The following is a 55,689-nucleotide window of genomic DNA, read 5'->3' as shown; positions in this document are numbered from 1 at the left end:
CGCGCTGCGCGAGGCCGCCGAAGTCTATATCGCCGCCGAAAAGGTGATCGGCGTGTATGGCATGGGCCTGACGCAGCACGCGCACGGCGCGCTGAACATTGCGATGCTGGTCAATTTGCTGCTGCTGCGCGGCAATATCGGTCGCCCCGGCGCCGGCTGCTGCCCGGTGCGCGGACACAGCAATGTGCAGGGCCAGCGTACCGTCGGCATTGCCGAAAAGGCACATCTCGTCCCGCTCGACAAATTGAAGGAGCTGTTCGGCTTCGATCCGCCGACCGAGGACGGCATGAATATCGTCCACGCCGCCGAGGCGTTGTTCGAGGGCAAGGTGAAGGCGTTCATCTCGCTCGGCGGCAATCTGGTGCGCGCCGTGCCCGATCAGCACCGGATGGAGGCCGCCTGGGCGGCGCAAGACCTCAGCGTGATGGTTTCGACCAAGCTCAACCGCAGCCACCTGTTCCCCGCCAAACAGGCCTATATCCTGCCCTGTCTCGGCCGTTTCGAAACCGACGCGCAAGCGACCGGGCCGCAGACCATCACCAGCGAGGACAGCTTTTCGATGATCAGCGCCTCGATCGGCTATCGCCCGCCCGTGTCGGAGAGCGTGAAGAGCGAGTTGGCGATCGTCGCGGGTATCGCCAAGGCGACGCTACCGCCGCTGCCCGCGCTGCAATGGGACGCCTGGACCGGCGATTACGCGCTGGTACGCGATTTGATCGAGCGTACCTATCCCGACGATTTCCGCGATTATAACAAGCGCATGTATCAGGCCGGCGGCTTCTATCGCGGCAATGGCGCGCATGAGCGGGTGTGGAAGACGCCCGAGGGCAAAGCGGTGTTCACCACGCCCGGCGCGCTCAATTCGGTCGGCTTCCAGGATGCACCCGGCCGCTATCGCCTCATCACGATGCGCTCCAACGATCAGTTCAACACCACGATTTACGGCTATTCGGATCGGCTGCGCGGGCTCGAAGGCTCGCGCGATATCGTGCTGATGTGCCCGGAGGACATGGCCGAAGCCGGGCTCACCGATGGCCAGACGATTACGCTGGTGACCGACGTCGCCGACGGCCACGACCGCCGCCTGACCGGCCTTACACTGACCGCCTACCAGCTCCCGCGCGGCACGATCGCGGGTTATTACCCCGAGTGTAACGTGCTGGTGCCGATGCAGCACCATGACGAACTGTCGGGCACGCCCGCTTCGAAATCGGTGCCGGTGCGAGTGGAGGCGAGGTGATGGCCGCTTCGCGTTCGCTGGCCAAGCCGCGCTTTTGCGCATAGCAACAGACCGATGGTTTCCAGCAAAGATACTTCAAAAAGCGACGACGATCTCGGTGCGGCCGACGCGACCGACCTTCATCGCACGGTGCGCGAAGAGGGCGAGACGGCGGTCAACCGTCCGGCCGCCGCCTTGTTGTGGTCGGGCCTTGCAGCGGGCATCGCGATCAACGCTTCGCTGTTGTTCGAGGGTGCGCTGTACGCGCATTTGCCCGATGCGCCGTGGCGGCCGACGGTGGTGTCGCTCGGCTACCCGATCGGATTTTTGATCGTCGTGCTCGGACGGATGCAGTTGTTCACCGAAAGCACAATCACCGCAATGCTGCCGCTCGCGACCAAGCCGTCGCTCGCGGCACTGGGGCGGACGCTTCGGCTGTGGGCGCTAGTCATCCTCGCCAACCTTGCAGGCACCGCATTGGTCGCGTCGGCAATGGCGAGCGGGCTGATAGGGGACGATGCATTACGCGCCGCGATGATCGCGGTTTCGGCCAAGGTGATGACGCTTGGCGCGGGCGCGACCTTCCTCAACGCCATCCCGGCTGGCTTCTTCATCGCGATCCTCGCCTGGACCCTGCCCGGGGCCCGCGCCCAGTCCTTTCTGATCATCAGCGCGATCACCTATCTCGTCGCGCTCGCGGGATTCAGCCATTCGATCGTCGGCTCGTCCGAGGTGTTCCTGCTGATCTTCAGCGGCAAGGCATCGGCGCTCGCGCTGATCGCGGCGTCGTTGATCCCGGCCATCCTCGGCAATCTGCTCGGCGGAGCCGGCATCTTCGCCCTGCTTGCGCACGCGCAGGTGCGCAGCGATGCGGAGGCGAAATGAGGCTGCCATGCGTTTGCTAGGCGCGATCCTTGCCGGGGGGCGGTCACGCCGCTTCGGCACCGACAAAGCGGTGGCGCAGTGGAACGGCGCGCCGTTGCTCGCGCACTGCGTCGCCGCGCTGTCGCCACAGGTCGATCATGTGGTGCTGTGCGGACGGGAGTGGGAGGGCCTGGAGCGCGTGGCCGACCGGCCGGAACCCGGCCTCGGGCCATTAGGGGCGCTCAACGCTGCGCTGCATTATGGTGCCCGTCACGGATATGACGCGGTGCTGACCGTGCCCGTCGATGTCCATCCCTTGCCGACCACGCTACGGCGCTTGCTGGAGGGGGAGGACGCAGCCGTGCTGAACCGGCAGACGGCGATCGGCTGGTGGCCAACCGCGCTAGCCGCCCAGCTCGACGCGCACATCGCCGCAGGCGGGCGCTCGCTCGAATCCTGGATCGCACTTGCGGGAAGCCGCCGGGTGGATGATTCGAACCTGGATCTGGTCAATATCAACCGCCCCGACGATCTCAGCCAATTGACTATGGCGGTTCGCGATGTCCCGGTGCTGCGCGTCGCCTACGATGACACACCGGGTGACTGGATCGATCGCGCGGTCCCGGTCGAAGCGCCGATCGCGCTCGAATATAACGGGATCGGCTATGCCGTGATGATGGGCACGCCCACCGATCTGGCCGACTTTGTCGCGGGCTTCACGATCAGCGAAGGCCTGGCGACGCTCGACGAACTCACCGAACCAAGCATCGTTGCGGTCGATGGCGGCTGGATCGTGCGCGCCGAACTTCCGCAACGCTCCACCCCTCGCGTCGTCGCGCGGGCGCGCACCCGCGTGTCGGAAAGCGGCTGCGGCATTTGCGGTATCGACAGCATCGCCGCCGCGCTCGCCCCGCTTTCCCCCGTCACGGCCAGAATATCGCTGGAGCGTACAGCCATAGCGCGGGCGCTCGGCCAGTTGCGCCACCATCAACGGCTCGGCCGTGCGACCGGCGCGACTCATGCTGCGGCCTTTTGCAGCCCGCTCGGCGATATCGTGCTCGCGCGCGAAGACGTGGGCCGCCACAATGCGCTCGACAAATTGATCGGAGCGCTTGCGCGCCATGGCATTTCGAGCGCCACGGGCTTCGTGTTGCTATCGGCGCGGTGCAGCCAGGAGCTGGTGGAAAAGACGGTCCGCGCGGGTTTCCCGATGCTGATCACCATCAGCGCCCCCACCAGCCTTGCGATCGATCGCGCGCGCGAGGCAGGGCTGGCGCTCGCCGTCATCGCACGGGACGACACGATGTTGATCGCGCACGATCCGCACCGGTCGTTCGGTTAAACCGGGCACACAACCGATCTAAACGACCGGGTGGCGCGGGCCGCGACCGGGTGGCACAAGGATGGCCATGACCCGCCTACGCCTGCCCCTTTTGATGGTTCGCCCTATCGCCCTGGTCTCGCTCGCCGCGCTCGCCGGGTGCGGCCCGCGTGGTGACGACGGCCCGGTGACGGTCAGCGCTATCGGCAGCAATCCCGTACTGGCCGACCCGGCGCGCGGTGCGCTGGACACCCCTGCCAGGCTCCTGCTCGACGCGACCGCACAGGGCCTCGTCCGCTTCGACGCAAGCGGCCAGATCGAACCGGGTATTGCCGAGCGCTGGAGCGTGATCGACCAAGGCAGAAGCTACATCTTCCGCTTGCGCGACAGCGAGTGGAATGACGGGGAAAGGGTCACCGCTGCCGAAGTGGTGAAGGTGCTGCGCCGTCAGCTCGCGCCCGGGTCGCATAACGTTTTGCGCCCTTATCTGACCGCAATCGACGAAATCGTCGAGATGACGCCCGAGGTGATCGAGATCCGCCTGAAGCGGCCGCGTCCGGACCTTCTGAAACTGTTCGCACAGCCCGAACTTGCGATTTTTCGCATTCGGCCACCCGGCGGAAGTGGGCCGTTTCGGGCGACCGCGCAGCGCGGTCGCAGTGTCTTGCTGCGTCCCGCGTTCGACCCCGCGCGCAGCCCGGACGACGACGTGGTCGAACCCTCTGCCGCCGCCAGTATCCATTTGATTGGCGAACGCGCGGCACGCGCCATCGTTCGCTTCGAGCGGCGCGAGGCGCAACTTGTCACCGGCGGTACTTTCACCGATTGGCCGCTTGTCGAGCTTACCCAGATCGCGCCCATCAACCGACGGCTCGATCCATCGGCTGGCGTGTTCGGCCTGGCGATTGTCAGCCGGGAAGGCGTGCTCGCTGATCCCGCCAATCGCGCGGCCATCGCTCAGGCATTTGACCGCGCGGCCTTCGCCGCCGCCATTGCCCCCGATTGGGCACCGGTATCGCAATTGCTGCCCGAGCAACTCGATTCGGCGGCCCCCCCGGCAAGCCCCGCATGGGCGCAAGCCGAAAGCGGCCCGCCCCAAGAGGCCGTGACTCGCATCGCCCAATGGAAGGCCGCGCATCCGGGCGAAATCGCGCTGCGCGTCGCGCTCCCCGACGGCCCGGGCGCAACCTTGCTCTACGGCTATATCGGCGCGGCGTTGGTATCGCTGGGAATCGCGCCCGAGCGGGTTGCCGCCGATGCACCGGCCGACCTCCGCCTGATCGACGCGGTCGCGCCCTATGACAGCGCCCGCTGGTACGTGGCAACCGCGTGCCAATTGTGCAGCGAGGCGACCCAAACTGCGATCGACGCCGCCCGCGATGCGGATTCGCCGCGGATGCGCGCGCAGCAAATTGCCATTGCCGATGCAGCGCTCGCCAATGAGGTGGCCTTCATTCCGATCGCGCGTCCGCTTCGTTGGTCGCTGGTGAGTATCCGATTGAAAGCCTGGACCGGGAACTCCCGCGCGTGGCACCCGTTGAATCATCTCCGCAGCGACACCAATTGAGATGACATGGCCGACACCACAACTCGCATGAGCCCCCCGCCCCTCGGTGCGTTCGCTTTCAGCTATGCCGGGCGCGATCCGGCGGCGGTGCGCAAGCGGATCGAGGCGATGGAGCATTTGCTCGAAGGGCTGTTCACGGTGCCGTTGCTCAATCGCAAAATTGGCCTCGACGTGATCCTGGACCTGATCCCGATCGGTGGCGACGCGATCGGGGCAGCGATGGGCGCGTGGATGGTGTGGGAAGCGCGTAACCTCGGCATGTCGAAGCTCCAGATGGCGCGGATGTTCGGCAATGTCGGGATCGATTTTCTGCTGGGCATCATTCCGGTGGTGGGTGCCGTTCCCGATTTCCTGTTCCGCTCGAATACGCGCAACCTGAAGATCATCAAACGCCATCTCGACAAGCATCACCCATCGACCGCCACCATCGTCGGCTGACCGCGCGGTGGCGGGAAGGCGATCAGCGCTTCCCGCGCCAGACCTTCACCGTCGCGGTGTCGGCAACACCGCCCGAACCCGCCTCGCAGCGCGTATAGGCAAAGCGCTTGTCGAGGCACAGCCATAGCTCGTCGAGCCACCCGCGTTCGTTGACGGTGACACGCACGGCGTTGGCCGGTAGCCCCGGATTGGCCGCCGCGATCGCTTCCGCCAAGTGTCCGGCGTTCAGCGGCTTGCGCGACAGGGCGTCCATGTCGGGATAGTGGAGCTTGGCGTAAAGGTCGGTCGATTTGCTGAAATAGGCGTCAGCTGTGGTGCCCATGCACGTGCCGTGCTTGGCCCATTCGTGTTGGAGCAATTGTGGCGAGGGCGTCGAGCAGACGTGCTGCTTGATCAGCGCCGCGGGCAACAACGCCGTGGACGTGCAATATTGCGGCCACTCCTTCCCCACGCCGTCGGGCCACAAACCATGCAACGTGAAGCCGAACCGGTTGCCGCTCTGGCATTGGAATTTGGCAGAGGGATCGCGGAAATTGTTGTGGCAATATTCCGGTGCCCAGGTCAGCGCGAGCGTATAGCCGGTGATCGGGCGCAGTCGCTGCGGCTGGCTCGCCGAGGCGACGTCGGGGTGCGGGCGCGGCAGCGTGGTGGGGACAGTGCATTGATAGCTTTGCGCCTGCACTGCCACCGGCAGCATCGCCAGCACGCCACATCCGATCGCCAGAGAAATCCGCATCGTCCGCACCCTCATGCTGCCGTGAAATCGAGCCCGATATCAGCCGCCGGAGCCGACTGCGTCAAGCGCCCGACGCTGACATAGGTAACCCCGGTCGCGGCGATCGCGCCGATCGTATCGAGCCGCACCCCGCCCGACGCTTCGGTCGGCACGCGCCCGGCAACCTGCGCCACCGCCGTGCGCAGTGTGGCCACGTCCATATTATCGAGCAGCAGATGCGTTGCCCCCGCCGCAAGCGCCGGTTCGATCTGGTCCAGCGCATCCACCTCGACGATGATCCGCGCGATCCCTGCGGCCTTCGCCCGCGCAATCGCCGGACCTACGCCGCCTGCGACCGCGACATGATTGTCCTTGATCATAGCGGCGTCCCACAGGCCCATGCGGTGGTTGGTCGCCCCGCCCATCCGCGTCGCATATTTCTCCAGCGCGCGCAGGCCAGGTATGGTCTTGCGTGTATCGAGCAAAGTCGCGCCGGTGCCCGCAATCGCCTCGACATAGGTGCGTGTCATCGTCGCGATGCCCGACAGATGCTGCACCGTGTTGAGCGCCGAGCGCTCCGCCGTCAGCATCGCCCGCGCGCGTCCCTGGAGGCGCAACAGATCGGTGCCCGCCGCCACCGCTTGCCCGTCCTCGACCAGCCGCTCGATCTCCACATCCGGGTCCAACGCGCGGAAAAACGCCTCGGCGATCGGCAACCCCGCGACGACGATCGCATCGCGGCTGTCCATCACCCCGGTAAACCGCGCATCCGCCGGGATCACCGCAGCAGAGGTAATGTCCCCGCCCGGCCCCAAATCCTCGGCCAGCGTCGCCTGCACGAAGCTTGCGAGGTCGAAACGGTCGAGCTGAAAGGTCATGCCTTTACAGGACCCAGGTCGCCCTGCCCCACCGTGCCGCTGGCCATGGCGAGCATCGCGTCGAGGCTCTTCTTGGCTTGTAGCCGCAGCCCTTCCTCAATTTCCACGCGCGGGGTCAGGTCGCGCAGGGCGAGGTAGAGTTTCTCCAGCGTGTTCAGCGCCATGTACGGGCAGACATTGCAGTTGCAATTGCCGTCCGCGCCGGGCGCGCCAATGAAGTTCTTGAGCGGCGCGGCCTTTTCCATCTGGTGGATGATGTGCGGCTCGGTCGCGACGATCAGCGTGTCGCCCGCCATGGCATCGGCATAGGCCAAAATGCCGCTGGTCGAGCCGACATAATCGGCATGGTCGAGGATATAAGGCGGGCATTCGGGGTGCGCCGCGACCGGCGCGCCGGGGTGCTGCAATTGCAGCTTGAGCAATTCGGTTTCGCTGAACGCCTCGTGCACGATGCACACGCCCGGCCACAGCAGCATCTCGCGCCCGGTCTTGCGCGCCAGATAACCGCCCAGATTCTTGTCCGGCCCGAAGATGATTTTCTGGTCGAGCGGGATCTGGCTGAGGATCTTTTCCGCCGAAGACGATGTGACGATCACGTCGGAGAGCGCCTTCACCTCGGTCGAGCAGTTGATATAGGTCAGCGCGATATGATCCGGGTGCGCGGCGCGGAACGCGGCGAACTGGTCGGGCGGGCAACTGTCCTCCAGGCTGCACCCGGCATCCATGTCGGGCAGCACCACGATCTTGTCGGGGCTCAGGATCTTGGCGGTCTCGGCCATGAAGCGCACGCCGCAAAAGGCGATGACATCGGCATCGGTCGCCGCTGCCTTGCGCGACAGATCGAGGCTGTCGCCGACGAAATCGGCCAGATCCTGGATTTCGGGCTTCTGGTAATAATGCGCCAGGATCACGGCGTTGCGTTCCTTGCGCAGCCGGTCGATCTCAGCCCTCAAATCGAGCCCGGTCAGGCTTCCGCCGATACCACCACGTGCGTCCATCACCATGCTCCCGCGTTTGTGGGCTGCACATGGACGCGCGGGGCCGCGCGATCAAGAGAGTGGCGGGAATGGCGGATAGGCCAGCGGCGCAACCGATGCGCCCGGCGATCCTGCCGTCGCCGCGCGATAGAGCGCGGTTCCGAGCGGACTGTAGGTGATCGCTTCGGACAGCACGGTCGATCCGATGATCGCTGCAAGGCCCCACCACCAGGCCGGATGCACTTTACCGGTACGACGCAGATCGAACACCATGCCAACGATGGGGAGGATCAGGACTGCCAGAACATCAACCTCATAAGCGTAAGGGATCAGAAACGGCATCGGCAGCAATCGCCCGTATGCCGGGCCCAGCAGCAACGCCATTCCGGAAAAATGCAGCCGTCGATGCCATTCCGTCTGCCGCCGCCGCACGATCGCTGCGGTCGTCAACGCCGCGAACGTCAGGATCGTCACCGGATTCAGCACCAGAAACAAAGCAGGCGGGAAGAAGAAAGGCGCATGGCCGAGCCGTACGAGGCGCACCGTCACGATCGTGCCAAGCACAACCATCGCGACGATCCAGCCCGCCCCGATCCAGCCAAGCCGACGATGCAGCGCGATCGAGCCCCGCGCGACCAGCGCATTCTGCGTCACATACAACACCACCCAGCCCATGAAGACCACGGCATGGGCATGGACAATCGGCGGCGAGGCGAAGCTGGAGCGCCCCGTGACGATCATCAACGAGAAGCCCGCGACGACGATCGCCGCCATAATCAGCGAAGTGATGAAAAAGAAACGATCGTCTTTCGCGACCGCGGAATGTGGTTCTGCTAAAGATGCCATATTCGCCCCCCGACGAAACCGAATCGCTGGGGCTCTATACCATTGGATTGGCGCTGGAGGAACCGCGTCACGCCTTATTGGCGGTTTGCCAGAACTTCGGCGATCGACTTGGTCGTATCCCACACTTCGCTGCCGTCGCGCCCCTCATCCGCGAAGCGCACCTTGACGGTCGCGTCGAAACCGGCCGCTTTGAGTGGCAGCGCAAAGCTCCGCTCGACCGCACGGCGCGTGGCGTCGCGGGCGAGGCGAATGGGCACCGCTTCGTGCGCCTGGCGTACGAGTTCCTTTTGACCGGCAGCGCGGTTTGCCGCCTCGAGTTTCGCATCGGCGTCGGTAATTTTGGACAGGATTCCGCCTTCGCCATATTCACGGATCTGCGTCATGTCGATCTGCGGTGCCGATGCTTCGACCGGCGGCAGTACTACGCCGAGCGTGCGGGTCTTGGCGTCCCACGTTACGTCGCGCGCGTTCAGTTTCGCCATATCGACGTGATATTCCACGGTCCCCGGCATGATGAGCGTCTTCTTCGCCTGCAAGCCGAATTGCGTCTGTGTCGAGGTCGACACCGCGACGAACCGTGCCGCGAAGGCCGACAGGCGGTTCTGCTCGCGCAGTCCCTGCAGCGACCCACTGGCGATGGTCACAGGATCGGGCCCGGCGAGCTTGTGCTCGACCATCGCGCCGATGCCCCACACCAGCGCGAGGATGAACACGGTGATCAGGGCCAGCGCCGCCGCAAACTTTCCGACGAAAGTCATTCCTTTACGCTCCACACATCACCGTCTGCACAGACTTCGCCACGCTGCGCCAGATCGATCAAATGCGCCAAAACCGATCGCTCGGCCGCTGGAAACAAGCGCGGGTCGATGCCGACGTACATCCGCTCGACCATCACGGCGATGGTCGCCGACTGGGTGCGGAGCAGCCGCAGGATCTGCCCCTCGCGCTGCTTGCGATGGCCGAGCATCCCGCGCACCAGCCGCTGCGGATTGGTAACCGGATCGCCATGCGCGGGATAATAGATACGGTCGTCGCGCGGCAGCAGCTTTTCCAGGCTTGCCATATACGCCGCCATATCTCCGTCGGGCGGCGAGACGATGCTGGTCGACCAGCCCATTACATGATCGCCGGTGAACAACGCCCGGCTCTCGGGCAGCGAAAAGGCGAGATGGTTGGAGGTGTGGCCCGGCGTCGCGAGCGCGGTCAGTGTCCAGCCGTCGCCCGCAACCGAGTCGCCTTCCGTCAGAATCCGATCGGGCGCGTACTCCCGATCGAAAGATGCATCGCTCCGGACACGATCGTCATCGAGCGCGAGCGGCGCGCATCCAACGATCGGCGCGCCCGTTGCCGCCGCCAGCGGGCGCGAGCCCGGGCTGTGATCGCGGTGAGTGTGGGTGATCACGATCGCCCGGACCGGACGCCCGGCGATGGCGTGGACGATCGCCGCGATATGGTCTGGCGTGTCCGGGCCGGGATCGATCACCGCGAGGTCGCTGGTGCCGACCAAATGTACTTGCGTGCCTGTCGAGGTGAACGGCGACGGATTGGGGGCAAGCAATCGCACGACGAGGGGCTCGAGTTGCTCGGGCACACCGGGAAATTGCTCGCTCATATCGGCCGAGATGGCGGGTCGTGCGGGCAGACGCAAGCCCGTACGACCCTGCCCGGTCATTCCACCTTGGCAATGTCTGCCTGGATTTCGGCGATAGCGGTGTCGATCCCTGCCAAGGCCTGCGCGCGGGCCTCCGCCCCCATCTCGGGGGACCGCAACATTTTCTCGCGCGCCGCACGCAAGCCCGCCAAAGCACCGGCGTAAGCCTTGCGTTCGATATCCTTGCTGTTCGCGGCTATCGCAGCGCCCTCCGCCGCCACTTTTTCGATACGGTTCGAACAGATGACGATGAGCTTCTTGCCGTCCTTTTCACGATGAAGAACCATCTGGCGCGGGTCGCCCTCGGAGCTGCAGCGCGCCGACCTGACCTCGGGAATGGTCTCTATCCCCGACATATTCTCCATCCCGGAGAGATTTTCCAAGGTCACCTTGCCGTCCTTGTCGCGGCGGATGACGCGCACGACTTTGCGATGGTCTTTTCCATCCTCCGCGATGGTGGTGGTCGTGTCGGTAATGGTGGTGGTTGTCGTGGCGCGCGGCGGGGCCGGAGGCACGGGCGGCTCCGAAACATCAGCGGGTGCGGGTGCCGCCGCTTCAGCAACGGGCGGCGGCGGCACCGACGCTTGGTCGAGGCGCGCGATATCAACCCCGGTCGCCGTCTCCACCGACTTCCGCACTTTGGCGACGGCGGCCGTTCCCGAGGCGGTCAGGCCCAGCCCGGCGACGATGAGCAGCGACAGCGCCCCTGCCCCGGTTACCAGACGTACCGGCGATATCTTGGTGGTCGTCAGCATCCTCAATCTCCCTTTCAAGTCATTGATGGTGTGAAGGTGGCAGGTCGCCGACACCGCGCCGCCCAGGAAGGTCGGGTGCGCCGCCTTCAGGATCGCGCAGGCATAGGTGTGCCGTCGCATCGGGTTCATGCCCGCGAGCACACGCGCGTCGTTGGCGATTTCCTGGTCGGCCCGAAAGGCACGGAACGCACGCCAGGCAATCGGATTGAACCAGTGCAGGGCGAGCACGACCAGCGCGACCCAGTTCGCGATAAGGTCGCCGCGCGCATGATGACCAAGCTCGTGCGCCAGCGCGAGATCGCGCTCTTCGGGTTCGTAGCGCTCGGCGAAATCGCGCGGAAAGGCGACGTAACGCCGCAACACGCCAAAGGCGAGCGGGCCGGTGGCCGCGTCGGTTTCGATCACCTGAACACCGTCCAGATCGTCGGTAGCCGCCCCCTGGTCCAGCATGCGGCGACAAAACCGCACATGCCGTCGCCAATGCCACCCGAAAAACGCCACCGCCCCAGCGATCCACAATATCGCAAGTACCGGGGCAAGCATCGCCCCAAAGGGCTGCACCGCCGGACCGACGGACCCTTCGCCAATCGGATCGACGAAGAGAACGGTAACTTGTTGGCTCGCGCGCAAAACCGGGGCGACCGCCGCCGCGTGCCAAGCGCTCGGCAATGGCGGCAGCAGCAAGCGCAGCACCGGCAGCAGCCACAGGGCGTAAGCGATATCGGCCCCGAATGCCTTGCGCACCGGAGCACGCAGTGCCAGCACCGCCACCATCAGCACGGTCGACGCGATCAAACCCTCGATGAGCCAGCCGATCATGCCTTGAGCTCCTTCAGCAATGCCTCGATTTCGGCGATATCCTGTGCCGTCAGCGCATCCCGCTCGGCGAGGTGCGCGACCAGCGGGCTCAATTTGCCGCCGAACAGGCGATCCATCAGCTTGCGCGATTCGCCCGCAACGTAATCTTCCCGCTGCACCAATGGACGATAGCGATAGCGTCTGCCGTCCTCCTCATGGGCGATGATGTTCTTCGCGAGCAACCGCCCCAATAGCGTCTTGACGGTGTTGGAGGTCCATTCGCGCGTCGCCGGGATCCGTTCCGCCACGTCCTGTGCGGTCAGCGGGCTTTCATCCCACAGCACCTCCATCACCGCATGTTCGGCATCACTGATTCGCTCGGCCATTCGACTCGCCTCCGTACTGACTACGGATGTAATCATATTGTTTACATGCGTAGTCAAGAGGCCCCTTGCAGTCCCCCGACCCAGCGATAGAACAAAAAAAACAGGAGAGTTCGGGTGACCCTAGCCACGATCGCGGACGGCCTGCGTTTCCCGGAAGGCCCCGTCGCCCTTCCCGATGGCAGCGTCGTGCTGGTCGAGATTGCAGCGGGCAGGATCAGCCGCGTTCGCGCCGACGGAACGATTGAGACGGTGGCAGAGCCGGGCGGCGGCCCCAACGGCCTGGCGCTCGGTCCCGACGGGATGCTCTATTGCTGCAACAATGGAGGATTCGAATATTTTGAGCACCCCGCCGGGCTGCTGATCCCGCACGGGCAAGCGCACGATTATTCCGGCGGCCGCATCGAACGGATCGATCCCGCGACCGGGGCCGTCGAAATCCTATACCGCGACGGAGACTTTGGCTGCGTACTGCGCGGCCCGAACGACATCGTGTTCGATTCCCACGGCGGCTTCTGGTTTACCGACCACGGCAAGACCCGGCACCGGGAGCGTGACGTCACAGGCATCTTCTATGCGAAGGCAGATGGAACTCATCTCGAAGAGGTCATTTTCCCCAGCGAAAACCCCAACGGCATCGGCCTCTCCCCGGACGGCAGGCGGTTGTACGTCGCGGAAACCTACACATGTCGGCTGATGGCCTTCGATATCACCGCACCCGGCAAGGTGGACCCGACCGTCGGGATCGGCGGAGCCGGCATCCCGTTGTACCGCCCGGCTGGCTATACGTTCTTCGATTCGCTGGGGATCGAGGAATGCGGTAACATTTGTGTCGCGACGATCGGCGAAAGCGGCATTTCGGTGATTTCCCCGGCGGGGGCGCTGGTCGAATTCGTCCCGACTCCGGACCCTTTCACAACCAACATCTGCTGGGGTGGGGTCGATCGGCAGACCGCCTATATCACCCTGTCCGGTACGGGACGGCTGGTGCGCATGCCATGGCCGAGACCCGGCCTTGCGCTGGCGCATTGAGACCAACATGGCTAGGGCGGTAGCGTGATTCGGCACGGTGAAAGACATGTGGTCCAGCGTATCGGCTGGTTGCGGGCCGCCGTGCTCGGCGCAAATGACGGCTTGCTGTCGACAGCCAGTCTGATCGTGGGCGTGGCTGCCGCCGCGCAGAGCCAGAGCGCTATTCTTACGACCGGGATCGCCGGCCTGGTCGCCGGCGCGATGTCGATGGCGGCCGGGGAGTATGTTTCGGTCAGTTCACAAGCCGACACAGAAGGTGCGGAGCGCGCGCGCGAAGCAGCCGAACTCGCCGAAGACCCCATGGCCGAGGCCAAGGAACTTGCCGCGATCTATCGCCAACGTGGGCTCGACGCGGCGCTGGCTGCGCAAGTCGCCGACCAGTTGATGACGCATGACGCGCTGGGTGCCCACATGCGCGATGAGCTGGGCATCCACGAAGCGATGGAGGCAAAACCGGTGCAAGCCGCCATCGCATCGGCCGCCAGCTTTGCCGTTGGCGCGATCTTCCCGGTGCTGATGGCGTTTCTTTTCCGAGGCACCGCGCTGGTCGAAGCGGTCGCGGTGGCGACACTGGTGCTACTGGCCGTCTTGGGCGCAACGGGGGCCTATGTCGGCGGCGCGAACCTGTGGAAAGGGGCATTGCGCGTGCTGTTCTGGGGCGCGCTGGCAATGGCGGTGACGGCCGGGATCGGGCATGTGTTCGGCACCAGGGTTTAAGCTGTACCGCCCACCAGAATCAGCGGCTTGACCGTCTGCCCTTCCCCGCCGTACTCGACGCCCAAAATCGAAAGGCACCGCCGATGCGCAAGCTTTATCCCAATGCCGCCGCCGCTCTTGAAGGAGTGCTTCATGACGGCATGACGATTTGCGCGGGCGGCTTCGGTCTGTGCGGCATCCCCGAGCGGTTGATCGACGCGATCCGCGACGCGGGCACCAAGGATCTGACGATCGCCAGCAACAATGCCGGTATCGACGGTGAGGGCCTTGGAAAACTGCTGCGCACGCGCCAGGTCAAGAAGATGATCTCGTCCTATGTCGGCGAGAACAAGGAATTTGAGCGGCAGTATCTGTCGGGCGAGCTTGAGGTCGAATTTTGCCCGCAAGGCACGCTGGCCGAGCGCTGTCGTGCTGGCGGGGCCGGTATTCCGGGCTTCTACACCAAGACCGGCGTCGGAACGCTGGTCGCAGAAGGCAAGGAAGTGAAGACCTTCGACGGCGAGGAGTATATCCTCGAGCGCGGCATTCGCGCCGACCTTGCGATTATCAAGGGCTGGAAGGCGGATGAAAGCGGCAATTTGATCTTCCGCAAGACCGCGCGCAACTTCAACCAGCCGATGGCGACCGCGGGCAAGATCTGCGTGGCCGAGGTCGAGGAGATCGTTCCCGTCGGCGCGCTCGATCCCGACTGCATTCATTTGCCTGGCGTCTATGTCCAGCGGCTGATCGTCGGCGCGCCCTATGACAAGAAGATCGAATTCCGCACTGTTCGCGAGGCGGCGTGATGCGACCGTCGCAAGTTCGCTCTTCTGCTCCCCTCCCGCTTGCGGGAGGGGCTGGGGGAGGGCTTGAACCCCAGATCGCGCTCGACAGACACGCCCCTCCCCTAACCCCTCCCGCAAGCGGGAGGGGGATGGTGCTCGCGCTCGCTTTGATGGTGTCCGCGTGCACGACTGTACCGCAGGCGACAGTTGCACCAGCCCCCGTGGTGGCCCCCACTGTCACACCCGGCATGCAATTCCTCTACGGCTCAGGCGAAGCCGCCGCGCTCGATCATCAGGCGTATAACACGCTGGTCGATGCCGTGCGCCGCCGCCTGGCGAGCGAAAAGGCCGACCCCAAGGCGCTGAGCGACCGCACCTCGGCGGTGCTCACCCCCGATGCGACGCTCGACCAGCCGGCCACCTTGCCGTGCGGAGACCGCCCTCGCGCGGTCGTGTTCGACGTGGACGAAACGCTGCTGCTCAATCTCGGCTTCGAATATGACGATGCGACGCATCCGGGTGCGCCCTATGACGAGGCGCACTGGCTGCAATGGGAGCAGGCCGGGGTCGACCGGGTCGCAGCCGTGCCCGGCGCTGTCGCTGCGGTCAACGAACTGCGCAACATGGGCGTAACCGTGGTGTTCAACACCAACCGCAGTGCCGCCAACGCCGCCTTCACCGAGGCCGCCATCGCCCATGCCGGTCTGGGCTCTGCCAAACACGGCGAAACGCTGTGGCTGAAGGGCGACCTCGGCAGCGGCTCGGGCAAGGATTCGCGGCGTCGGGCGATTGCCGCGCGCTATTGCGTGGTGGCGATGGGCGGAGATCAACTCGGCGATTTCTCCGACCTGTTCACCGGCACCCCGCAACAGCGCCGAGCGGCGGTCTCCTCGCCCGCCATCCACGGCATGTGGGGCCGCTTCTGGTTTGTGCTCCCCAACCCGGTTTACGGGACCGCGCTCAAGGGCGGGCTCGACGATGTTTTTCCCGCCGACAAGCGCTGGTCGCCCCCCGCATCTGGAGAGAAGTAATGGCCTGGACTCGTGACGAAATGGCCGCGCGCGCCGCACGCGAGCTGCAGGACGGCTTCTACGTCAATCTCGGCATCGGCATCCCCACTCTGGTGGCCAACCATATTCCCGAAGGCGTCGAAGTGACGCTCCAGTCCGAAAACGGCATGCTCGGCATCGGCCCCTTCCCGCTCGCCGGCGAAGAAGATGCCGATCTGATCAATGCCGGCAAGCAGACGATCAGCGAACTGCCCCAATCGGCCTATTTCAGCTCGTCCGACAGTTTCGCGATGATCCGTGGCGGCCATATCGATTTGACCGTGCTCGGCGCGATGGAAGTCGCTGAAAATGGCGACATCGCCAACTGGATGATCCCGGGCAAGATGATCAAGGGCATGGGCGGGGCGATGGATCTCGTCGCGGGCGTCAAGAAGATCATCGTGGTGATGGAACATACGTCCAAGAACGGGGACCCGAAGTTCATTCCCGCCTGCACGCTGCCGTTAACCGGCAAGAACGTCGTCGACATGATCGTTACCGACCTGGCGGTGTTCCAGCGCCCCGATCATCAATCGCCGTTCAAACTGATCGAAACGGCTCCCGGAGTTACCCCCGAAGAGATCGCTGCCAAAACCACAGCCCATTATATCCGCTAGCGGTGTCGCGGAGGGACTGTCCGCGCACGCGCTGACGGTGACGTAACATTCTGTTACCTAATCCTTGAAACGGCGCATCTTTCGGTTAAAGACCTCCAATGGCTAGCCGTCCCCTCACATTGTACGAAAAGATCTGGGCCGATCACGTCGTGGAACGCCGCGACGATGGCACCTGCCTGATCTACATCGATCGTCACCTCGTCCATGAGGTTACCAGCCCGCAGGCCTTTTCGGGCCTTCGCGCCAACGGGCGCACGGTGCGACGCCCCGATCTGACGCTGGCGGTGCCCGATCACAATTTGCCCACGACGGCACGACGCGACGCGGCGGGTGCCCCGTTGCCGATCGCCGATCCGGAAAGTGCGGCGCAGCTTGACGCGCTCGAACGCAATACCCGCGATTTCGGCATCGATTATATCGATGCACTCGCCCCGGAACAGGGCATCGTCCACGTTGTCGGCCCCGAGCAGGGCTTCACGCTACCTGGAACGACCCTGGTCTGTGGCGATAGCCATACCTCGGCGCACGGCGCGCTCGGCGCGCTCGCTTTTGGCATTGGCACGAGCGAGGTCGAGCATGTGCTCGCCACACAGACCCTGCTGCTCGGCCAGTCGAAGACGATGGAAGTGCGCGTCGATGGCACGCTCGGCTTCGGAATCAGCCCCAAGGACGTAACGCTTGCCATCATCGGCAAGATCGGCGCGGCAGGCGGCACGGGCTATGTGCTCGAATATACCGGGTCGATCATTCGCGAGATGTCGATCGAGGGGCGACTGACCGTTTCGAACATGTCGATCGAGGGCGGTGCCCGATCGGGCTTGATCGCGCCCGACGCGACGACCTTTGCCTATCTCAAGGGCCGTCCGATGGCACCGCGCGGAGCCGCCTGGGATACGGCGGTCGCTTATTGGCAGACGCTGCCAAGTGACCCCGGTGCGATCTATGATCGCGTCGTGACGCTCGACGCGACCGACATCGCGCCCCAATTGACCTGGGGCACCTCGCCCGAGGACGTTATCGCCATTACCGGCACCGTGCCCGATCCGGAGAGCTTCGCCGATCCGGCCAAGCGCGATGCCGCGCGCAAGTCGCTTGCATATATGGGGCTCACCCCCGGCACCGCGATGCAGGATATCGGCGTCGACTATGTCTTCATCGGCAGTTGCACCAACAGCCGGATCGAGGATCTGCGGGCCGCCGCCGCGGTCGCCAACGGACGCCGCGTGTCCGATGGCGTGCACGCGCTGATCGTGCCGGGATCCGGCCTGGTCAAGCGCCAGGCCGAAGCCGAGGGGCTCGACCGCATTTTCCTCGCCGCCGGGTTCGAATGGCGCGAGCCGGGCTGTTCGATGTGTCTTGCCATGAACCCCGACAAAGTACCACCGGGGTTGCGCTGCGCTTCCACTTCGAACCGTAATTTCGTAGGACGGCAGGGCCCAGGCGCGCGGACGCATCTGGTGTCGCCGGCGATGGCCGCAGCCGCTGCGGTGACGGGTAAATTGTGTGACGTGCGAGATCTGGTAACACATCCCGCGGAAGGGGATCGAGTATGAAGCGTGTTCTGGTTGTGCTTATCATGGGCACCGTGTTGAGCGGTCTCGCCGCTTATGCCGCCACCGCCAAGACCAGCGCGATCGGCATTTCGACCGGCAAATAACCGGCTGCTGGTGCTGCAGACCCGCCCGTCGTGCCGGTCGGGTCGGAAACCTGAGGAAAATATTCCGTGATGAAGATATTTCGCATGGGCTCCGGCGGCTATCCGCCGGCGGGAGCGCGGTGATGCAGGCGGTAACGCGCGTTTCCGGTATTGCCTATCCGTGGGGGCAGAAGAACGTCGATACCGACGTCATCATCCCGGCGCATTGGCTGAAGACCGTTACGCGGGAGGGGCTTGGCAAGGGCGCGTTTGAAACCGTGCGCGCGCAACCGGGCAACGTCTTCGACGATCCCCGCTATGCCGGAGCCCAGATCCTGATCGCGGGCGACAATTTCGGCTGTGGCTCTAGCCGCGAACATGCCGCGTGGGCGCTTGCCGACATGGGCATCACCGCCGTGATCGCGCCCAGTTTCTCCGACATTTTTTCCGGAAACGCCTTCAAGAACGGGATCGTCGCGGTCGTGCTGCCACAAGATGCGATCGACCGGCTGCTCGCGGTCGCGCAGGACCAGCTAATTACCGTCGACCTCGAAACGATGACCGTCACCACTCCCTATCAGGACCGTTTTCCGTTCGAACTGGATGCCTTCCGCCGCCAATGCCTGATGGAGGGGCTGGACGAAGTCGGCCTCACGCTGGCAAGAGATACCCAGATTTCGAAATACGAAGCCGGGGTAGCTGAACACCGGCCGTGGATGAGCGGAGAACGGGCACATGCGGGCATTGTTGTCGAAGGCACCGGGCGGACCTGAAACACTAGTCATCGATACCTTGCCGGACCCGGTGGCGGGGCCCGGTCAAGTGGTGGTCGCGGTCAAGGCCTGCTCGATCAACTATCCCGACGTGCTGATCATCGAGGACAAATATCAGTTCAAGCCGCCCCGCCCGTTCGCGCCGGGGAGCGAAATTGCGGGTGTGATCGACAGCGTCGGCGCAGGCGTGACCGACTGGAAGCCCGGCGATCGCGTGATCGCAACAACGGGGTCGGGTGGGTTGGTCGAAAAGATCGCCCTGCCCGTCACCAGCCTGTATCGCTTGCCGGAAGGCCGCAGCTTCGCCGAAGGCGCGTCGCTGTTGCTGACCTATGGCACCACGATCCACGCCCTGCTCGACCGTGGCCATCTTGCCGAGGGGCAAACCCTGCTGGTCCTCGGTGCCGCAGGCGGAGTGGGCCTCGCCGCAGTGGAGCTTGGTAAAGCCTTCGGCGCGCGCGTCGTCGCGGCGGTTTCGTCCGAGGAAAAGGCCGAGGCCGCCCGCCAAGCCGGTGCGGACGACACGATTGTCTATGCCCGCGCGCCCTTCGACAAGGACCAGTCCAAGGCCCTGGCCGAACAGTTCAAGGGTGCTGGGGGTAAAAGCGGCTATGACGTGATCTACGATCCGGTCGGCGGTGACTATGCCGAGCCCGCGCTGCGCTCCATCGGCTGGGAAGGACGCTATCTCGTCGTCGGCTTCCCCGCCGGCATCCCGAAATTGCCGCTCAACCTCACCTTGCTCAAAAGCTGCGACGTGTGCGGCGTATTTTGGGGTGCGTTCGCGGCGCGCGACCCGGAGGCGAACCGCGCGCATATCGAACGGCTGTTCTTGCTGTGGAGAGACGGCCAGATCGCGCCACGCGTGACGGAGACCTTCGCGTTCGAAGATGGCGGCAAGGCCATCGCCAAGATGGCCGCGCGCGGAGCGATCGGCAAACTCGTGGTCACCGTCGCAGAATAGGCTAGGTTGCTCGCCTCACCCTTCCCTGGCCAGTGCCGGGGAGGGGCTGAGAAACCGCACATATCCTGTAAATCCGATAAATCCCGCCGCCATCGCACCGACCCACACCGGGCCGATCGTCTGCCAGAGCAGATAGACGTTCAGCACCGCAATCACCGTGCAGATCGCGTATCCCAGCACCTTCACCCAGCCAGGGTTGGCATATTCGCCCATCTGCTCGCGGCTGCTCGTCGCCAGCATCAGCGGAAAGATCGCGAAGGGCAGTTGCATCGACAGCACGACCTGGCTGACGACCAGCAATTCGACAGTATCTTTGCCCCCCGTCGCCGAAATCACGATCAGCGCCGGGATGATCGCGAGGGATCGCGTCACCAGACGTCGCAGCCACGGCGCGATGCGAATGCGCAGAAACCCTTCCATCACGATTTGCCCGGCAAGCGTCCCGGTGATGGTGCTCGATTGCCCCGAAGCGAGCAACGCCAGCGCAAATGCGGTCGCTGCCGCCCCGCCCAGCGCCGGACGCAGCAGCTGGTGCGCATCCTGCAACTCAGTGACCATCACGCCGCCGCGCCAGAACACTGCCGCCGCGAGCACCAGAATGGCGGCATTAACGAAGAACGCCGCACCGAGCGCCAGCACCGTATCGATTGTGTTGAACGCGAGCGCGGCCTTGATATCGCGTGCACCCCTGCCGAAGGCGCGCGTCTGCACGATTGCGGAATGCAGGTACAGGTTGTGCGGCATGACAGTGGCCCCCAGAATTCCCAGCGCAACGACCAATGCCGCTTCATTGGGAATCGATGGCGTAATCGCGCCAAGCGCAGCGGCAGCCCAATCGGGCTTCGCGAGATAGATCGTATAGGCGAAGCACAATGCGATCGTGGAAACGAGCACGATCACCACTGCCTCGATCTTGCGGAAACCCAAATTGATCAGCAGCAGCAGGAATAGGACGTCGAGCCCGGTTACCAGCACACCCCACACCAGCGGCAACCCAAGCAACAGGTTCAGCGCAACGGCCGACCCGATCACTTCGGCCAGATCGCACGCGATGATCGCGATTTCGCACAACAGCCACAGGCCGACGGCCACAGGACGGGGGTAATGGTCGCGACAGGTTTGGGCGAGGTCGCGCCCGGTGACGATGCCGAGCCGCGCGCACAAGACCTGCAGGAAGATCGCCATCAGATTGGAGGCCAGGATCACCCACAACAGCGCATAGCCAAACTGGCTGCCGCCGGCGAGATCGGTCCCCCAATTGCCAGGGTCCATATAGCCCACCGACACCATGAAGCCAGGACCGGCGAAACCAAGCCATTGCCGCCAGCGCGGCCGACGGACATCTCCCGTTTCCCATACCTTCAGCGTGCGATGCGCCTCGGGCAGCGACGGGAGGAAACCATGCGTGCCGGGCGGCCGAAGCGTGCCGTTCGAAGAAGGTCGGTCGGGAAGAGGCGGCATTGGCGGTTTGCGGTTCCCGATTGAACATAGGCGATCGGCTGCGCTTATACCGCCCTGCGGCAATTGGGCTACCGCCAACCGCTACAACTATACGCAAGGATACATTTGTACTGCTTTCACCACGGGCGTTGCGCACGCCCCCCGTCACGCTTATCTCCCTTGCGTTATTCGTCAGGCCCAAGGGACCATCCACATGACCACTTTCGACGATCGCGAGCGCGCCTTCGAGACCAAATATGCCCGCGATGAAGAAGTCGCCTTCCGCATCGTGGCGCGACGCAACCGTTTGCTCGGCCAATGGGCCGCTACACTGATGGGCCTGACGAAAGAGGAATCCGACGCTTACGCAACGGCCGTGGTCCAGGCCGATTTTGAAGAGGCCGGCGACGAAGACGTCATCCGCAAGCTCGTCAGCGATCTGACCGCGGCCAATGTCGCGATCGACGAAGCGGCGATCCGGCGCGCGATCGAGGAAAAGACGGTCGAAGCACGCCGTCAGTTGATGGGGTCCGAATAATGCCGATGGCGGCGGACGAAATCGAGGCGCTGATCGTCGCGGGCATCCCCGACGCGCGCGTCGAAATGACCGATCTCGCCGGTGATGGCGATCATTGGGCGGCGCGCGTCACCGCCGAGAGCTTTCGCGGGCTGCCGCGACTGAAACAACAACGCGCGGTCTATGCCGCGCTCGGCGACCGCATGGGCGGGGTGTTGCACGCCCTGCAACTCACCACCGCCGTGCCTGTACAGGAGTAAAACGATGAGCACCGACCCAGACCAGATCCGTATCGCCGAACTCGTCGGCAAAAGTGACGTCCTGCTGTTCATGAAGGGTAGTCCGCTGTTCCCACAGTGCGGTTTTTCCAGCCGCGCCGTCGCGATCCTCAACCACCTCGGTGCCGAATTCGACAGCGTCGACGTGCTGCAGGATCAAGGCGTGCGGCAGGGCATCAAGCAATTCTCGGATTGGCCGACGATTCCCCAGCTTTACGTGAAGGGCGAGTTCATTGGCGGGTCCGACATCATGATGGAAATGTATGAAAGCGGTGAGCTTGCGACGCTGCTTGAAGAGCAAGGTGTCGTGAAAGCGGGCTGATTGCCGGGTCGGGCGGGCCGCGCTGGTGCGCTGGCCCGCCCTGCTGAAGCGATTACCGCTCGGCATGTCCCAGGTATAGCACCCTACGTGCCAGATTTCGCAAAGCTCTGATTTTCTAAGGCTTTGGTGGTTAACGTAGGCGCTGCACCACGCGACACTGTCAAAATTCCCGACACTCGCGGCCACGCGCCTCTCGCGTGCTCGGCTCGAGAGCGCCCTACCCAAGCCGCAGCTTCGTCGCTAAAAACCGACGATGAACTTAGCCCCTCCCCCCCGCACTGGCGGCCGTATCCTGGTCGACCAACTCGTCGCGCAAGGCTGCGACCGCATTTTCACCGTCCCCGGCGAAAGCTTCCTCGCGGTGCTCGATGCGCTGCACGACACGCCCGAAATCGATCTGGTGGTGTGCCGACAGGAAGGTGGCGTCGCCTTCATGGCCTGTGCCGATGGCGCGCTCACCGGGCGGCCGGGCGTCGCCTTCGTCACGCGCGGCCCGGGTGCGACCAATGCCTCCATCGGGGTGCATGTCGCGATGCAGGACTCGCAGCCGATGGTGTTGTTTATCGGCGATGTCGATCGCGGAACCAAGGACCGCGAGGCGTTTCAGGAAATCGACTTTCCCGCGATGTTTGGCCCCATCGCCAAATGGGCCGCCAAGATCGACGACGCCCGCCGCATTCCCGAATATGTCGCGCGGGCCTGGAACGTCGCGATCTCGGGACGGCCCGGCCCGGTCGTGCTGGCGTTGCCCGAGGATATGCTGCTCGATCAGGTGGTGGCGGTGGATCGCCCGAGGGTGGAACGGGTGGATTCGATGCCCAATCCCGATCTGGTCGCGCGTGCGCTCGATGCTATCGGCCAGGCCAAGGCCCCGATGGCGATTGTCGGCGGTGCCGGTTGGGATTTGGCCACTGGTGCCGCGTTCAGCCACTTTGCCCAGCTATGGGGCATTCCCGTCGCCGCAGCTTTCCGGCGGCAGGATGCCATCCACAATACCCATAAGGTGTGGGCCGGCAACCTCGGTTATGGCCCGAACCCCAAACTGGTCGCGCGGATCAAGCAAGCCGACGTCCTTTTGGTGGTCGGTCCCCGCCTGGGAGAAGCGACTACCGACGGCTATACGCTCCTCACGCCCGATCATCCCAGCCAGACGCTCATTCACGTCCACCCCGATCCCAACGAATTGAACCGCACCTATCGCGCCGACATCGCGATCTGTGCGGGCATGTGGCCGATCGCCGACGCTCTGGTCAGCGCAAAGGAGCCGCCCGAGCCGCGCGCCGATGCACGAGAAGCCCATGCCGACTATCTCGCCTGGTCCACCCCCGCCCCGCGCGCGGGCGTGAAACTTGATCTCGGTCCGTGCGTCGCGGCGATGCGCGATCAACTTCCGGCGGACAGCATTATCTGCAACGGCGCGGGCAATTATTCCGGCTGGTGGCACCGCTACTGGCGGTACGAGCGCAACAGCCAACTCGCCCCCACCGCTGGTGCAATGGGCTACGGCGTCCCCGCCGCCACCGCCGCCGCTTTGCGCCACCCGGATCGCACCGTCGTCGCGCTTGCGGGCGATGGCTGCTTCCTGATGAACGGCCAGGAACTCGCCACCGCAGTGGCGCACGGCGCGAATATGCTCGTCCTCGTCATCGACAATGGCGCTTACGGTACGATCCGAATGCACCAGGAGCGCGAATTTCCCGGTCGCGTGAGCGGCACCGTGCTCGCCAACCCCGACTTTGCCGCGCTTGGCCGCGCTTGTGGGTGTTGGGCGGAAACGGTCGAAACGACCGCAGAGTTCGCCCCGGCACTTGCCCGCGCGATGGCCCAGGACGGAGTGCGCTTGCTCCACCTCAAAACCGACGTCGAAACCATCACGGCAGGCACGACGCTGACCGCAATGAAAAAGGCCGCCTCGCGCTAGCGAAGCGGCCTCCTTTCACCAAGTCAGGCTTGCTCAGATATCGTCGCCGAGCGCGCCCTTGACCTTGCCTGCGGTCTGCTGGGCCTTGCCCTTCAGCTCCTGCGCGACACCTTCGGCCTGCGTATCAGGATTGTCGCTGTGCTGCTTGGCCTTGCCAATGGCTTCATTGACGTTGCCTTTGATCTTGTCGATGAGTTCGCCCATGAGAGCATCCTTTCCGTCTTGCGCCAAGAAGTGGCGATGTCGGTGGCACGACATCAGCGGCTTCTGATTGTAAAACAGCTTAAAATCGAACAGGTTCCCAAATACCTTGGCTAAACCCATCCGCCCTGGTGCCTTCGAGGCGCACGACTGGATCGAACGCATGATCGAGCCGCTGCCGCGCGGGGGCAGGATCCTCGATCTTGGCTGTGGTGCCGGTGAGCCAATCGGCCGGTTTCTGATCGCACGCGGCCACTCTGTGGTTGGGGTCGATCACGCACAATCGATGATCAACCTGGCGCAAACGCGGTTCCCGCGGGAACGCTGGATCAAGGCGGATATGCGCACCGTCCAGTTCGATGAGCAGTTCGATGGTGTGATCGCCTGGAATTCGCTGACCTGGTTTACCCACGCCGATCAAGCGCTGATGGCGCGCCGTGCGGCCGACTGGCTGAAATGCGGTGGCCGGCTCTTGTTCAACGCGCCGCCCGACCGCGACCCGACGCGCGACGACTATCGGAGTGGAACGCCGTACCGGGCCGACCTGGAGGCGGCCAATTACAGCGCGGCGATCCAGGCTGGCGGCCTGGTCGAAATGGCATATGTCGCCGAAGACGCCAGTTGCGGGGGCGCGGGCGTATGGCTCGCGCGCAAGCCTTAAGGTGCCACTTTCCGAAGGAAAGCCAGAACCGGCAGCCAATTGTCTTCCGCGCCTTGGGGGTCCTTCACCGCAATCAACGTCGAGGCACCATGCACTCCGTGCTTGGGGACGTAGCGCGTAACAAGGCGCGATGACATTGCATCGGCGATGCTTTTTGCGGCGGTCGTTTCATCGCTATTGGCGGCACCGGTAATATATGCCGGGACAGACAGCTGCGCGGCGGCGCGCTTTACCAACTGTTTGTCGTCGAAATATTCACCTGGAGAGAAGGACAAAATCGCGGCTATTTTCTCCGCATTTCGTACGCCAAGGGGAAACACCAAGGCGGCGGAATAGCTGCTCCCCCACAAGATCACGGGGACATGCTGCTGCGTCGCCCAGTCAATTGCCGCTTGCAGATCGGGAACCGCCTCCAGATAGCCTGCCGGGCGCGGATATTGCGCGCTTGTCTCATTCGGGCCGAAGAGCGCGCCACCGGCGCGCTGATCGATTGCCAAAGCGCTATATCCGGCTGCGACCAGCCGCGGCGCGATCGTCCTATATTCGTCCTTGCTCGATCCCGCCTGATGAAACAGCAGGATCGTCGCCTTGGGATGCTCTGCGCGATACAACCGCCCAAAGACGGTCTTTCCATCCGCCGCCGTCAGCGTCATCGCTTGGGCTGGTGCCTCGAACGTCGAGGCGGCGGTGTTTGCATCATGCGGCGCGCTGCACCCGGTAAGGAGCAGTGCGACAGGAAGAAGGCGGTGCATCATAGGCGCGAAGCTAGGTCGTTCCGCACCGAAATGACAGCGTGCCGGTTAAATGAGCCCCGCTAAAGGACTGGAGGGATCGGCATAGCGCCGCTTGCCCATCCGCCCCGCCAGATACGCCATCCGTCCGGCCTCGACCCCAGCCTTCATCGCCGCCGCCATCAGAATGGGGTCCTTCGCCTCGGCGATCGCGGTGTTCATCAGCACGCCGTCGCAGCCCAGTTCCATGGCCAGCGCGGCGTCCGACGCGGTGCCGACCCCGGCGTCGACGATCACCGGTACAGTGGCCCCCTCGACGATCAGGCGAATCGTCACCTGATTTTGGATGCCTAGACCCGATCCGATTGGCGCGCCGAGCGGCATCACCGCCACTGCTCCCGCATTTTCCAGCCGCTTCGCCGCAATCGGATCATCGACGCAGTAAACCATCGGCAGGAAGCCTTCCTTGGCCAGCACTTCGGTGGCGCGGAGTGTCTCGACCATGTCGGGATAGAGCGTCTTGGCCTCGCCCAGCACTTCCAGCTTCACCAGATCCCAGCCGCCCGCCTCGCGCGCCAGGCGGAGCGTGCGAATCGCCGATTCGGCGTCGAAACACCCCGCCGTGTTCGGCAGATAGGTCACCTTCTTGGGGTCGATGAAATCGGTCAGCATCGGCGCGTTGCGGTCGGACACATTAACGCGTCGTACCGCAACCGTAACGATCTCGGCACCGGAGGCCTCGAGCGCCGCTGCATTCTGCGCGAAGTCCTTATATTTGCCGGTACCGACGATCAGCCGCGACCGGAACGTACGCCCTGCGACGGTCCAGGTATCGGCCTTCACTGCAGGTGGGTGGTCGCCGCCACCGACGAAATGGACGATCTCGAGTTCATCGCCATCCTCAACCATCACCTGCGCCAGCGTCGAGCGCGGCACCACCGCCAGATTGCGTTCGACCGCGACCTTTTCCGGCAGCAGGCCAAGATCGGCGGCAAGATCGGCAAGGCTGAGCCCCGCGCGCACGCGGCGATGCTCGCCATTGAGCTGGATGGTCAGGGTTCCGTCGGTATGGGGCATGTTTGACCGGGGATAATCCCCGCCTCCGTTCGGGCTTAGCGTGTCGAAACCCTGTCCTTCCTCACCCGTGGGAGGACGAACAGCCCTTCGACAAGCTCAGGGCGAACGGGCTATGGATGCCCATCACCTAGGCGTCTGCCCAGCGTCATTCAACCGGAAGACTCACCCGATGCGCGAAACCATCTTCGTTCTCAACGGCCCGAACTTGAACCTGCTCGGCACGCGCGAGCCCGAAATCTACGGCCACGACACGCTCGACGACATCGCCGGCCAGTTGGAGGATCGCGCGCGAGAACTCGGGTTCGACATCGATCTACGCCAGTCCAACCATGAAGGGCATTTGATCGATTGGTTGCACGAGGCGCAGGCGCTGCCTGCCAAGGCGGTGCTGCTCAACGCCGCGGCTTTCACCCACACCTCGATCGCGCTGTACGATGCGATCAAAGCGATCCGCACGCCGGTGATCGAAGTCCATCTTTCCAACCCGCACGCGCGCGAAGCTTTTCGCCATATCAGCCGTATCTCCCCCGTGGCGAAGGGCACGATCTGCGGCTTTGGGACGCTTTCGTATCTGCTGGCGCTTGAAGCGGCGGCGCGTCTCTGACAGGACGCGTCCCCAATAAGGGAGATTAGGGTCGCATGGCCGAAGACAAACACAATGACGCAATGCGGATCGATGTCGATCTGGTGCGTCAGCTCGCGCAGCTGCTGGATGACACGCAGCTGACGGAAATCGAAGTCGAGGATGGCGGTCGCAAGATTCGCATCGCGCGCAAGGCCGCTGCCGTAGCCGCAGCGGTGCAGTATGCCCCCGCCCCCGCAGCCGCCCCGGCTGCCTCGACCACCGCATCGGCGGAAATCGTCACCGCGCCGCAAGCCGCGTTCAATGCGGTCAAATCGCCGATGGTCGGCACCGCCTATCTGGCCCCCAATCCCGAGGCGAAGCCCTTCGTCAGCGTTGGTGACAAGGTTGCCGCAGGCGATACGCTGCTGATCGTCGAGGCGATGAAGGTGATGAATCCCATTCTCGCGCCAAGCGCGGGCACCGTGAAGGCCGTGCTGGTCGAGAGCGGCCAGCCGGTCGAGTTCGACCAACCCCTCGTCGTGGTGGAATGATCGCCACCACCCCGTTCGGGCTGAGCTTGTCGAAGCCCTGCCCTCCTCTCGCACCCGCTCGCCTGAGCCGGGCAGCTTTTCGACAGGCTCAGGGCGAACGGTGCCTCGGGTCTGCGGATTGGACAGTTACGAATGCCTGAAATCAAGAAGCTCCTGATCGCGAATCGCGGCGAGATCGCGCTGCGCATCCACCGCGCGTGCCATGAGATGGGTATCCAGACCGTCGCGGTGCATTCGACCGCCGACAGCGATGCGATGCACGTGCGACTCGCCGATCAGGCGATCTGCATCGGACCGCCGAGTGCTGCCGAAAGCTATCTCAACATCCCCAACATCATTTCCGCCGCCGAGATTTCGGGCGCGGACGCGATCCATCCGGGCTACGGTTTCCTAAGCGAAAACGCCAAGTTCGCCGAGATCGTCGAGGCGCACGACATCATCTTCGTCGGCCCCAAACCCGAACATATCCGCACCATGGGCGACAAGATCGAGGCCAAGCGCACCGCAGGCGCGCTCGGCCTGCCGCTGGTGCCGGGTTCGGCCGGGCCGATCAGCGATCTGGCCGAGGCCAAGGAAATCGCAGCGGCAGCGGGCTACCCCGTCATCATCAAGGCGGCGTCCGGCGGTGGTGGCCGCGGCATGAAGGTCTGCACCTCCGAGGATCAGCTCGAAACGCTGATGCAGCAGGCCGGCAGCGAGGCGAAGGCCGCGTTTGGCGATGCGACCGTCTATCTCGAAAAATATCTCGGCAACCCGCGCCACATCGAATTTCAGGTGTTCGGCGACGGCAATGGCAACGCCATCCATCTGGGTGAGCGCGACTGCTCGCTCCAGCGCCGCCACCAGAAGGTGCTCGAAGAAGCCCCCTCGCCCGTGCTGGGCGAAGAGGACCGCGCGCGCATGGGCGGCATCTGCGCCAAGGCGATGGCCGATATGGGCTATCGCGGTGCCGGCACGATCGAATTCCTGTGGGAAAATGGCGAGTTCTATTTCATCGAAATGAACACGCGCCTGCAGGTCGAACATCCCGTGACCGAGGCGATCACCGGGCTCGATCTGGTGCGCGAACAGATCCGCATCGCCGAGGGCCATGGCCTGACGCTCCGGCAGGAAGACGTGCAGTTCCGCGGCCACGCCATCGAATGCCGCATCAATGCCGAGGATCCGCGCACCTTCGCGCCGTCGCCCGGCCTGGTGAAGGCGTATCACGCGCCCGGCGGCATGAACGTCCGCGTCGATAGCGGGCTGTATGCCGGTTACCGCGTGCCGCCTTATTACGATTCGATGATCGCCAAACTGATCGTCTACGGCACCACCCGCGCCGGCGCGATCCGCCGCCTGCGCCGCGCGCTCGAGGAGTTCGTGATCGAAGGCCCGACGACGACCATCCCGCTACACCAGGCCTTGATCGAGGATCCCGACTTCCAGGACGGAAACTATACGATCAAGTGGCTCGAAGAATGGCTGGCGCGTAACGAGAGCTAAAAACGGGCCTGCACGAGCGCGGGGGCGGCGAATCGAGGCCGCCCCCGCCACTGCGCAACCGGTGCAGCGGCGCAAAAATGTCGGTTTGATGCTGGATGGGGTGACGCCGCCGCCCACGCTCGCTAAAGCCGCGCCATGACCGACATCACCCCAGAGATCGTCGCCCAGCACGGGCTGTCCCCTGAAGAATATGAGCGTGTCCTGCACGCGATGGGCCGCGAGCCCAATCTGACCGAGCTTGGCATTTTCTCGGTCATGTGGTCCGAGCATTGCTCGTATAAATCCAGCCGCATCCATTTGAAAAAGCTGCCGACCACCGGCCCGCAAGTGATTTGCGGCCCCGGCGAGAATGCCGGCGTGGTCGACATTGGCGATGGCCAGGCGGCGATCTTCAAGATGGAGAGCCACAACCACCCGTCCTATATCGAGCCTTATCAGGGCGCAGCGACCGGCGTTGGTGGCATTTTGCGCGACGTCTTTACGATGGGCGCGCGGCCCGTCGCCAACCTCAACGCGCTGCGCTTCGGTCGGCCCGATCATCCCAAGATGCGCCACCTCATTTCGGGCGTTGTGCATGGCATTGGCGGCTACGGCAATTGCGTTGGCGTGCCGACGGTTGGCGGCGAAGTGAACTTTCACTCCTCCTATGACGGCAACATCCTCGTCAACGCGATGACGGTCGGCGTCGCGGAGACCGACAAGATCTTCTATTCGGCGGCGTCGGGCATCGGAAATTCGATCGTCTATGTCGGCTCCAAGACCGGTCGCGACGGCATCCACGGTGCAACGATGGCGTCGGCCGATTTCTCCGAGGAGACCGGCGACAAGCGTCCGACCGTGCAGGTCGGTGATCCCTTTACCGAGAAGCTGTTGATCGAAGCCTGTCTTGAACTGATGGCCTCGGACGCGATCGTCGCGATCCAGGACATGGGTGCCGCCGGTCTCACTTCTTCCTCGGTCGAAATGGCGTCCAAGGGCGGCGTCGGCATCGAACTCAACATGAATGCGGTGCCGCAGCGCGAAACCGGCATGACGCCCTATGAGATGATGCTGAGCGAGAGCCAGGAGCGGATGCTCATGGTGCTGAAGCCCGGCCGTGAGGATTTCGCCGAAGCCATCTTCCGCAAATGGGAGCTGGATTTCGCGGTCATCGGCCACGTCACCGATACCGGCCACATGGTGCTGACCTTCAATGGCGAGACGGTTGCCGACATCCCGCTCGCCCCGCTCGCCGACGAGGCACCGCTCTACGATCGCCCCGCGGCTTCGAAGGAAGAGTATCAGGCCTGGGCCAAGGTCAGGCCGCTGGGCGAGATCCCCGACTCGACCGACGTCGCTGCGGATCTGCTGACGCTGATGGGCTCGCCCGACATCGCGTCGCGCCGGTGGATTTACGAGCAATATGATACGCAAGTTGGCGCGGACACGGTCCAGCGCCCGGGCGGCGACGCCGCCGTCGTGCGCGTCCACGGCACGCAAAAGGGGCTGGCGATGAGCACCGATTGCACGCCGCGCTATTGCTATGCCGATCCTTATGAAGGCGGCAAGCAGGCGATCGCCGAATGCTATCGCAATCTGTCGGCGGTCGGCGCGACGCCGCTTGCCGTCACCAATTGCCTCAACTTCGCCAACCCGCAGCGCCCCGAAATCATGGCGCAGTTCGTCGGTTGTCTCGATGGCATGGGCGACGCCTGCCGTGCGCTCGACTTTCCGATCGTGTCGGGCAACGTCTCGCTGTACAATGAGAGCAAGGCGACCGGCGGCGGCTCGGCGATCCTGCCGACCCCCGCGATCGGCGCGATCGGGCTGCTGGCCGACTGGTCGAAATCCGCGACCATCGCATTCAAGGGCACCGGCGACGTCATCGTGCTGATCGGCGAACGCTCGGGCCATCTCGGGCAGTCGCTATGGCTGCGCGAAGTCCATGGTCGCGAGGAAGGTGCGCCACCCACGGTCGACCTCGAAGCCGAGCGCCGCAACAGCGAGTTCGTCCGTGCGCATATCGCCAAGGGCGCGCTCACCGCAGTGCACGACGTGTCCGACGGCGGCATTGCCGTGACGGTCGCCGAGATGGCACTGGCGGGCAATATCGGTGCGATGCTGCACGCTCCGCTGCCATGCGGGGTCGCTTGTGCGCTGTTCGGCGAGGACCAGGGCCTGTATGTCGCCACCGTCGCCGACCATCTGCTGCTCGAGACGCTGACCGCAGCGGATGCGGCGGGCGTCGAGATCGAACGAATCGGGCGCACCATCGCCAATCGCCTGATCTTCGAACTGCCCGACGATGACTATGTCGTCACGCTCGCCGATCTGCGCGCAGCGCACGAGGGCTTCTTCCCGAAATTGATGGGCGACGTCGCTCCGGTCGAGAGCTGAAACTTCTTGTGAGAATGGATCGCAACAGCGCTTGCGATCCATTCTCATTAGCGATACAGCATGGGTTCCGAAGGGAGAATCCATGGTCGTCTGCATCTGCAATGCCATCCGTGAACGCGATGTCCGCGCTGCCGCACGCAGCGGGTCACGGACTGCGTGCCAAGCGTATCGGGCGATGGGCTGTCAGGCGAAATGTGGCCAATGCGTGCCCGTTGCCCGCGCCATTATCGACGAAGAGCGCGCCGTCGCCTAAGATCGTCCGCGAACCGCAAAAAGGACGTATAAATGCAGGGCGATATCAAGGTCATCGAGTATCTTAACGAGGCACTCAAAAACGAACTGACCGCGATAAACCAATATTGGCTGCATTATCGGCTGTTCGATCATTGGGGCGTACGCAAGCTCGCGGCTTTCGAGCGCCACGAATCGATCGACGAGATGAAGCATGCCGACTGGCTGTCGGAGCGCATCCTTTTCCTCGATGGCCTGCCCAATTTCCAGATGCTCGGTCGCCTGCGCATCGGCGAGACCGTTGAGGAAGTCCTCAAGGCCGATCTCGCGCTCGAGATGGACGCGCTTCCGCTTCTGCGCGACGCGATCGAGCATTGCGAGAAGGTCCGTGACTATGTCAGCCGCGACCTGTTCCGCCGCATCCTCGACAGCGAGGAAGAGCATGTCGACACGCTCGAACGCCAGTTTGAGATGATCGCGCGCATGGGCATCGAAAATTACGTCCAGCTGCAGAGCAAGCCTGCCGACGACGAGGGGTAAACCCTCGTCCGCATTACCCCCTCCCGCTCGGGAGGGGGCTTACTCCACCCCGTTCCACGCGCCGAACACGTCGATCATTTGCGGCGTCAACCAGCCGAAATGGTAGTTCAGCATATAGAGCGACCACAGGATCGTCGCGACGATGGTTACGCGGATCGCGACCTTGCGCGGATGGAACTCGTGCGGGGCGCTCTCCGCCTGGCCGGGGACGCGTTCGACCCCGGCCTCGTCGCTGGTCTTGACCCCGAAGGGCAAGACGAAGAACACCGAGAACGCCCAGAACAGGAAATAAATCGCCAGCGCCGAGGTCCACCGCATGTCGGTCAGGCCTCGATCAGCAGCACGTCGACATTGGGCTTCTTGCCGGTCCAGCGCGTCGCGACCTTGCGCGCGGCCAGCCGGATGTTCTCGCGCAGTTTCTCGCGGTCGCGCCCGTTCTGCTTGGCGGCGGCGATGACGGCATCGACCGTCTCCTCCAGGAACGGATCGCGGTCTTCCTCGACCGGAATGCCCTGGATGCGCACTTGCGGCGTGCCGATCAGCCCGCGCGACCCAATCGCCACCGCGACCGAAATCTGCCCGTTGATCGCCAGCTTACGGCGTTCGTTGATCGTCTGGCCGTCCCCCGGCAGGATTACGTCGCCATCGAGCACGAGCCGTCCGACCGGAGCATTGCCGATCTTGGTCGGTGCGCCAGGAGCCAGCCGGATGATGTCGCCATTGGTCTGCACAAGCGCACGCGGCACGCCTTCGGACAGGCCGAAGCGCGCTTGCTCCATCAAATGCCGCATTTCGCCATGCACCGGCATCAGCAACTCGGGCTTCATCCAGCGATACATTTGCAGCAGCTCCGGGCGACCCGGATGGCCAGACACGTGCACATGCGCCTGGCGGTCGGTGATCATGATCACGCCCTTGGCGGCGAGCTGATTCTGGATGCGGCCGATCGCGACTTCATTGCCCGGGATCTGCTTGGACGAGAACACGACTGTGTCCCCGCTATCGAGCGAAATCGGGTGCTGGCCATTGGCGACGCGCGCCAAGGCGGCGCGGTCTTCGCCCTGCCCGCCGGTCGCTACCACCAGCACCTTGTCACGCGGCAACCGCATCGCCGCCTCGGCATCGATCGTGTCGGGGAAATCCTTGAGATACCCCGTAGCGCGCGCAACCTTCAGGATGCGATCGAGCGAGCGCCCCTGTACGCTGAGCTGGCGTCCCGTCTCGCGTGCGACCACGCCAAGCGTGTGCAACCGTGCCGCGTTCGACGCGAACGAGGTTACCATTACGCGGCCCTTGGCCTGGCTGATAACGCCCATCAGGCCCGACAGCACATCGCTCTCCGACCCCGAAGCCTCGGCATTGAACACGTTCGTGGAATCGCAGACGAGCGCCAGAATGCCGCCATTACCGATCGCCTCGAGCGCCTCCGGCGAGGTGGGATGGCCGATCACCGGAGCCGCATCGAGCTTCCAGTCGCCGGTGTGGAACACCCGGCCATATGGGGTATCGATCAGCAGCGCGCTCGCCTCGGGAATCGAGTGCGACAGCGGCACGAAGGTCACGCCGAACGGCCCGAGATCGACCTTGGTGTCGGGCTTGATGACCTTCAGCTTGACCCGGTTGGCATTGCCTTCTTCCTCGAGCTTGCCGCGGATCAGCCCGGCGGTGAACGCCGTTGCATAAAGCGGCACGCCCAGATCTTCGGCCAGATACGGCAACGCGCCGATATGGTCTTCATGGCCGTGCGTCAGCACGATGCCGACCAGATCGTCGAGACGCTCCTCGATGAATTGCAGATCAGGCAGGATCACGTCGATGCCGGGATATTGCGGATCGGCAAAGGTGATGCCGCAATCGACCATCAACCACTTGCCGTTGCAGCCGTAGAGATTGACGTTCATGCCGATTTCGCCCGACCCGCCAAGGGCCAGGAACAGGAGTTCTTTCTTGGGTGTCGTCACGGAGGTGTCTGTTCTTTCAAAGATGGTCGCGCGAACGCGAACCGGGGGATGTGCGCGGTCAGGCGCGGAATTTCGTAGAGATCGGGGAAGCGGGGCACCGCACAACCACAGGGTTCTGGCGGAGGCGCACGCACGCTGACTCTAGGACGCTATATGGGCGCGATCCCACAAAATCGCCAGCCCCTGAATTGTAAGGTCGGGTTCGACCATGTCGAACATAGTGGTATGCTGCTCGAACAGGATCGCGAGGCCTCCCGTCGCGATGACGCGCACGGGACGCCCAACCTCCGCCTTCATCCGCGCAACCAGCCCCTCGATCATGGCGACATAGCCCCAGAAGATGCCGATCTGCATCTGGCTGACGGTGTCCCGACCGATCACGCTTGTCGACGCAGGCGCTTCGATCGCGATGCGCGGAAGCTTGGCTGCAGCGGTAACCAGCGCATCGAGCGACAGGTTGATGCCCGGCGCGATGATGCCGCCTTTATAGGCACCGCTATAGTCGACTAGGTCGAGCGTCGTCGCGGTGCCGAAATCGATCACGATCAAATCGCCACTGTGCAACGCGTGCGCCGCGATCATGGTGACGGCGCGGTCGGCCCCGACGCTGCGCGGCTCGTCGACATCGAGCGCCATGCCCCATTCGACCGGTGGCTCGCCGGCAATCAGTGGCTCGCCGCCGAAATATTTGCGCGCCAGCGTTTGCAAATTGTGCAGCGCACGCGGGACTACGGTAGCGATGATGACACCGGTCACCTCGCTCCGATCATAACCTTCCAGCGTCAGCAACTGGCTCAGCCACACCGCATATTCGTCGGCGGTGCGGCGCGGGTCGGTCGCGATACGCCAGCGCGCCTTGATCGTGCGGCCCTGGACCAGCGCGAAGACGACATTGGTGTTACCGGCATCGATCGCGAGCAACATGGGCGTAGAGCCTCTCACAGCAGAAAAACGTCACCAGCGTGAATGACACGGGCCGCGCCATCCGCCAAGCGCAGGATAAGGGCACCGTCCTCGCCCAGCCCGTCGAACAAGCCGTCCACCGCCGTGCCATCGGCGAGACGCGCGGTCAGCGCGGTACCTGGGCGGTGCGCCCGTTCGATCCAGCGCGCCCGGACGGGCGCAAGCCCCTGCCCTCGCCACAGGCCGAGCCAGCGAGCATACGACTCGGCCAGGGTTTGGGCGAAGTCGGCCGGGTCAACGCCCGCGCCCCGCGCCGCGAGGCTGGTGGCGGCGCGATCGGTATCATCCGGGTAATGGGCAAGATTGACGCCGATCCCCACCACTACCGCGTCATCGGCCCGTTCGAGCAAAATGCCCGAGAGCTTCGCACCCGCAATCAGCAAATCATTGGGCCATTTGATCAGCAGCGCCTCATCCGCCCCCGAAAGGCCAAGATAGGCCCGCACGACCTCGTCCAACGTGACCGCCGCCACCAGCGCCAGCGTTGCGGGCGGCGGATCGCTCGCGCGCACCCGCACCAGCGTCGAACCGTAGAAATTGCCAACCGGCGACACCCACGCCCGCCCTTGCCGCCCGCGCCCGCCAAGCTGTCGCTCGGCACGCAACCACAGCCCCTCGCCTACCCCGGAACGGGCAAGCTGCAGCATGTCGGCGTTGGTCGACCCCGTCTCGGCGACGGTGCGGATCGTAACCGTCAGAACAGCGCCTTGGCGGCGGTGGTGGTCCACACGCCGAGCGTACCCAAGGTCAGCCACCCGACCGGCGAGACGAACAGCGCCGCTAGCGTAACCAGCAGGCTCTCCACCGGCGTGGCGCGACCGCTATAGGCCTCGCCCGGTGCGTCAAAGTACATCACCTTGACCACGCGCAGGTAATAATAGGCACCGATCACCGACGCGACAAAACCTGCGACCGCCAGCGGATACAAACCACCGTGCACTGCGGCGTTGAACACCGCCAGCTTGGCATTGAAGCCCAGCAGCGGCGGGATGCCCGCCAGCGAGAACATGAAGGTCGCCATCGCCAAAGCCAGCGCCGGACGCGAGCGCGACAGGCCCGCCAGGCTGACGATCGTCTCGACCGGTTGCCCCTCGCTATCCTTCATCTGCAGCACCACGATGAAGCTGCCCAGCGTCATCACGACATAGACCGTAAGGTAGAACAGCACTGCCGCCACGCCGTCCTGCGTACCGGCGGCAAGACCGATCAGCACGAAGCCGACATTGTTGATCGACGAATAGGCCAGCAGGCGCTTGACGTTGGTCTGCCCGATCGCCGCAACCGCACCGAAGATGATCGAGGCAAGCGCCGCGAAGATCACGATTTGCCGCCATTGGTCGGTCGCAGGGCCCATTGCCTCGACCGCAACGCGCACCGCCAGCCCGATCGCCGCTACCTTGGGGGCCGAGGCGAAGAACGCCGTCACCGGCGTCGGCGCGCCTTCGTACACGTCGGGGGTCCACATGTGGAACGGCACCGCGCTCATCTTGAACGCCAGCCCGGCAAACACGAACACGAGACCGAAGGTCAATCCAAGCGACTGGCCAGCGCCATAAGCGGTGGCAATCGACGAGAACAACGTGGTCCCGCTGAAGCCATAGACCAGGCTGATGCCGTAAAGCAGGATGCCGCTCGCCAGCGCGCCCAGCACGAAATACTTCAAACCCGCTTCGGCCGAGCGCACATCGCGCCGCATGAAGCTTGCCAGCACATAGGCCGCAAGGCTCTGCAGTTCGAGGCCGACATACAGCGTCAACAGATCGCCCGCCGACACCATCATGCCCATGCCCGCAGCCGACAGCAGGATCAGCACCGGATATTCAGGACGCAGATCGTCGCCGCGACCAATCGCGAAGAAGCGCGGGGCCAGGATAATTGCTACGGCCGACGCGCCATAGATCAGCACTTTGGCAAAGGCGGCAAAGGCATCGGCACGGTACAGCCCACCAAAAGCCGAACCACCCGAAGAAGCGGGGCCCATCAGCGCAATGCCAGCGCCGATCAGCACCGCAACCGATGCCCAGGACACCAACCGGGTGGAGGCTTGTCCACCCCAAGCCGACACCAGCATCAACGCGATCGCGCCAACCGCCAGCACCAGTTCCGGCAAGGTCATCAACAGCGAAGCGTTCATGGCCGTGCCTCCGCATGTTCGGCGGGTGTCGCCAGCGCCTTGCCAGCGGTCGGGAGAGAATCCCCAGCCGGCGCTGCCCGCGCGATCCGCGCCTGCAAGGTCGCCACATCGCCGCGCATGGGCGCAAGGAAGCTCTCAGGGTACACCCCCATCCACAACACAACGGCGGCAATCGGGGCCAGCAACGCAATCTCCCGCAGGCTCAAATCCGGCATGGCGCGGACATCGTCATGGACGATCTCCCCAAACACCACGCGGCGATACAGATACAGCATATAGGCAGCCCCCAGGATGATCCCGGTGGTGCACAGCAAGGTTGCCAGCGTCGACACCCGATACGTCCCGGCCAGCGACAGGAATTCACCGACGAAACCGCTCGTGCCCGGCAAGCCGACCGATGCCATCGTGAAAATCATGAACAGCAGGGCATAGCGCGGCATGTTGATCGCAAGGCCACCATAACGGCTGATCTCGCGGGTGTGCAGCCGGTCATAGATCACGCCGACGCACAGGAACAACGCCGCCGATACCAGACCATGGCTCAGCATGACGATCATCGCGCCCTCCAGACCCTGACGGTTGAAGGCGAACAGGCCGATCGTCACGATCGCCATGTGGGCAACCGAGGAATAGGCGATCAGCTTCTTCATGTCGGACTGCACCAACGCGACCAGCGAGGTGTAGATCACCGCAATCGCCGACAGCGACAGGATCAGCCAGCCGAACTGCGCCGAGGCCTCCGGGAACATCGGCAGCGAGAAGCGCAGGAAGCCGTATCCGCCGAGCTTCAGCAAGACGCCGGCTAGGATCACAGAACCTGCCGTCGGTGCCTGCACGTGCGCATCAGGCAACCAGGTGTGGAACGGCCACATCGGCATCTTCACCGCGAACGACGCGAAGAAAGCGAGCCACAGCCACGGCTGCACGCGCACCGGGAAATCGGTGCCCAGCAGCGTCGGAATGTCGCTGGTGCCCGAATAGCTGACCATCCACAGCATCGCGACGAGCATCAGCAGCGAGCCGAGCAGCGTGTACAGGAAGAACTTGTACGACGCGTAGATGCGGTTCGCGCCGCCCCAGATGCCGATGATCAGGTACATCGGGATCAGACCAGCCTCGAAGAAGATGTAGAACAGGAACATGTCCTGCGCCGCAAACGTGCCGATCATCAGCATTTCGGTGATCAGGAACGCCGCCATATATTCCTGCACGCGCTCCGTGACCGCCACCCAGCTCGCGCCGATGCAGATCGGCATCAGGAACACGCTCAGCATCACCAGCATCAGCGCGAAGCCGTCAATGCCGAGCTTCCAGCTGAACACGCCCAGGCTGCCGGCATTCTCGACGAATTGCCACTGCGGCCCGCCAATGTCGAAATTGGCCCACAGCCCGATCCCGAGCACGAGATCGACCAGCGTGGCAATCAGCGCGATCCAGCGCGCGCCCTGCGCACTGGCAAAGAGACAGGCAATGGCTGCGATCGCCGGGATGGCGAGCATGATCGATAGCATGGGAAGGCCGCTCACTTGCTCGTCGCCCAAATGTTGATCGCCCAGGTCACGGCCCCGGTTAGCCCCAGCAGCATGACGAACGCATAAGTGTATACATATCCCGATTGGACCCTGCCAGCGACGCGCGAGCTCCGTTCGACGATCCACGCGGCACCATCCGGCCCCAGACGATTGATCGTCTTCTCGTCACCACGGTGCCAGAAGAAGCGACCGAGCGCGAAGGCAGGCCTCACGAACAGCAGGTTGTAGAGTTCGTCGAAATACCATTTGTTCAACAGGAACAGGTAGATCGGACGATAGGTCGCCGCCAGCTTACGCGGGGCTTCCGGCGCTCGGATATAGAAGACGTACGCGCCCAGCAGACCGAGCAGCATTGCCGCCGATGCCGACAGTTTCACACCCAGCGGCACCTCGTGCATCGCGTGCATCAGATGCTCGCGGAACGCGATCGCGCCGTGCCAATAGGCCTCGCCTGCGCTCGGCTCGATGAAATAGCCGTGGAATACGAAGCCAGCGAACACCGCACCGATTGACAGCAGGACCAGCGGGACCAGCATCGGGAACGGGCTCTCATGTGGATGATAGCCACCAGTCCCGTCGCTATGCGCCGCATGGCCATGGCCATGATCGGCATGCGCGTGAGCATGGTCGTCGTGACCATGATCGTCATGGCCGTGGCCATGCGCATCGTGCAGCGCGTGCTGAATATGCTCGGATTGCTCCCAGCGCGGCTTGCCCCAGAAGGTCAGGAACATCAGACGCCACGAATAGAAGCTGGTGAGCAACGCAACGATGATACCGACGATCGACGCGCCATGCTGGCCAGCAGCCCAAGCGCCTTCGATGATCGCGTCCTTCGAATGGAAGCCCGCAAAGCCAAAGGCGATCGGATTGCCGAACACCGCCGGAATGCCAACGCCGGTAATCGCCAGCGTTCCCATCATCATGCCCCAGAAGGTCAGCGGGATGTGTTTCCGCAGGCCGCCATAATAGCGCATGTCCTGCTCGTGATGCATCGCATGGATCACAGAACCGGCACCCAGGAACAGCAGCGCCTTGAAGAAAGCGTGCGTGAACAGGTGGAACATCGCCGCGCCATAAGCGCCGCAGCCAGCCGCGAAGAACATGTAGCCGAGCTGCGAACAGGTCGAATAGGCGATCACGCGCTTGATGTCGGTCTGCACCAGCCCGACCGTCGCCGCGAACAGGCAGGTCGCCGCACCGATCGTCATCACGACATGCAGCGCGAAGGGCGAAGTTTCGAACATCGGCGACAGGCGGCACACCATGAACACGCCCGCGGTGACCATCGTCGCCGCGTGGATCAGCGCCGACACCGGGGTCGGACCTTCCATCGCGTCCGGCAACCAGGTGTGCAGACCGAGCTGCGCCGACTTGCCCATCGCACCGACGAACAGCAGCAGGCACAGCAGCGTCATCGTATCGATGCGATAGCCGACGAACCCGATCGTCGAACCCGCCATCCCGGGCGCAAGCCGCAGGATTTCAGGGATCGAGATGGTGTGGAACACCAGATAGGTGCCGAAGATGCCGAGCATGAAACCAAGGTCGCCGACGCGGTTCACGACAAACGCCTTGATCGCGGCGGCATTGGCGCTTGGCTTACGGAACCAGAAGCCGATCAGCAGGTAGGACGCGAGACCCACGCCTTCCCAGCCGAAGAACATCTGGACCAGGTTATCAGCGGTCACCAGCATCAGCATGGCGAAGGTGAACAGCGACAGATAGGCGAAGAAGCGCGGCTGATCCGGGTCCTCATCCATATAGCCCCAGCTATACAGATGTACGAGCGCCGAGACGCTGGTGATCACCACGAGCATCACGGCCGTCAGCGCATCGACGCGCAGCGCCCAGTCGATGCGCATGTCGCCCGAGTGGATCCAGTCGAGCACCGGCGTCACCGTGGCTTCGCCACCGCTCAGATACGGAATGAACACCGTCCAACTCAGCACGGCCGAAACGAACAGCGCGCCCGTCGTCACGATCTTCGGCAGCACCGCCCCGAACGTCTTGTTCGAGAAGCCCGCGACGATCGCCGCCAGCAGCGGCAGGAAAACGATGAAAAGGATCGAAGTCACGTCGCGATCACCCCTTCATCCGGTTGACATCGTCAACCGAGATCGTCCCGCGGCTGCGGAAATAGATAACGAGAATGGCCAGCCCGATCGCGGCCTCGCCAGCCGCCACCGTCAGCACGAACATCGCGAACACTTGGCCCACCAGGTCATGCAGATAGCCCGAAAAGGCCACGAAATTCAGGTTCACCGCCAGCAGGATCAACTCGATCGCCATCAGCATGACGATCAGATTCTTGCGATTGGCGATGATGCCGAACACGCCGAGCGCGAACAGGATCGCCCCGACGACGAGATAATGGCCGAGCCCAATCACAGGTCTATCCCTCCGCCGACAGTCGGCTGCGTGTTGCGCGTCGCATCCTGCGGACGCCGCGCATTCTGGCGTGCGATGTTCTGCTTGCGCGATCCGGTGCGGTCACGGTGCGTCAGCACGATCGCGCCGATCATCGCGACCAGCAGCACCAGCCCTGCCCCTTCGAACACGAACAGATAGCGCGTGTAGAGCAGCATCCCGATCGCCTCGATATTCGGCACCGTTTCCGGCGTCGGCGCGGCGCGGCGAGCGAGTTCGATCTTGCCCGCGCTCCAGGCACCAAAGGCGACCATGATCTCCGCCGCCAGCCCGATCGCCAGCAAAGCACCGAGCGCTGCATAGCGCACGAAGCCGGCGCGCAGCTCGGCGAAATCGATGTTGAGCATCATCACCACGAACAGGAACAGCACGGCGACCGCCCCCACGTAGACGATGACGAGCAGCATCGCGATGAACTCCGCCCCCACCAGCACCATCAGGCCGGCGGCGTTGAAGAAAGCGAGGATCAGCCACAGCACGGCATGGACCGGGTTGCGGGCGGTAATCGTCAACGCGGCCGACACGATAACGATCGTCGCGAAGAGATAAAAGGCGAGTGCCTGTATCACGGAATCAGTGGGCCCCTTACAGTCGGCTGGCGATTAACGGTACGGCGCATCGGCGGCAAGGTTCGCCGCGATGGCGCTTTCCCAGCGATCCCCGTTGGCGAGCAATTTCGCCTTGTCGTAAATCAGTTCCTCGCGCGTTTCGGTCGCATATTCGAAATTCGGCCCTTCGACGACGGCATCGACCGGGCACGCTTCCTGGCACAGGCCGCAGAAGATGCACTTGGTCATGTCGATGTCGTAGCGCGTCGTGCGGCGGCTGCCGTCGTCACGCGGTTCGGCCTCGATCGTGATCGCCTGTGCCGGGCACACCGCCTCGCACAGCTTGCACGCGATGCAGCGTTCCTCGCCATTCGGGTAGCGCCGCAGCACATGCTCGCCGCGGAAGCGGGGGCTGAGCGGGTTCTTCTCGAACGGATAGTTGATCGTCGCCTTCGCCTTGAAGAAATACTTCAGGGTCAGCGTATGCGCCTTGAGGAACTCCCAAAGCGTGTAGGATTTGATGATCTGAGCAAGGCTCATGACGGAACTCCAACGCGGGTCAGCATGAGGAAGCCGGACACCAGGAACACCCAGAACAGCGACAGCGGCAGGAAGATCTTCCACCCCAGCCGCATCAGCTGGTCATAGCGGTAACGCGGGACGGTCGCCTTCACCCAGCTGAACACGAAGAAGAACAGCAGGATCTTGATAAACAGCCAGAGGATCCCCGGCACCGCGTACAGGATCGGAATGTCGAGCGGCGGCAGATACCCACCCCAGAACAACGTCGCGTTCAAGGCGCACATCAGAATAACGTTGGCATATTCACCAAGCCAATAAAGCGCGAACGCCATCGACGAATATTCAGTCTGATAGCCCGCGACCAGCTCGCTCTCGGCCTCGGCCAGATCGAACGGCGCGCGCTGCGTTTCGGCCAGCGACGAGATGAAGAACACCACCGCCATCGGGAACAGCAAGGGGTTCAGGAAGAAGCCATTGACCGGCGTCCCCATCACGCTCTTCTGCGCTTCGACGATTGTGGTCAGGTTAAAACTGCCGCTCCACAGCACGATCGAGATCAGCACGAAACCGATCGCGACTTCATAGCTCACCATTTGCGCGGCGGCACGGATCGCCGAGAAGAACGGATATTTGGAGTTGGACGCCCAACCCGCGAGAATGATGCCGTAAACGCCAAGCGACGAGGCCGCGAGCACATAGAGCAAGCCGACATTGATATCGGCGAGCGCCGCGCGCGCATCGAACGGCACCACCGCCCACACGATCAACGCGACCGTAAAGGTGATGATCGGCGCGATCAGGAACAGCGCCTTGTTGGCGGCGGCCGGAACGATCGTTTCCTGCAGGAACACCTTCAGGCCGTCCGCAAACGACTGCAGCAGCCCGAGCGGGCCGACCACGTTCGGGCCCCGGCGCAGCGCCATCGACGCCCAGATCTTGCGATCGGCATAGATCAGCATCGCCACCGCCAGCATCACCGGCAGCGCGATCAGCAAGATGTCCATCAGCGTGGCAAGGAACCACGCCCAGCCAAACGGAAGGCCGAAACGGTAGGTGAAGAAACTGGTCATTCCGCCGCCTCCGCGAATTCCTGGCCGTGGACAAGTTCAGCCGAGCAGCGCTGCATCGTCGGCGACGCGCGACAGATCGCGTTCGTCAGATAGAAATCCTTGATCGGATAGCCCGCGATCTCGCCCGCAGCCGCCGCGTCGAGCGCAGGCGGTGCCCAATCGAACGCCGCCAGCCCCAGCGTTCCGAGCGCCGGCGTATCCACCGCCATCGCTGCGCGCAGTTCCTCGATCGTGTCGAACGGCAGCGTCTTGCCCATCACGCCCGACAGGGCGCGCAGGATCGTCCAATCCTCGCGGGCATCGCCCGGCGGGAATACGGCGCGCTCGCCGCGCTGCACCCGGCCTTCGAGATTAACATAGGTGCCCGACTTCTCGGCATAGCTCGCCGCCGGCAGAACCACGTCCGCCGCAGCCGCACCCTTGTCGCCATGATGGCCGATATAGACTTTGAAGCTGTCCGAAAACGCGCCGAAATCGACCTCGTCCGCGCCCAGGAAGAAAGCGAGCTTCGGCTTGGCCGCGACCAGGTCGGCAATGCCGCCCTTCTGCGCATAGCCCAGCATCAACCCGCCCATGCGGCTCGCCGCCATGTGCAGTACGTTGAAGCCGTTCCAGCCCTCTTTCACCAGCCCCAGCGACGGCACCAGCGCGAGTGCCGCACCCAACACCTTGAGCCCAGCCCCGCCGACGATCACCATCGGACGCTCGGCCTTGGCGAACGCCTCGGTCACTGCCTCGGGCAGATTGCCGAGCACGCCAAGATCGGCACCCAGCCACTCGACCTTATAGGTCAGCTCGGTTTCCGGCCCGATCGCGAAGACCTTTGCGCCCTTCTTGATCGCCTTGCGGATGCGCGTGTTCACCAGCGGCGCTTCCCAGCGCACGTTGCTGCCCACGATCAGGATCACATCGGCCTTTTCGGTGCCCGCGATCGTCGTGTTGAAATTGACCGCAGCCAGGCTCGACGTGTCGTAATCCATGCCGGTCTGGCGGCCTTCGAGCAGGGTCGAGCCCATGCTGCCGAGCAACGCCTTGGTGGCATACATCGTTTCGCAATCGACCAGATCGCCCGCAACCGCAGCCACGCTCGCGCCCGCATCGACCTGCGAGATCGCCAGGAATGCCGCATCCCACGATGCTTCGGTCAGGCGGCCACCTTTACGGATATACGGCTTGTCGAGGCGGCGGCGGACCAGCCCGTCAACGACATGGCGCGTCTTGTCGCTGGCCCATTCCTCGTTCACGTCCTCGTTGATGCGCGGCAGCGCGCGCAGAACCTGGCGACCGCGTGAATCGAGCCGGATGTTGGTGCCGACCGCGTCCATCACGTCGATGGTCAGCGTCTTCTTCAGCTCCCACGGGCGCGCCTCGAACTGATACGGCTTCGAGGTCAGCGCGCCGACCGGACACAGGTCGACGACATTGCCCGACAGCTCGCTCGTCACGGCATGTTCGAGATACGACACGATCTGCATGTTCTCGCCGCGCCCGATCGCGCCGATTTCCTCGACGCCGGCCACTTCCTCGGCAAAACGGATGCAGCGCGTGCACTGGATGCAGCGCGTCATCACCGTCTTGACGATCGGTCCCATATATTTCTCGGTGACCGCGCGCTTATTCTCGTCATAACGCGACTGGCCACGGCCATAAGCGACCGACTGGTCCTGCAAATCGCATTCGCCACCCTGATCGCAAATCGGGCAATCGAGCGGATGGTTGATGAGCAGGAACTCCATCACCCCTTCGCGCGCATTCTTCACCATCGGCGAGTTGGTGAAGATCTCCTGATTCTCCGCAGCAGGCAACGCGCACGACGCTTGCGGCTTGGGCGGCCCTGGCTTCACCTCGACCAGGCACATGCGGCAATTGCCCGCGATGCTCAGGCGCTCATGATAGCAGAAGCGCGGGATTTCTTTGCCGGCGAGCTCGCACGCCTGGAGCACGGTGGCACCAGCGGGTACTTCGATCTCGACGCCATCGACTTTAAGTTTAGGCATGTGGAGCATTCCGTTTCGCGACGCTGAGACGATAAAGGGCTTCGGCAGCTAGGCCTCGCATAATGGATGTACTCAATGTAACGGTACGCCCAGCGTCCATGCACTTCGAAACAACAGGCACTAGCGCTTTGATGGACGCCGTTTCCTGATCGCTTTCAACATCTGTCAGGATAAGCGTGCGCGCTGCCGCAGGGTCTGCGCGGACCATGCAATCGCCCACTTCCATCTCAAGCCGATACTTCGCGCCGTCGCGATATTGATCTTCTTGCGATACCGGATAGGCTATCGGCGCGACGTCATCGAACGTTACAACCGCTGGAAACTTACCGAAATCCATGCGATAAATAATTTCGTAAAAAGCTCCACGCATCACATTGGGTTGAAATCGAAGCGTACCTTCAATGTCGAGGCAACCTTCGTCAAGGAGGCTTCTCCAGCGATCGCGCGTCGCCTTGGCTCCAACGGGAAGATCGAGGATTTTCCGCAATTTAAAACCCGCGCGATTTTGCAGACAGGCTGCAAACGCCATCATTGTTTTTCGTGCTTCGCCAACTCCCACTTCCCGTTTTGCGGGCGCAGCCGAAATCAACGCGAGAGCGACAAGCACGCTCATTCCGCCGCCTCCATCATCGGGCTCGACCCACCACCACGCTTTTCGGTGATGCGCCGCTCCATTTCGGGGCGGAAGTGCTTGATCAGGCCCTGGATCGGCCAGGCCGCCGCATCGCCGAGCGCACAGATCGTGTGGCCCTCGACCTGCTTGGTCACCTGATACAGCGTATCGATTTCGGAGATGTCCGCGTCGCCGGTGCGCATCCGCTCCATCACGCGCCACATCCAGCCCGTGCCCTCGCGGCACGGCGTGCACTGGCCGCAGCTCTCATGCTTGTAGAAATAGGACAAGCGGCTGATCGCGCGGACGATGTCGGTCGACTTGTCCATCACGATGACCGCCGCCGTACCGAGACCCGAGCCGACCTTCTTCAGGCCGTCGAAATCCATCGGGCAGTCCATGATCTCGGCCGCTGGCACCAACGGCACCGACGACCCGCCCGGGATCACCGCGAGCAGATTGTCCCACCCGCCGCGAATGCCGCCGCAATGCGTTTCGATCAGTTCGCGGAAGGTGATCGACATCGCTTCTTCGACCACGCACGGCGTGTTCACATGGCCGCTGATCTGGAACAGCTTGGTCCCGCGATTGTTCTCGGCACCAAAGCTGGCGAACCATTCCGGCGAACGCCGCAGGATCGTCGGCACGACTGCGATCGACTCCACGTTGTTCACCGTGGTCGGGCAGCCATACAGGCCAGCACCCGCCGGAAACGGCGGCTTCAGCCGCGGCTGGCCCTTCTTGCCCTCAAGGCTTTCGAGCATCGCGGTTTCTTCACCGCAGATATAGGCACCTGCGCCGCGATGGACGAACACGTCGAAATCATAGCCCGATCCGCTCGCATTCTTGCCGATCAGACCCTTGGCATACGCCTCGGCGACGGCCGCGAACAGCACTTCGGCTTCGCGGATATATTCGCCGCGAATGTAGATATAGGCGGCGCGCGCGCGCATCGCATAGCCCGCGATCAGCGCGCCTTCGATCAGCTTGTGCGGGTCATGCCGGATGATCTCGCGGTCCTTGCACGAACCCGGCTCGGATTCGTCGGCGTTGATCACCAGGAAGTTCGGGCGATCGGCCTTCGGTTCCTTGGGCATGAACGACCATTTGGTGCCGGTCGGAAAACCCGCGCCGCCACGGCCGCGCAGGCCAGACGCCTTGACCGCGTCGATCAGGGCATCCTGCCCGCGCGCCATCAGGCCCTTGGTGTCATCCCAATCGCCACGCATGATCGCGGCGTCGAGCGTCCACGGCTGGAAGCCGTAGACATTGGTGAAAATGCGATCCTTGTCCGCGAGCACGTTACTTGCCCCCCCCGATCCGCTTGTTGCCGGTGAGCGCGAGATAGATCACCACGCCAAGCCCGATCACGACCAGCGGCCCGAGCAGCGACAGCGTCAGCCGCAACACCCAACCCGCGACCACGATGCCGCCGATGATCGCCAGGATCAGTATGATGGTGTTTTTGTTCATGCCCATTCCCCGCGATAATCGTGGTTCTCGGCAACCATGTCCTTGAGCGAGGTCGGCCCGCCTGCCGGGCAGCTATCGCGGCGCCCGGTCTGCGACCCCACCGTCACCGGCTTCCCCTCGGCCAGCGCCTCGAGCAGCGCGATGGTCTTGTCGTAGTCCAGATCCTCGAAATTATCGTCGTTGATCTGCACCATTGGAGCATTGGCGCACGCGCCCAGACACTCGACCTCGGTCAGTGTGAACAGGCCGTCCGGGGTGGTATGGCCCTTGGACAGGCCCTTATTCTTGCACGCCGACAGCACGTCGTCGCTGCCGCCCAGCATGCACGGCGTCGTGCCGCACACCTGAACGTGATAGCGGCCGACCGGGGCCATGTTGAACATCGTGTAGAAGGTCGCGACCTCATACACGCGCATATACGGTACGCCGATCTGCCGAGCGACGAACTCGATCACCGGCACCGGCAGCCAGCCTTGCGTCTGCGTCTCGGCACCAACCTGGCGCTGCGCCAGATCAAGGAACGGGATCGATGCCGATTGCTCGCGGCCCTTGGGATAGCGACCGAGAATCTCGTTCGCTTTCTTCTGGTTTTCCTCATTCCACGCAAACGCGCCCCAGCGCGCGCGGGTCTCGGCTTCGTCAGGAATTTTGGGCGCGTCGGCCATTAGCGGATGAACTCCACGCGGGCGACCTTGTCGCCCTCAAACGAATAAAGGGACATGACTTCGAACTGCTCGCCACCGGGACCGCGCGAGACGTTTTCGTGCAACACCACGGTATCGCCCAGGACATAGGACGACAGCACTTCGGCACGGTTCTCGGGATATTGCGTGAACATCGCCTTCAGCCCTGCGCGAACACCCTCCTGCCCGTCGCGTACCACGGCACCGCGGTACATTGCCTCGCACGCATCGCCGGTCATTTCCGCGACGTAGCCGTCCGCATCCTGCGCGTTGTACAGCGCGATCATGCGATGCGCGGTGGCGAGACGTGCGCTGCTCACCGGTCGCACTCCCCGAACACGATATCCATCGCGCCCAGAATCGCGGTCGTATCGGCGAGCATGTGGCCCTTGGCCATGAAGTCCATCGCCTGCAGATGCGAGAAGGCGGTCGGGCGGATCTTGCAGCGATACGGCTTGTTGGTGCCGTCCGCGACCAGATACACGCCGAACTCGCCCTTGGGGCTTTCGGTCGCGATATACACGTCGCCTGCGGGCACGTGATAGCCTTCGGTGTACAGCTTGAAGTGATGGATCAATGCTTCCATCGAGCGTTTCATCTCGGCGCGCTTGGGCGGCACTACCTTGCGGTCGAGCGACGCGATCGGCCCCTCCGGCATATCGCGCAAGCACTGCTTCATGATCCGCGCCGACTGGCGGACTTCCTCAACGCGCACCATGAACCGGTCATAGCAATCGCCGCGCGTGCCGACCGGTACGTCAAAATCCATCTTGGCGTAAACATCGTAAGGCTGCGACTTGCGCAGATCCCAAGCGATACCCGAGCCACGGATCATCGGACCCGAAAAGCCCCACTTGATCGCATCGTCACGGCTGACCGTGGCGATATCGACGTTGCGCTGCTTGAAGATGCGGTTGTCCGCCACGAGCGAGATCGCGTCCTCGAACAGTCGCGGCAAACGCGTATCGAGCCAGTCGGCGATGTCGGTCAGCAGCTTCAGCGGCGCATCCTGGTGCACCCCACCTGGACGGAAATAGGCGCTGTGCATCCGCGCGCCCGAGACACGCTCGAAGAAGTTCATGCAGTCTTCGCGGATTTCGAACAGCCACAGGTTCGGCGTCATCGCGCCGACGTCCATGACGTGCGAACCGAGGTTCAACATGTGGTTCGAAATGCGCGTCAGCTCGGCGAACAGCACGCGCAGATATTGCGCGCGCAGCGGCACCTCGAGATCGAGCAATTTCTCGACCGCGAGCACATAGCTATGCTCCATGCACAAAGGCGAGCAGTAATCGAGCCGGTCGAAATAAGGCAAAGCCTGCGTATAGGTCTTGTACTCGATCAGCTTCTCGGTGCCCCGGTGCAGCAGCCCGACATGCGGATCGACGCGCTCGACGATTTCACCGTCCAGCTCCATCACCAGACGCAAAACGCCGTGCGCGGCGGGATGCTGCGGGCCGAAGTTGATCGTGTAATTCTGAATCTCGACATCGCCGACCTCGGGATCTTCCCCGTCAAGGCGATGTTCGATTTGGTCGAGATAGTCGGTCACTGGTTCTGCCCCTTCCCGTTGGAGGGAACGACATCGGGATTGGCCGGCTTCTCGCCCGCGTCAGGGCCTGCCTTGCCTGCACCGGACTGCGCAGTGCTGTCCGTCGTTTTGGGCTGACTCGATGCCTGCTTGGGCGATGCGGCAGCATCGGCCTTGACGATTTCATCGGCCTTGAGCGGGGTCGGCGCGCCCTTTTCCTCAGGCAGCTTCGCCTTTTCGTCGCCGGGCAGCACATATTCCGCGCCTTCCCAAGGACTCATGAAATCGAAGGTGCGGAAATCCTGCGCCAGCGCGACAGGCTCGTATACAACGCGCTTGGCTTCTTCCGAATAGCGCAGTTCGACATAGCCGCTGAGCGGAAAGTCCTTGCGCTGCGGATGCCCCCGGAAGCCGTAATCGGTCAGGATGCGGCGAAGATCGCCATTGCCCGAGAACAGCACGCCGTACATGTCGTACACTTCGCGCTCGAGCCAGCCCGCGACCGGCCAGATGCCCGTCACCGACGGCACCGGCTTCTCGTCATCGGTCTGCACATGCACGCGGATGCGGTGATTGCGCGTCAACGAAAGCAGGCAATAGACGACCTCGAACCGGTCGGTCCCGCGATCGGGATAATCGACGCCCGCGATTTCCATCAACTGCTGATATTCAAGACCGGGCGTGTCGCGCAGCGCGACCATCGTCTCGACCAGCGAGGCGCGATCGACATGCAGCGCGACTTCACCCACCGCCTCGACCGGCGCGAGCAATTTGGCACCGAGCGCGGTCCGCGCGGTGTCGATTACGCCATCATTGGCGACATAGGCTGGAGCAGGCGCCTTCACCGTTCAATCGTCCCGACACGGCGGATCTTCCGCTGAAGCTGCATGATGCCGTAGAGCAGCGCTTCGGCGGTCGGCGGACAACCGGGCACATAGATGTCGACCGGCACGATCCGGTCGCAGCCACGCACCACCGAATAGCTGTAATGGTAATAGCCGCCGCCATTGGCGCAGCTCCCCATCGAGATGACGTATTTCGGCTCGGACATCTGGTCATAGACCTTGCGCAGCGCCGGGGCCATCTTGTTGCACAGCGTGCCTGCGACGATCATCACGTCCGACTGGCGCGGAGACGCGCGCGGTGCCGCGCCGAAACGCTCGAGATCATAGCGCGGCATGTTGACGTGGATCATCTCGACCGCGCAGCAGGCGAGCCCGAAGGTCATCCACCACAGCGAGCCGGTACGCGCCCACTGGAACAGTTCTTCGGTCGAGGTGACGAGGAAACCCTTGTCGCCGAGTTCGCCATTGAGATCGTTGAAGAACGATGCGTCGGGCTGGACGATATCCTGACCGGACGGACGGATGAGTTCTACTCCCATTCGAGCGCTCCCTTCTTCCACGCATAGACCAGGCCGAGCGCCAGTTCGACGATGAACAGCATCATCGAGCCCCAGGCGACCCAGCCAAGTTTGAAGACCGACACGGCCCAGGGATACAGAAACGCCGCTTCCAGATCGAAGATGATGAACAGGATGGCGACGAGATAAAAGCGCACGTCGAACTGGCTGCGCGGATCTTCGAACGCGGGGAAGCCGCACTCATATTCGCTCAGCTTTTCGGGGGTCGGCTTGTGCGCGCCGGTCAGGCGGGCAACGATCATCGGCAGAAACACGAACGCGCTGGAGAGCGCGAGTGCCACGCCGAGGAACAGCAGGATCGGCAAATAGTGGGACAGGTCAACCAATGGGTTTCTCGCATGTGCGAACAGGTGTGCGTGGGCTTTAGGACGATGCACTTTGAGGGGCAAGGGTCGCGGGAGTGAGAATGAATCGCAACTAAAATCCTTCCCCCAAGGACCGACGGTCTCGCCCATAAGCGCAGCCGGTGGCAGTCGGTTCTGCTCTTTATGAGTTTGTGTCTTCGTGCGAGCAAAAACAGCTTCTCGCACGAAGACACAAAGCCACGAAGCGATCGCGTTTGTGCTCGATTGTACCGCTCCCCTTCGCGTCGAGGGAGAGACGAAATTTTAGCGGAGTGCCCCCGCGAGCAGCTTGTGCAAACGCGATTGCAGCGCGTCGTTGGCCGCCAGGAATTCGCTGCGCTCCATCATGCGGTCGCCGCCGCGGAAATCGGTCACGAAACCACCCGCTTCCTTGACCAGCAACAGCCCTGCCGCGACATCCCACGGCTGCAGCGCCGATTCCCAATAGCCGTCATACCGGCCAGCGGCGACCCAGGCGAGATCGAGCGCGGCCGATCCCATCCGCCGGATCCCAGCGACTTCCGGCGCAATCGCACCGAAAATGCGGCTCCATTCGACGAAATTGCCGTGCCCCAGGAACGGGATACCCGTCGCGATCAGCGAATCGGCCAGGTCGCGGCGCGCCGAAACGCGCAAGCGCTGCTCCTGCACCCACGCGCCGCGCCCCTTTTCGGCCCAGAACGCTTCGTCGGTGATCGGCTGATAGATCAGGCCCGAGGTGATCTCGCGCTTGCCATTGGGCATCGGCTCCTCGACCGCGATCGAAATGGCGAAATGCGGAATGCCGTGGAGAAAGTTGGTCGTGCCATCGAGCGGATCGACGATGAAGCGCGGCTTGTTGGGGTCGCCGGCAACTTCGCCGCGCTCCTCCATCAGGAAGCCCCAATCAGGCCGCGCGCGCGACAATTCTTCATACAGCGTCTGCTCGGCACGCTGGTCGGCCATCGACACGAAGTCGGCTGGCCCCTTGCGGCTGACCTGCAACTGCTGAACCTCGTTGAAATCACGACGCAGGCGCGGGCCGGCCTTGCGCGCGGCGCGGTCCATGATCGTCATCAGGCCGGAATGGGATGCCATAATATTTCCTTCTATCCCTCTCCCCTTCGGGGGAGAGGGCAAGCGAGCGAAGCGAAGCGCGGGAGAGGGGCAGTGAGCGACAGCGCTCGATCCAGCCCCTCTCCCCGCCCCTCTCCCCGCCCCTCTCCCCGCAAGCGGGGAGAGGGAGACATTAGTTAATCCGCCCGCCGGACGTAGCTCTGTTCATAAACATCGACGACAATGCGCGTGCCCGCGCCAATGTGCGGCGGCACCATCACGCGCACGCCATTTTCCAGGATCGCGGGCTTGTAGCTGGACGAGGCGGTCTGCCCCTTCACCACGGCGTCGGCCTCGACGATCAGCGCCTCGATCGTGTCGGGCAGCTGCACCGAGATCGGCCGCTCTTCCCACAGCTCCATTACGACATCCATGCCATCCTGCAGGAAGGCGGCGGCATCGCCCAGAATGTCGGCGTCGAGCGAGATCTGCTCGTAATTGATCTTGTCCATGAAGGTCAGCGTGTCGCCTTCGCGGAACAGGAACTGGAAGTCGACCGTATCGAGCCGGACCTTCTCGACGCTTTCCGCCGAGCGGAAGCGGACGTTGGTCTTGCGGCCGTCGATGAGGTTCTTCATCTCGACCTGCATATAGGCACCGCCCTTGCCCGGCTGGGTATGCTGGATTTTCACCGTCTTCCAGATGCCGCCTTCATATTCGAGAATGTTGCCGGGACGGATTTCGACCGCGTTGATCTTCATGGGGGTGCCTGTAGTTGGAAAGAGCAAGGCGCGGCCTTTAGCCGGGCAAGGGCTGTCCGGCAAGATAGCGGTAGGGGTCGACATCCTCCCCTTCATACCAATGCTGCTCTGGCGTGGTGCGCGTCAGGCCAAAATGCAGGTGGAAATTGCCCGCACCGGCATTGCCGGTATCGCCGACATAGCCGAGCAACGTCCCAGCCGTCACGCCCTGCCCCTCGTGCAGGCCCGGCGCATAACCCGCGAGATGCGCGTAATAATAGGTCCAACGCCGGTCGGGCGAACGCACATAGACAGCGGTCCCGCCCGCTGCGCTGGTGAACAGCTTCTCGACCGTGCCCGGTGCCGCCGCCAGCACCTGACTGGCCGCCGGGGCCGCAATGTCGGTGCCGTGATGCAGGCGCAGCCCATTCTCGCGCGGATCGCCCCAGGAATCGGCGAGCGCGCCGCGCGCCACCCCCGCCACCGGAACGATCAGACGCGTCCCGGAAGTGCTTTGTACGGCACCTCCGCCAGCGGCGGGGCGGACCGGCGGCGAGGCCCGTGTCCCCGCCGTGCGCGGCGCATCGGGCAGCACCGCCAGCAAGGCGATCCACCCGGCGGCCACCACGGCGATCACCAACAGGACGATACGACTCAGCCGTCCCACGGTTTACTCCTGGAACACCGCCGGCGTGCCCGGCTTGATCATCATCGCCAGCCGCGCCGCATCCCAATTGGTCAGGCGGATGCAGCCATGGCTTTCGGCCCGGCCGATCGTCTCTGGCGAAGGCGTCCCGTGGATGCCGTAATGCGGCTTGGACAGATCAAGCCACACCACGCCCACCGGCCCGTTTGGACCCGCTGGCAGCAACGCCGCCCTTGCGCCCTTCTTTGCGTCCCAGAACAGCTTGGGATTGTAGTGGAAGGGCGGATTGTAGGACGGCCCGAGGATCTTCCAGGTGCCGATCGGCAAGGGATCATGCTCGCTCCCCATCGTCGCCATGAACTGCGCGACCAGCTTGCCGTCCTTGTCCAGAACGCGCAGCACCTCCTCGGACTTGTCGACCACCACCTTGGCCCCCGTCGGCTGAGTCGAGTCGACGTTCAGGTCGCTGAGCGTCTGCCGCCATTTCTCGGGGAGCTTGGGATCATAAGCGTGGTCGGCGGCGATCGCGTTGGGCACGACGATCTTGCTGCCCGGCACCAGCCGGGTTTGCGGACTGTTCAATTCGAGCAAGACCGACGGCTTGGTGTGAAACATCTCGCCGAGCTTCTCCATCGGCGAGCGATATCCGAGCGTGGTCAGCCTCGCTTGCAGTTGCGGGTTCTTGGGTAGCGGATTGACGAACGGCCCGGCCAGCATGTCGGTGGTCAACGCGATCGTCTGGGTCGGCCGCCACTGCGCATAAGGATGCAGCGCGCGCAGCGTCGTCAGATCCATCTCGCCTGTTTGCGGCAGCCCGCGCGTTTCCTGAAAGCCCTTGAGCGCCGCCACCAGTGATTTCCCGGCGCGCCCATCCAGCACGCCGGGCGAGAAGCCAAGATGATCGAGGATGACCTGCACATGTAACGTCGAAAGATCGAGCGCTGGAGTGTCCGTTGCGCTGATGGTTCCCACCGGCGCGGCCGCAACAAGGCCAAGCGATGCTATTGCCAGACAAGCCGATCCGGCCAAGGTTTTTCGCATCGCTTCAATCTCCTACATAGTAATCTCTCATGACTGCCATCCGAGACGCTGGCCGAGTTTACCTTGTCGCTGGCCGCAAGACCAGCGTTCGCATTGACCTTGGCGGGTGTGCCGCGGACGCCTGATCGACGACGATTGATCAT

General features: G+C 63.6%; 61 protein-coding genes (1 of these 61 only partly in view). 24 read left to right on the top strand and 37 right to left on the bottom strand.

Annotated features, from left to right (window positions below; translation table 11 throughout):
* The 5 genes from ACP7BL_RS14795 to ACP7BL_RS14775 all read left to right on the top strand — a co-directional run.
* Positions 1-1,240, top strand: the 3' portion of a protein-coding gene (locus ACP7BL_RS14795; protein ID WP_426258694.1) for an FdhF/YdeP family oxidoreductase. Its footprint begins 1,046 nt before the window's first position; 1,240 of the gene's 2,286 nt are visible here — the last part of the coding sequence; its start codon lies beyond the left edge, outside the window; the stop codon is at positions 1,238-1,240.
* A gap of 54 nt (positions 1,241-1,294) precedes the next feature.
* The gene (locus ACP7BL_RS14790) at positions 1,295-2,104 is read left to right on the top strand and encodes a formate/nitrite transporter family protein (protein WP_033963213.1); all 810 of its coding nucleotides are present in this window, start codon (positions 1,295-1,297) and stop codon (positions 2,102-2,104) included.
* A gap of 7 nt (positions 2,105-2,111) precedes the next feature.
* A complete protein-coding gene (fdhD, locus tag ACP7BL_RS14785; protein WP_426258693.1) occupies positions 2,112-3,425 on the top strand; it encodes a formate dehydrogenase accessory sulfurtransferase FdhD in 1,314 nt (437 codons plus the stop codon).
* A gap of 67 nt (positions 3,426-3,492) precedes the next feature.
* Complete coding sequence (locus ACP7BL_RS14780; protein ID WP_185867632.1) at positions 3,493-4,971, top strand: ABC transporter substrate-binding protein; 1,479 nt, start codon at positions 3,493-3,495, stop codon at positions 4,969-4,971.
* A gap of 27 nt (positions 4,972-4,998) precedes the next feature.
* Positions 4,999-5,409, top strand: a complete 411-nt coding sequence (locus tag ACP7BL_RS14775) for a DUF4112 domain-containing protein (protein WP_426258692.1) — start codon at positions 4,999-5,001, stop codon at positions 5,407-5,409.
* Positions 5,410-5,431: 22 nt separating this feature from the next.
* Here the strand turns inward: ACP7BL_RS14775 and ACP7BL_RS14770 are convergent, their stop codons facing one another.
* The 8 genes from ACP7BL_RS14770 to ACP7BL_RS14735 form a co-directional block, all read right to left on the bottom strand.
* Positions 5,432-6,145, bottom strand: a complete 714-nt coding sequence (locus tag ACP7BL_RS14770; protein ID WP_126847326.1) for a ribonuclease T2 family protein — start codon at positions 6,143-6,145, stop codon at positions 5,432-5,434.
* Positions 6,146-6,156: 11 nt separating this feature from the next.
* Positions 6,157-7,002 (bottom strand): carboxylating nicotinate-nucleotide diphosphorylase, encoded by an 846-nt coding sequence (gene nadC, locus ACP7BL_RS14765; RefSeq protein ID WP_033963221.1) that lies wholly within the window; start codon positions 7,000-7,002, stop codon positions 6,157-6,159.
* A complete protein-coding gene (gene nadA / locus ACP7BL_RS14760; protein WP_126847324.1) occupies positions 6,999-8,000 on the bottom strand; it encodes a quinolinate synthase NadA in 1,002 nt (333 codons plus the stop codon). Before nadA ends, nadC begins: the two co-directional genes overlap by 4 nt.
* A 51-nt stretch (positions 8,001-8,051) precedes the next feature.
* Positions 8,052-8,825 carry a hypothetical protein gene (locus ACP7BL_RS14755; RefSeq protein ID WP_033963223.1) on the bottom strand — a complete coding sequence of 258 codons (774 nt, stop codon included), beginning with the start codon at positions 8,823-8,825 and terminating at the stop codon, positions 8,052-8,054.
* Positions 8,826-8,899: 74 nt separating this feature from the next.
* Positions 8,900-9,583, bottom strand: a complete 684-nt coding sequence (locus tag ACP7BL_RS14750; RefSeq protein ID WP_052191980.1) for a DUF4230 domain-containing protein — start codon at positions 9,581-9,583, stop codon at positions 8,900-8,902.
* Positions 9,580-10,437 carry an MBL fold metallo-hydrolase gene (locus ACP7BL_RS14745; protein WP_137902413.1) on the bottom strand — a complete coding sequence of 286 codons (858 nt, stop codon included), beginning with the start codon at positions 10,435-10,437 and terminating at the stop codon, positions 9,580-9,582. Before ACP7BL_RS14745 ends, ACP7BL_RS14750 begins: the two co-directional genes overlap by 4 nt.
* 56 nt (positions 10,438-10,493) lie before the next feature.
* On the bottom strand, positions 10,494-12,050 hold the full coding sequence (locus ACP7BL_RS14740; RefSeq protein ID WP_137902336.1) for a M56 family metallopeptidase: 1,557 nt from the start codon (positions 12,048-12,050) through the stop codon (positions 10,494-10,496).
* Entirely contained in the window at positions 12,047-12,415 is a 369-nt protein-coding gene (locus ACP7BL_RS14735; protein WP_033963229.1) for a BlaI/MecI/CopY family transcriptional regulator, read from the bottom strand. The genes ACP7BL_RS14740 and ACP7BL_RS14735 overlap by 4 nt, the downstream gene beginning before the upstream one ends.
* A gap of 114 nt (positions 12,416-12,529) precedes the next feature.
* Here ACP7BL_RS14735 and ACP7BL_RS14730 point away from each other — a divergent pair, with 114 nt between their 5' ends.
* The 8 genes from ACP7BL_RS14730 (at position 12,530) to ACP7BL_RS14695 (ending at position 19,964) form a co-directional block, all read left to right on the top strand.
* Positions 12,530-13,444, top strand: a complete 915-nt coding sequence (locus ACP7BL_RS14730; RefSeq protein ID WP_126847319.1) for an SMP-30/gluconolactonase/LRE family protein — start codon at positions 12,530-12,532, stop codon at positions 13,442-13,444.
* 24 nt (positions 13,445-13,468) lie between these two features.
* Positions 13,469-14,161, top strand: a complete 693-nt coding sequence (locus ACP7BL_RS14725; RefSeq protein ID WP_426258691.1) for a VIT1/CCC1 transporter family protein — start codon at positions 13,469-13,471, stop codon at positions 14,159-14,161.
* 83 nt (positions 14,162-14,244) lie between these two features.
* Positions 14,245-14,946 (top strand): CoA transferase subunit A, encoded by a 702-nt coding sequence (locus ACP7BL_RS14720; RefSeq protein ID WP_033963235.1) that lies wholly within the window; start codon positions 14,245-14,247, stop codon positions 14,944-14,946.
* Between the two features lie 128 nt (positions 14,947-15,074).
* Positions 15,075-15,956 carry an HAD family acid phosphatase gene (locus ACP7BL_RS14715; protein ID WP_126847317.1) on the top strand — a complete coding sequence of 294 codons (882 nt, stop codon included), beginning with the start codon at positions 15,075-15,077 and terminating at the stop codon, positions 15,954-15,956.
* Positions 15,956-16,591 carry a CoA transferase subunit B gene (locus ACP7BL_RS14710; RefSeq protein WP_033963239.1) on the top strand — a complete coding sequence of 212 codons (636 nt, stop codon included), beginning with the start codon at positions 15,956-15,958 and terminating at the stop codon, positions 16,589-16,591. The genes ACP7BL_RS14715 and ACP7BL_RS14710 overlap by 1 nt, the downstream gene beginning before the upstream one ends.
* Positions 16,592-16,689: 98 nt before the next feature.
* Positions 16,690-18,144: a 3-isopropylmalate dehydratase large subunit gene (gene leuC / locus ACP7BL_RS14705; protein WP_033963240.1), complete on the top strand. Its 1,455-nt coding sequence runs from the start codon at positions 16,690-16,692 to the stop codon at positions 18,142-18,144.
* A 226-nt stretch (positions 18,145-18,370) separates the two neighbouring features.
* Entirely contained in the window at positions 18,371-19,000 is a 630-nt protein-coding gene (gene leuD, locus ACP7BL_RS14700) for a 3-isopropylmalate dehydratase small subunit (RefSeq protein WP_426258690.1), read from the top strand.
* Positions 18,963-19,964, top strand: coding sequence for an NADPH:quinone oxidoreductase family protein (locus ACP7BL_RS14695; RefSeq protein ID WP_185867631.1), 1,002 nt, complete (start codon positions 18,963-18,965; stop codon positions 19,962-19,964). The genes leuD and ACP7BL_RS14695 overlap by 38 nt, the downstream gene beginning before the upstream one ends.
* A 15-nt stretch (positions 19,965-19,979) precedes the next feature.
* Here the strand turns inward: ACP7BL_RS14695 and ACP7BL_RS14690 are convergent, their stop codons facing one another.
* Entirely contained in the window at positions 19,980-21,425 is a 1,446-nt protein-coding gene (locus tag ACP7BL_RS14690; RefSeq protein ID WP_126847312.1) for an Nramp family divalent metal transporter, read from the bottom strand.
* Positions 21,426-21,618: 193 nt separating this feature from the next.
* Here ACP7BL_RS14690 and ACP7BL_RS14685 point away from each other — a divergent pair, with 193 nt between their 5' ends.
* From ACP7BL_RS14685 to ACP7BL_RS14670, 4 genes are all read left to right on the top strand, one after another.
* Positions 21,619-21,942 carry a DUF1476 domain-containing protein gene (locus ACP7BL_RS14685; RefSeq protein WP_033963241.1) on the top strand — a complete coding sequence of 108 codons (324 nt, stop codon included), beginning with the start codon at positions 21,619-21,621 and terminating at the stop codon, positions 21,940-21,942.
* Positions 21,942-22,181: a BolA/IbaG family iron-sulfur metabolism protein gene (locus ACP7BL_RS14680; RefSeq protein ID WP_010402646.1), complete on the top strand. Its 240-nt coding sequence runs from the start codon at positions 21,942-21,944 to the stop codon at positions 22,179-22,181. The genes ACP7BL_RS14685 and ACP7BL_RS14680 overlap by 1 nt, the downstream gene beginning before the upstream one ends.
* Positions 22,182-22,185: 4 nt before the next feature.
* Positions 22,186-22,521, top strand: coding sequence for a Grx4 family monothiol glutaredoxin (gene grxD, locus ACP7BL_RS14675; RefSeq protein ID WP_010402645.1), 336 nt, complete (start codon positions 22,186-22,188; stop codon positions 22,519-22,521).
* Between the two features lie 253 nt (positions 22,522-22,774).
* Positions 22,775-24,442: a thiamine pyrophosphate-binding protein gene (locus tag ACP7BL_RS14670; protein ID WP_426258689.1), complete on the top strand. Its 1,668-nt coding sequence runs from the start codon at positions 22,775-22,777 to the stop codon at positions 24,440-24,442.
* Between the two features lie 33 nt (positions 24,443-24,475).
* Here the strand turns inward: ACP7BL_RS14670 and ACP7BL_RS14665 are convergent, their stop codons facing one another.
* Entirely contained in the window at positions 24,476-24,646 is a 171-nt protein-coding gene (locus ACP7BL_RS14665) for a CsbD family protein (RefSeq protein ID WP_033963244.1), read from the bottom strand.
* 160 nt (positions 24,647-24,806) lie between these two features.
* On the opposite strand from ACP7BL_RS14665, the gene ACP7BL_RS14660 reads away from it, so the two are divergent.
* Complete coding sequence (locus tag ACP7BL_RS14660; RefSeq protein WP_052191986.1) at positions 24,807-25,304, top strand: class I SAM-dependent methyltransferase; 498 nt, start codon at positions 24,807-24,809, stop codon at positions 25,302-25,304.
* On the opposite strand, the gene ACP7BL_RS14655 is transcribed toward ACP7BL_RS14660, so the two are convergent.
* Together ACP7BL_RS14655 and thiS are read right to left on the bottom strand one after the other, a co-directional pair.
* A complete protein-coding gene (locus tag ACP7BL_RS14655) occupies positions 25,301-26,059 on the bottom strand; it encodes an alpha/beta hydrolase (RefSeq protein WP_426258688.1) in 759 nt (252 codons plus the stop codon). The genes ACP7BL_RS14660 and ACP7BL_RS14655 overlap by 4 nt on opposite strands.
* A gap of 45 nt (positions 26,060-26,104) precedes the next feature.
* On the bottom strand, positions 26,105-27,112 hold the full coding sequence (gene thiS / locus ACP7BL_RS14650) for a sulfur carrier protein ThiS (protein WP_137902339.1): 1,008 nt from the start codon (positions 27,110-27,112) through the stop codon (positions 26,105-26,107).
* 169 nt (positions 27,113-27,281) lie between these two features.
* On the opposite strand from thiS, the gene aroQ reads away from it, so the two are divergent.
* The 6 genes from aroQ (at position 27,282) to bfr (ending at position 32,860) form a co-directional block, all read left to right on the top strand.
* Positions 27,282-27,716 (top strand): type II 3-dehydroquinate dehydratase, encoded by a 435-nt coding sequence (gene aroQ, locus ACP7BL_RS14645; RefSeq protein ID WP_033963245.1) that lies wholly within the window; start codon positions 27,282-27,284, stop codon positions 27,714-27,716.
* Between the two features lie 35 nt (positions 27,717-27,751).
* Complete coding sequence (gene accB, locus ACP7BL_RS14640; protein WP_426258687.1) at positions 27,752-28,228, top strand: acetyl-CoA carboxylase biotin carboxyl carrier protein; 477 nt, start codon at positions 27,752-27,754, stop codon at positions 28,226-28,228.
* 132 nt (positions 28,229-28,360) lie between these two features.
* Positions 28,361-29,713 carry an acetyl-CoA carboxylase biotin carboxylase subunit gene (accC, locus tag ACP7BL_RS14635; RefSeq protein ID WP_033963247.1) on the top strand — a complete coding sequence of 451 codons (1,353 nt, stop codon included), beginning with the start codon at positions 28,361-28,363 and terminating at the stop codon, positions 29,711-29,713.
* Positions 29,714-29,848: 135 nt separating this feature from the next.
* Entirely contained in the window at positions 29,849-32,089 is a 2,241-nt protein-coding gene (purL, locus tag ACP7BL_RS14630; protein WP_426258686.1) for a phosphoribosylformylglycinamidine synthase subunit PurL, read from the top strand.
* An 82-nt stretch (positions 32,090-32,171) separates the two neighbouring features.
* On the top strand, positions 32,172-32,342 hold the full coding sequence (locus ACP7BL_RS14625) for a (2Fe-2S)-binding protein (RefSeq protein WP_081988574.1): 171 nt from the start codon (positions 32,172-32,174) through the stop codon (positions 32,340-32,342).
* A 32-nt stretch (positions 32,343-32,374) separates the two neighbouring features.
* Positions 32,375-32,860, top strand: a complete 486-nt coding sequence (bfr, locus tag ACP7BL_RS14620; RefSeq protein WP_010402625.1) for a bacterioferritin — start codon at positions 32,375-32,377, stop codon at positions 32,858-32,860.
* A gap of 39 nt (positions 32,861-32,899) precedes the next feature.
* Here bfr and ACP7BL_RS14615 read toward each other — a convergent pair whose 3' ends face one another.
* The 25 genes from ACP7BL_RS14615 to ACP7BL_RS14495 form a co-directional block, all read right to left on the bottom strand.
* Positions 32,900-33,178, bottom strand: a complete 279-nt coding sequence (locus ACP7BL_RS14615; RefSeq protein ID WP_010402623.1) for a DUF1467 family protein — start codon at positions 33,176-33,178, stop codon at positions 32,900-32,902.
* Between the two features lie 5 nt (positions 33,179-33,183).
* Positions 33,184-34,761 (bottom strand): ribonuclease J, encoded by a 1,578-nt coding sequence (locus tag ACP7BL_RS14610; protein WP_426258707.1) that lies wholly within the window; start codon positions 34,759-34,761, stop codon positions 33,184-33,186.
* Between the two features lie 201 nt (positions 34,762-34,962).
* Positions 34,963-35,745 (bottom strand): type III pantothenate kinase, encoded by a 783-nt coding sequence (locus ACP7BL_RS14605; protein WP_126847294.1) that lies wholly within the window; start codon positions 35,743-35,745, stop codon positions 34,963-34,965.
* A 14-nt stretch (positions 35,746-35,759) separates the two neighbouring features.
* Positions 35,760-36,470 carry a biotin--[acetyl-CoA-carboxylase] ligase gene (locus ACP7BL_RS14600; protein WP_426258706.1) on the bottom strand — a complete coding sequence of 237 codons (711 nt, stop codon included), beginning with the start codon at positions 36,468-36,470 and terminating at the stop codon, positions 35,760-35,762.
* An 8-nt stretch (positions 36,471-36,478) separates the two neighbouring features.
* Positions 36,479-37,918, bottom strand: a complete 1,440-nt coding sequence (gene nuoN / locus ACP7BL_RS14595; protein WP_426258685.1) for an NADH-quinone oxidoreductase subunit NuoN — start codon at positions 37,916-37,918, stop codon at positions 36,479-36,481.
* Positions 37,915-39,444 carry an NADH-quinone oxidoreductase subunit M gene (locus ACP7BL_RS14590; protein WP_426258684.1) on the bottom strand — a complete coding sequence of 510 codons (1,530 nt, stop codon included), beginning with the start codon at positions 39,442-39,444 and terminating at the stop codon, positions 37,915-37,917. Before ACP7BL_RS14590 ends, nuoN begins: the two co-directional genes overlap by 4 nt.
* Positions 39,441-41,528 carry an NADH-quinone oxidoreductase subunit L gene (gene nuoL, locus ACP7BL_RS14585; RefSeq protein ID WP_426258683.1) on the bottom strand — a complete coding sequence of 696 codons (2,088 nt, stop codon included), beginning with the start codon at positions 41,526-41,528 and terminating at the stop codon, positions 39,441-39,443. The genes ACP7BL_RS14590 and nuoL overlap by 4 nt, the downstream gene beginning before the upstream one ends.
* A 7-nt stretch (positions 41,529-41,535) precedes the next feature.
* Positions 41,536-41,841, bottom strand: coding sequence for an NADH-quinone oxidoreductase subunit NuoK (nuoK, locus tag ACP7BL_RS14580; protein ID WP_010402606.1), 306 nt, complete (start codon positions 41,839-41,841; stop codon positions 41,536-41,538).
* Entirely contained in the window at positions 41,838-42,449 is a 612-nt protein-coding gene (locus ACP7BL_RS14575) for an NADH-quinone oxidoreductase subunit J (protein ID WP_426258682.1), read from the bottom strand. The genes nuoK and ACP7BL_RS14575 overlap by 4 nt, the downstream gene beginning before the upstream one ends.
* A 33-nt stretch (positions 42,450-42,482) precedes the next feature.
* On the bottom strand, positions 42,483-42,968 hold the full coding sequence (gene nuoI / locus ACP7BL_RS14570; protein WP_010402602.1) for an NADH-quinone oxidoreductase subunit NuoI: 486 nt from the start codon (positions 42,966-42,968) through the stop codon (positions 42,483-42,485).
* Positions 42,965-44,020, bottom strand: coding sequence for an NADH-quinone oxidoreductase subunit NuoH (nuoH, locus tag ACP7BL_RS14565; protein WP_426258681.1), 1,056 nt, complete (start codon positions 44,018-44,020; stop codon positions 42,965-42,967). Before nuoH ends, nuoI begins: the two co-directional genes overlap by 4 nt.
* Entirely contained in the window at positions 44,017-46,017 is a 2,001-nt protein-coding gene (gene nuoG / locus ACP7BL_RS14560; protein WP_426258680.1) for an NADH-quinone oxidoreductase subunit NuoG, read from the bottom strand. Before nuoG ends, nuoH begins: the two co-directional genes overlap by 4 nt.
* On the bottom strand, positions 46,010-46,630 hold the full coding sequence (locus ACP7BL_RS14555; protein ID WP_426258679.1) for a hypothetical protein: 621 nt from the start codon (positions 46,628-46,630) through the stop codon (positions 46,010-46,012). Before ACP7BL_RS14555 ends, nuoG begins: the two co-directional genes overlap by 8 nt.
* The gene (gene nuoF, locus ACP7BL_RS14550; protein ID WP_426258678.1) at positions 46,627-47,931 is read right to left on the bottom strand and encodes an NADH-quinone oxidoreductase subunit NuoF; all 1,305 of its coding nucleotides are present in this window, start codon (positions 47,929-47,931) and stop codon (positions 46,627-46,629) included. Before nuoF ends, ACP7BL_RS14555 begins: the two co-directional genes overlap by 4 nt.
* A 1-nt stretch (position 47,932) precedes the next feature.
* Positions 47,933-48,103: a hypothetical protein gene (locus ACP7BL_RS14545; RefSeq protein WP_156142946.1), complete on the bottom strand. Its 171-nt coding sequence runs from the start codon at positions 48,101-48,103 to the stop codon at positions 47,933-47,935.
* The gene (locus ACP7BL_RS14540; protein WP_426258677.1) at positions 48,100-48,768 is read right to left on the bottom strand and encodes a complex I 24 kDa subunit family protein; all 669 of its coding nucleotides are present in this window, start codon (positions 48,766-48,768) and stop codon (positions 48,100-48,102) included. Before ACP7BL_RS14540 ends, ACP7BL_RS14545 begins: the two co-directional genes overlap by 4 nt.
* The gene (locus ACP7BL_RS14535) at positions 48,768-49,106 is read right to left on the bottom strand and encodes a nuclear transport factor 2 family protein (protein ID WP_033963263.1); all 339 of its coding nucleotides are present in this window, start codon (positions 49,104-49,106) and stop codon (positions 48,768-48,770) included. The genes ACP7BL_RS14540 and ACP7BL_RS14535 overlap by 1 nt, the downstream gene beginning before the upstream one ends.
* Positions 49,103-50,338: an NADH-quinone oxidoreductase subunit D gene (locus ACP7BL_RS14530; RefSeq protein ID WP_426258676.1), complete on the bottom strand. Its 1,236-nt coding sequence runs from the start codon at positions 50,336-50,338 to the stop codon at positions 49,103-49,105. Before ACP7BL_RS14530 ends, ACP7BL_RS14535 begins: the two co-directional genes overlap by 4 nt.
* Positions 50,335-51,162 carry an NADH-quinone oxidoreductase subunit C gene (locus ACP7BL_RS14525; RefSeq protein WP_426258675.1) on the bottom strand — a complete coding sequence of 276 codons (828 nt, stop codon included), beginning with the start codon at positions 51,160-51,162 and terminating at the stop codon, positions 50,335-50,337. The genes ACP7BL_RS14530 and ACP7BL_RS14525 overlap by 4 nt, the downstream gene beginning before the upstream one ends.
* Positions 51,159-51,701, bottom strand: a complete 543-nt coding sequence (locus ACP7BL_RS14520) for a NuoB/complex I 20 kDa subunit family protein (RefSeq protein ID WP_010402589.1) — start codon at positions 51,699-51,701, stop codon at positions 51,159-51,161. The genes ACP7BL_RS14525 and ACP7BL_RS14520 overlap by 4 nt, the downstream gene beginning before the upstream one ends.
* Entirely contained in the window at positions 51,692-52,066 is a 375-nt protein-coding gene (ndhC, locus tag ACP7BL_RS14515) for an NADH-quinone oxidoreductase subunit A (protein WP_010402587.1), read from the bottom strand. The genes ACP7BL_RS14520 and ndhC overlap by 10 nt, the downstream gene beginning before the upstream one ends.
* Before the next feature lie 282 nt (positions 52,067-52,348).
* Positions 52,349-53,161: an inositol monophosphatase family protein gene (locus ACP7BL_RS14510; protein WP_033963272.1), complete on the bottom strand. Its 813-nt coding sequence runs from the start codon at positions 53,159-53,161 to the stop codon at positions 52,349-52,351.
* Positions 53,162-53,316: 155 nt separating this feature from the next.
* On the bottom strand, positions 53,317-53,880 hold the full coding sequence (efp, locus tag ACP7BL_RS14505; RefSeq protein WP_126847269.1) for an elongation factor P: 564 nt from the start codon (positions 53,878-53,880) through the stop codon (positions 53,317-53,319).
* 37 nt (positions 53,881-53,917) lie between these two features.
* The gene (locus ACP7BL_RS14500) at positions 53,918-54,526 is read right to left on the bottom strand and encodes a M23 family metallopeptidase (protein WP_426258674.1); all 609 of its coding nucleotides are present in this window, start codon (positions 54,524-54,526) and stop codon (positions 53,918-53,920) included.
* A 3-nt stretch (positions 54,527-54,529) separates the two neighbouring features.
* On the bottom strand, positions 54,530-55,546 hold the full coding sequence (locus tag ACP7BL_RS14495) for a L,D-transpeptidase family protein (RefSeq protein WP_426258673.1): 1,017 nt from the start codon (positions 55,544-55,546) through the stop codon (positions 54,530-54,532).
* Between the last annotated feature and the right edge of the window lie 143 nt (positions 55,547-55,689).

Source organism: Sphingomonas sp. DC1600-2, from assembly GCF_049897605.1.
Lineage (GTDB): Bacteria > Pseudomonadota > Alphaproteobacteria > Sphingomonadales > Sphingomonadaceae > Sphingomonas.
Note: the sequence above shows the minus strand (reverse complement) of the source record. Positions and strands in the feature narration are given on the sequence as shown.

What these genes read in the sequence shown, in the direction of transcription:
- ACP7BL_RS14695 (WP_185867631.1), top strand. Translation starts at nt 18,963, where the DNA reads ATGCGGGCATTGTTGTCGAAGGCACCGGGCGGACCTGAAACACTAGTC.
- nuoN (WP_426258685.1), bottom strand. Translation starts at nt 37,918, where the DNA reads ATGAACGCTTCGCTGTTGATGACCTTGCCGGAACTGGTGCTGGCGGTT.
- ACP7BL_RS14710 (WP_033963239.1), top strand. Translation starts at nt 15,956, where the DNA reads ATGGCCTGGACTCGTGACGAAATGGCCGCGCGCGCCGCACGCGAGCTG.
- accC (WP_033963247.1), top strand. Translation starts at nt 28,361, where the DNA reads ATGCCTGAAATCAAGAAGCTCCTGATCGCGAATCGCGGCGAGATCGCG.
- ACP7BL_RS14615 (WP_010402623.1), bottom strand. Translation starts at nt 33,178, where the DNA reads ATGCGGTGGACCTCGGCGCTGGCGATTTATTTCCTGTTCTGGGCGTTC.
- ACP7BL_RS14605 (WP_126847294.1), bottom strand. Translation starts at nt 35,745, where the DNA reads ATGTTGCTCGCGATCGATGCCGGTAACACCAATGTCGTCTTCGCGCTG.
- bfr (WP_010402625.1), top strand. Translation starts at nt 32,375, where the DNA reads ATGCAGGGCGATATCAAGGTCATCGAGTATCTTAACGAGGCACTCAAA.
- nuoG (WP_426258680.1), bottom strand. Translation starts at nt 46,017, where the DNA reads ATGCCTAAACTTAAAGTCGATGGCGTCGAGATCGAAGTACCCGCTGGT.
- ACP7BL_RS14610 (WP_426258707.1), bottom strand. Translation starts at nt 34,761, where the DNA reads ATGAACGTCAATCTCTACGGCTGCAACGGCAAGTGGTTGATGGTCGAT.
- purL (WP_426258686.1), top strand. Translation starts at nt 29,849, where the DNA reads ATGACCGACATCACCCCAGAGATCGTCGCCCAGCACGGGCTGTCCCCT.
- ACP7BL_RS14715 (WP_126847317.1), top strand. Translation starts at nt 15,075, where the DNA reads ATGGTGCTCGCGCTCGCTTTGATGGTGTCCGCGTGCACGACTGTACCG.
- nadC (WP_033963221.1), bottom strand. Translation starts at nt 7,002, where the DNA reads ATGACCTTTCAGCTCGACCGTTTCGACCTCGCAAGCTTCGTGCAGGCG.
- nuoH (WP_426258681.1), bottom strand. Translation starts at nt 44,020, where the DNA reads ATGACCAGTTTCTTCACCTACCGTTTCGGCCTTCCGTTTGGCTGGGCG.
- ACP7BL_RS14720 (WP_033963235.1), top strand. Translation starts at nt 14,245, where the DNA reads ATGCGCAAGCTTTATCCCAATGCCGCCGCCGCTCTTGAAGGAGTGCTT.
- ACP7BL_RS14680 (WP_010402646.1), top strand. Translation starts at nt 21,942, where the DNA reads ATGCCGATGGCGGCGGACGAAATCGAGGCGCTGATCGTCGCGGGCATC.
- nuoI (WP_010402602.1), bottom strand. Translation starts at nt 42,968, where the DNA reads ATGAGCCTTGCTCAGATCATCAAATCCTACACGCTTTGGGAGTTCCTC.
- efp (WP_126847269.1), bottom strand. Translation starts at nt 53,880, where the DNA reads ATGAAGATCAACGCGGTCGAAATCCGTCCCGGCAACATTCTCGAATAT.
- nadA (WP_126847324.1), bottom strand. Translation starts at nt 8,000, where the DNA reads ATGGACGCACGTGGTGGTATCGGCGGAAGCCTGACCGGGCTCGATTTG.
- ACP7BL_RS14540 (WP_426258677.1), bottom strand. Translation starts at nt 48,768, where the DNA reads ATGGCCGACGCGCCCAAAATTCCTGACGAAGCCGAGACCCGCGCGCGC.
- ACP7BL_RS14780 (WP_185867632.1), top strand. Translation starts at nt 3,493, where the DNA reads ATGACCCGCCTACGCCTGCCCCTTTTGATGGTTCGCCCTATCGCCCTG.
- accB (WP_426258687.1), top strand. Translation starts at nt 27,752, where the DNA reads ATGGCCGAAGACAAACACAATGACGCAATGCGGATCGATGTCGATCTG.
- ACP7BL_RS14740 (WP_137902336.1), bottom strand. Translation starts at nt 12,050, where the DNA reads ATGATCGGCTGGCTCATCGAGGGTTTGATCGCGTCGACCGTGCTGATG.
- ACP7BL_RS14755 (WP_033963223.1), bottom strand. Translation starts at nt 8,825, where the DNA reads ATGGCATCTTTAGCAGAACCACATTCCGCGGTCGCGAAAGACGATCGT.
- ACP7BL_RS14510 (WP_033963272.1), bottom strand. Translation starts at nt 53,161, where the DNA reads ATGGCATCCCATTCCGGCCTGATGACGATCATGGACCGCGCCGCGCGC.
- fdhD (WP_426258693.1), top strand. Translation starts at nt 2,112, where the DNA reads ATGCGTTTGCTAGGCGCGATCCTTGCCGGGGGGCGGTCACGCCGCTTC.
- ACP7BL_RS14555 (WP_426258679.1), bottom strand. Translation starts at nt 46,630, where the DNA reads ATGAGCGTGCTTGTCGCTCTCGCGTTGATTTCGGCTGCGCCCGCAAAA.
- thiS (WP_137902339.1), bottom strand. Translation starts at nt 27,112, where the DNA reads ATGCCCCATACCGACGGAACCCTGACCATCCAGCTCAATGGCGAGCAT.
- ACP7BL_RS14685 (WP_033963241.1), top strand. Translation starts at nt 21,619, where the DNA reads ATGACCACTTTCGACGATCGCGAGCGCGCCTTCGAGACCAAATATGCC.
- ACP7BL_RS14655 (WP_426258688.1), bottom strand. Translation starts at nt 26,059, where the DNA reads ATGATGCACCGCCTTCTTCCTGTCGCACTGCTCCTTACCGGGTGCAGC.
- ACP7BL_RS14690 (WP_126847312.1), bottom strand. Translation starts at nt 21,425, where the DNA reads ATGCCGCCTCTTCCCGACCGACCTTCTTCGAACGGCACGCTTCGGCCG.
- ACP7BL_RS14665 (WP_033963244.1), bottom strand. Translation starts at nt 24,646, where the DNA reads ATGGGCGAACTCATCGACAAGATCAAAGGCAACGTCAATGAAGCCATT.
- ACP7BL_RS14670 (WP_426258689.1), top strand. Translation starts at nt 22,775, where the DNA reads ATGAACTTAGCCCCTCCCCCCCGCACTGGCGGCCGTATCCTGGTCGAC.
- grxD (WP_010402645.1), top strand. Translation starts at nt 22,186, where the DNA reads ATGAGCACCGACCCAGACCAGATCCGTATCGCCGAACTCGTCGGCAAA.
- ACP7BL_RS14520 (WP_010402589.1), bottom strand. Translation starts at nt 51,701, where the DNA reads ATGGGAGTAGAACTCATCCGTCCGTCCGGTCAGGATATCGTCCAGCCC.
- aroQ (WP_033963245.1), top strand. Translation starts at nt 27,282, where the DNA reads ATGCGCGAAACCATCTTCGTTCTCAACGGCCCGAACTTGAACCTGCTC.
- ACP7BL_RS14735 (WP_033963229.1), bottom strand. Translation starts at nt 12,415, where the DNA reads ATGGCCGAGCGAATCAGTGATGCCGAACATGCGGTGATGGAGGTGCTG.
- ACP7BL_RS14750 (WP_052191980.1), bottom strand. Translation starts at nt 9,583, where the DNA reads ATGACTTTCGTCGGAAAGTTTGCGGCGGCGCTGGCCCTGATCACCGTG.
- leuD (WP_426258690.1), top strand. Translation starts at nt 18,371, where the DNA reads ATGCAGGCGGTAACGCGCGTTTCCGGTATTGCCTATCCGTGGGGGCAG.
- ACP7BL_RS14545 (WP_156142946.1), bottom strand. Translation starts at nt 48,103, where the DNA reads ATGAACAAAAACACCATCATACTGATCCTGGCGATCATCGGCGGCATC.
- ACP7BL_RS14625 (WP_081988574.1), top strand. Translation starts at nt 32,172, where the DNA reads ATGGTCGTCTGCATCTGCAATGCCATCCGTGAACGCGATGTCCGCGCT.
- ACP7BL_RS14495 (WP_426258673.1), bottom strand. Translation starts at nt 55,546, where the DNA reads ATGCGAAAAACCTTGGCCGGATCGGCTTGTCTGGCAATAGCATCGCTT.
- ACP7BL_RS14660 (WP_052191986.1), top strand. Translation starts at nt 24,807, where the DNA reads ATGATCGAGCCGCTGCCGCGCGGGGGCAGGATCCTCGATCTTGGCTGT.
- leuC (WP_033963240.1), top strand. Translation starts at nt 16,690, where the DNA reads ATGGCTAGCCGTCCCCTCACATTGTACGAAAAGATCTGGGCCGATCAC.
- ACP7BL_RS14770 (WP_126847326.1), bottom strand. Translation starts at nt 6,145, where the DNA reads ATGCGGATTTCTCTGGCGATCGGATGTGGCGTGCTGGCGATGCTGCCG.
- ACP7BL_RS14775 (WP_426258692.1), top strand. Translation starts at nt 4,999, where the DNA reads ATGAGCCCCCCGCCCCTCGGTGCGTTCGCTTTCAGCTATGCCGGGCGC.
- ACP7BL_RS14745 (WP_137902413.1), bottom strand. Translation starts at nt 10,437, where the DNA reads ATGAGCGAGCAATTTCCCGGTGTGCCCGAGCAACTCGAGCCCCTCGTC.
- ACP7BL_RS14790 (WP_033963213.1), top strand. Translation starts at nt 1,295, where the DNA reads ATGGTTTCCAGCAAAGATACTTCAAAAAGCGACGACGATCTCGGTGCG.